General features: G+C 37.9%; 48 protein-coding genes (1 of these 48 running past the window's edge). 23 read left to right on the top strand and 25 right to left on the bottom strand.

Annotated elements, in window-relative coordinates:
• On the bottom strand, positions 1-586 hold the beginning of the coding sequence (purH, locus tag MM213_RS14785; RefSeq protein WP_241413493.1) for a bifunctional phosphoribosylaminoimidazolecarboxamide formyltransferase/IMP cyclohydrolase. The gene continues 941 nt to the left of window position 1, outside the view; the window shows 586 of its 1,527 coding nt (coding positions 1-586); it begins with the start codon at positions 584-586; its stop codon lies beyond the left edge, outside the window.
• 107 nt (positions 587-693) lie between these two features.
• Positions 694-1,251, bottom strand: a complete 558-nt coding sequence (purN, locus tag MM213_RS14780) for a phosphoribosylglycinamide formyltransferase (protein ID WP_241413489.1) — start codon at positions 1,249-1,251, stop codon at positions 694-696.
• Between the two features lie 151 nt (positions 1,252-1,402).
• Between purN and MM213_RS14775 the strand changes: the two genes are divergently transcribed.
• Entirely contained in the window at positions 1,403-2,179 is a 777-nt protein-coding gene (locus tag MM213_RS14775; RefSeq protein ID WP_241413487.1) for a prohibitin family protein, read from the top strand.
• Between the two features lie 332 nt (positions 2,180-2,511).
• On the opposite strand, the gene MM213_RS14770 is transcribed toward MM213_RS14775, so the two are convergent.
• The gene (locus MM213_RS14770; RefSeq protein ID WP_241413485.1) at positions 2,512-3,369 is read right to left on the bottom strand and encodes a geranylgeranylglycerol-phosphate geranylgeranyltransferase; all 858 of its coding nucleotides are present in this window, start codon (positions 3,367-3,369) and stop codon (positions 2,512-2,514) included.
• 149 nt (positions 3,370-3,518) lie between these two features.
• On the opposite strand from MM213_RS14770, the gene MM213_RS14765 reads away from it, so the two are divergent.
• The 8 genes from MM213_RS14765 to tnpA all read left to right on the top strand — a co-directional run bounded on the left by MM213_RS14765 (position 3,519) and on the right by tnpA (position 8,949).
• Positions 3,519-3,863 (top strand): PadR family transcriptional regulator, encoded by a 345-nt coding sequence (locus MM213_RS14765; protein ID WP_241274144.1) that lies wholly within the window; start codon positions 3,519-3,521, stop codon positions 3,861-3,863.
• Between the two features lie 119 nt (positions 3,864-3,982).
• On the top strand, positions 3,983-4,666 hold the full coding sequence (locus tag MM213_RS14760) for a hypothetical protein (RefSeq protein WP_241413483.1): 684 nt from the start codon (positions 3,983-3,985) through the stop codon (positions 4,664-4,666).
• 13 nt (positions 4,667-4,679) lie between these two features.
• Positions 4,680-5,375 carry a hypothetical protein gene (locus MM213_RS14755; protein WP_241413479.1) on the top strand — a complete coding sequence of 232 codons (696 nt, stop codon included), beginning with the start codon at positions 4,680-4,682 and terminating at the stop codon, positions 5,373-5,375.
• Positions 5,372-6,040 carry a hypothetical protein gene (locus tag MM213_RS14750; RefSeq protein ID WP_241413477.1) on the top strand — a complete coding sequence of 223 codons (669 nt, stop codon included), beginning with the start codon at positions 5,372-5,374 and terminating at the stop codon, positions 6,038-6,040. Before MM213_RS14755 ends, MM213_RS14750 begins: the two co-directional genes overlap by 4 nt.
• On the top strand, positions 6,037-6,726 hold the full coding sequence (locus tag MM213_RS14745; protein WP_241413475.1) for a hypothetical protein: 690 nt from the start codon (positions 6,037-6,039) through the stop codon (positions 6,724-6,726). Before MM213_RS14750 ends, MM213_RS14745 begins: the two co-directional genes overlap by 4 nt.
• Positions 6,713-7,402 carry a hypothetical protein gene (locus MM213_RS14740; protein ID WP_241413473.1) on the top strand — a complete coding sequence of 230 codons (690 nt, stop codon included), beginning with the start codon at positions 6,713-6,715 and terminating at the stop codon, positions 7,400-7,402. The genes MM213_RS14745 and MM213_RS14740 overlap by 14 nt, the downstream gene beginning before the upstream one ends.
• 20 nt (positions 7,403-7,422) lie before the next feature.
• A complete protein-coding gene (locus tag MM213_RS14735; protein WP_241413471.1) occupies positions 7,423-8,115 on the top strand; it encodes a hypothetical protein in 693 nt (230 codons plus the stop codon).
• A gap of 372 nt (positions 8,116-8,487) precedes the next feature.
• Positions 8,488-8,949, top strand: a complete 462-nt coding sequence (tnpA, locus tag MM213_RS14730) for an IS200/IS605 family transposase (RefSeq protein WP_241413470.1) — start codon at positions 8,488-8,490, stop codon at positions 8,947-8,949.
• Positions 8,950-9,549: 600 nt separating this feature from the next.
• On the opposite strand, the gene MM213_RS14725 is transcribed toward tnpA, so the two are convergent.
• Positions 9,550-10,116, bottom strand: coding sequence for a septal ring lytic transglycosylase RlpA family protein (locus MM213_RS14725; protein ID WP_241413467.1), 567 nt, complete (start codon positions 10,114-10,116; stop codon positions 9,550-9,552).
• A 339-nt stretch (positions 10,117-10,455) separates the two neighbouring features.
• On the opposite strand from MM213_RS14725, the gene MM213_RS14720 reads away from it, so the two are divergent.
• The 5 genes from MM213_RS14720 to MM213_RS14700 all read left to right on the top strand — a co-directional run bounded on the left by MM213_RS14720 (position 10,456) and on the right by MM213_RS14700 (position 17,461).
• The gene (locus MM213_RS14720) at positions 10,456-10,680 is read left to right on the top strand and encodes a hypothetical protein (RefSeq protein ID WP_241413466.1); all 225 of its coding nucleotides are present in this window, start codon (positions 10,456-10,458) and stop codon (positions 10,678-10,680) included.
• 3 nt (positions 10,681-10,683) lie between these two features.
• Entirely contained in the window at positions 10,684-11,469 is a 786-nt protein-coding gene (locus tag MM213_RS14715) for a hypothetical protein (RefSeq protein WP_241413464.1), read from the top strand.
• Positions 11,470-11,710: 241 nt separating this feature from the next.
• Positions 11,711-12,940 carry a metallophosphoesterase family protein gene (locus tag MM213_RS14710; protein ID WP_241413462.1) on the top strand — a complete coding sequence of 410 codons (1,230 nt, stop codon included), beginning with the start codon at positions 11,711-11,713 and terminating at the stop codon, positions 12,938-12,940.
• Positions 12,937-15,969 (top strand): SbcC/MukB-like Walker B domain-containing protein, encoded by a 3,033-nt coding sequence (locus MM213_RS14705; RefSeq protein WP_241413460.1) that lies wholly within the window; start codon positions 12,937-12,939, stop codon positions 15,967-15,969. Before MM213_RS14710 ends, MM213_RS14705 begins: the two co-directional genes overlap by 4 nt.
• Positions 15,970-16,453: 484 nt before the next feature.
• The gene (locus MM213_RS14700) at positions 16,454-17,461 is read left to right on the top strand and encodes a glycoside hydrolase family 43 protein (protein ID WP_241413459.1); all 1,008 of its coding nucleotides are present in this window, start codon (positions 16,454-16,456) and stop codon (positions 17,459-17,461) included.
• Positions 17,462-17,747: 286 nt separating this feature from the next.
• Here MM213_RS14700 and MM213_RS14695 read toward each other — a convergent pair whose 3' ends face one another.
• The 12 genes from MM213_RS14695 to MM213_RS14640 form a co-directional block, all read right to left on the bottom strand.
• The gene (locus tag MM213_RS14695; RefSeq protein ID WP_241413457.1) at positions 17,748-18,896 is read right to left on the bottom strand and encodes an aldose epimerase family protein; all 1,149 of its coding nucleotides are present in this window, start codon (positions 18,894-18,896) and stop codon (positions 17,748-17,750) included.
• Positions 18,897-18,908: 12 nt separating this feature from the next.
• A complete protein-coding gene (locus MM213_RS14690) occupies positions 18,909-19,607 on the bottom strand; it encodes an L-ribulose-5-phosphate 4-epimerase (RefSeq protein WP_241413455.1) in 699 nt (232 codons plus the stop codon).
• Positions 19,608-19,691: 84 nt separating this feature from the next.
• Positions 19,692-20,069: a four helix bundle protein gene (locus MM213_RS14685; protein WP_241413453.1), complete on the bottom strand. Its 378-nt coding sequence runs from the start codon at positions 20,067-20,069 to the stop codon at positions 19,692-19,694.
• Between the two features lie 93 nt (positions 20,070-20,162).
• Positions 20,163-21,827: a ribulokinase gene (locus MM213_RS14680; RefSeq protein WP_241413451.1), complete on the bottom strand. Its 1,665-nt coding sequence runs from the start codon at positions 21,825-21,827 to the stop codon at positions 20,163-20,165.
• 121 nt (positions 21,828-21,948) lie between these two features.
• Positions 21,949-23,913 (bottom strand): glycoside hydrolase family 97 protein, encoded by a 1,965-nt coding sequence (locus MM213_RS14675; RefSeq protein WP_241413449.1) that lies wholly within the window; start codon positions 23,911-23,913, stop codon positions 21,949-21,951.
• Between the two features lie 20 nt (positions 23,914-23,933).
• Entirely contained in the window at positions 23,934-25,481 is a 1,548-nt protein-coding gene (locus tag MM213_RS14670) for an alpha-N-arabinofuranosidase (RefSeq protein ID WP_305037289.1), read from the bottom strand.
• A gap of 43 nt (positions 25,482-25,524) precedes the next feature.
• Entirely contained in the window at positions 25,525-27,876 is a 2,352-nt protein-coding gene (locus MM213_RS14665) for a glycoside hydrolase family 127 protein (protein WP_241413447.1), read from the bottom strand.
• A gap of 6 nt (positions 27,877-27,882) precedes the next feature.
• A complete protein-coding gene (locus MM213_RS14660; RefSeq protein ID WP_241413446.1) occupies positions 27,883-29,388 on the bottom strand; it encodes an arabinan endo-1,5-alpha-L-arabinosidase in 1,506 nt (501 codons plus the stop codon).
• A gap of 21 nt (positions 29,389-29,409) precedes the next feature.
• Positions 29,410-31,005, bottom strand: coding sequence for an alpha-N-arabinofuranosidase (locus MM213_RS14655; protein WP_241413440.1), 1,596 nt, complete (start codon positions 31,003-31,005; stop codon positions 29,410-29,412).
• A gap of 24 nt (positions 31,006-31,029) precedes the next feature.
• Positions 31,030-32,028, bottom strand: coding sequence for an arabinan endo-1,5-alpha-L-arabinosidase (locus MM213_RS14650; protein WP_241413438.1), 999 nt, complete (start codon positions 32,026-32,028; stop codon positions 31,030-31,032).
• Between the two features lie 273 nt (positions 32,029-32,301).
• On the bottom strand, positions 32,302-33,858 hold the full coding sequence (locus MM213_RS14645) for a RagB/SusD family nutrient uptake outer membrane protein (RefSeq protein ID WP_241413436.1): 1,557 nt from the start codon (positions 33,856-33,858) through the stop codon (positions 32,302-32,304).
• A gap of 31 nt (positions 33,859-33,889) precedes the next feature.
• The gene (locus tag MM213_RS14640; RefSeq protein WP_241413433.1) at positions 33,890-36,991 is read right to left on the bottom strand and encodes a SusC/RagA family TonB-linked outer membrane protein; all 3,102 of its coding nucleotides are present in this window, start codon (positions 36,989-36,991) and stop codon (positions 33,890-33,892) included.
• Positions 36,992-37,387: 396 nt separating this feature from the next.
• On the opposite strand from MM213_RS14640, the gene MM213_RS14635 reads away from it, so the two are divergent.
• From MM213_RS14635 to araA, 3 genes are all read left to right on the top strand, one after another.
• On the top strand, positions 37,388-38,098 hold the full coding sequence (locus MM213_RS14635; protein ID WP_241413432.1) for an NUDIX hydrolase: 711 nt from the start codon (positions 37,388-37,390) through the stop codon (positions 38,096-38,098).
• 121 nt (positions 38,099-38,219) lie between these two features.
• Positions 38,220-40,094 (top strand): sodium/sugar symporter, encoded by a 1,875-nt coding sequence (locus tag MM213_RS14630; RefSeq protein WP_241413431.1) that lies wholly within the window; start codon positions 38,220-38,222, stop codon positions 40,092-40,094.
• A gap of 28 nt (positions 40,095-40,122) precedes the next feature.
• Positions 40,123-41,622: an L-arabinose isomerase gene (gene araA / locus MM213_RS14625; protein ID WP_241413430.1), complete on the top strand. Its 1,500-nt coding sequence runs from the start codon at positions 40,123-40,125 to the stop codon at positions 41,620-41,622.
• 207 nt (positions 41,623-41,829) lie between these two features.
• On the opposite strand, the gene MM213_RS14620 is transcribed toward araA, so the two are convergent.
• From MM213_RS14620 to MM213_RS14580, 9 genes are all read right to left on the bottom strand, one after another.
• On the bottom strand, positions 41,830-42,327 hold the full coding sequence (locus MM213_RS14620) for a VOC family protein (protein ID WP_369413938.1): 498 nt from the start codon (positions 42,325-42,327) through the stop codon (positions 41,830-41,832).
• A 168-nt stretch (positions 42,328-42,495) separates the two neighbouring features.
• Positions 42,496-43,113: an alpha/beta hydrolase gene (locus MM213_RS14615; protein WP_241413429.1), complete on the bottom strand. Its 618-nt coding sequence runs from the start codon at positions 43,111-43,113 to the stop codon at positions 42,496-42,498.
• Entirely contained in the window at positions 43,106-44,056 is a 951-nt protein-coding gene (locus MM213_RS14610; protein ID WP_241413428.1) for a ring-cleaving dioxygenase, read from the bottom strand. The genes MM213_RS14615 and MM213_RS14610 overlap by 8 nt, the downstream gene beginning before the upstream one ends.
• Before the next feature lie 117 nt (positions 44,057-44,173).
• Positions 44,174-44,692 (bottom strand): YceI family protein, encoded by a 519-nt coding sequence (locus MM213_RS14605; RefSeq protein WP_241413427.1) that lies wholly within the window; start codon positions 44,690-44,692, stop codon positions 44,174-44,176.
• 100 nt (positions 44,693-44,792) lie between these two features.
• Complete coding sequence (locus MM213_RS14600; RefSeq protein WP_241413426.1) at positions 44,793-45,242, bottom strand: MarR family winged helix-turn-helix transcriptional regulator; 450 nt, start codon at positions 45,240-45,242, stop codon at positions 44,793-44,795.
• Positions 45,243-45,329: 87 nt separating this feature from the next.
• Positions 45,330-46,142 carry an alpha/beta fold hydrolase gene (locus MM213_RS14595; RefSeq protein WP_241413425.1) on the bottom strand — a complete coding sequence of 271 codons (813 nt, stop codon included), beginning with the start codon at positions 46,140-46,142 and terminating at the stop codon, positions 45,330-45,332.
• Positions 46,143-46,210: 68 nt separating this feature from the next.
• Positions 46,211-46,663, bottom strand: coding sequence for a hypothetical protein (locus tag MM213_RS14590; protein ID WP_241413423.1), 453 nt, complete (start codon positions 46,661-46,663; stop codon positions 46,211-46,213).
• Positions 46,664-47,189: 526 nt separating this feature from the next.
• Positions 47,190-49,709 carry an ABC transporter permease gene (locus MM213_RS14585; RefSeq protein ID WP_241413421.1) on the bottom strand — a complete coding sequence of 840 codons (2,520 nt, stop codon included), beginning with the start codon at positions 49,707-49,709 and terminating at the stop codon, positions 47,190-47,192.
• Positions 49,702-50,379 carry an ABC transporter ATP-binding protein gene (locus tag MM213_RS14580; RefSeq protein ID WP_241413419.1) on the bottom strand — a complete coding sequence of 226 codons (678 nt, stop codon included), beginning with the start codon at positions 50,377-50,379 and terminating at the stop codon, positions 49,702-49,704. The genes MM213_RS14585 and MM213_RS14580 overlap by 8 nt, the downstream gene beginning before the upstream one ends.
• Positions 50,380-50,561: 182 nt before the next feature.
• On the opposite strand from MM213_RS14580, the gene MM213_RS14575 reads away from it, so the two are divergent.
• The 6 genes from MM213_RS14575 (at position 50,562) to MM213_RS14550 (ending at position 57,620) form a co-directional block, all read left to right on the top strand.
• Positions 50,562-51,236, top strand: a complete 675-nt coding sequence (locus MM213_RS14575) for an arylesterase (protein WP_241413417.1) — start codon at positions 50,562-50,564, stop codon at positions 51,234-51,236.
• A gap of 232 nt (positions 51,237-51,468) precedes the next feature.
• Positions 51,469-53,211, top strand: a complete 1,743-nt coding sequence (locus MM213_RS14570) for a GMC oxidoreductase (RefSeq protein ID WP_241413415.1) — start codon at positions 51,469-51,471, stop codon at positions 53,209-53,211.
• A gap of 10 nt (positions 53,212-53,221) precedes the next feature.
• Positions 53,222-53,938, top strand: coding sequence for a gluconate 2-dehydrogenase subunit 3 family protein (locus tag MM213_RS14565; protein ID WP_241413414.1), 717 nt, complete (start codon positions 53,222-53,224; stop codon positions 53,936-53,938).
• A gap of 54 nt (positions 53,939-53,992) precedes the next feature.
• Positions 53,993-55,078, top strand: coding sequence for a DUF6340 family protein (locus MM213_RS14560; protein ID WP_241413413.1), 1,086 nt, complete (start codon positions 53,993-53,995; stop codon positions 55,076-55,078).
• 194 nt (positions 55,079-55,272) lie between these two features.
• Positions 55,273-56,463 carry a hypothetical protein gene (locus tag MM213_RS14555; protein WP_241413412.1) on the top strand — a complete coding sequence of 397 codons (1,191 nt, stop codon included), beginning with the start codon at positions 55,273-55,275 and terminating at the stop codon, positions 56,461-56,463.
• Positions 56,460-57,620, top strand: a complete 1,161-nt coding sequence (locus tag MM213_RS14550; RefSeq protein WP_241413411.1) for a hypothetical protein — start codon at positions 56,460-56,462, stop codon at positions 57,618-57,620. Before MM213_RS14555 ends, MM213_RS14550 begins: the two co-directional genes overlap by 4 nt.
• Positions 57,621-57,671: the final 51 nt, after the last annotated feature.

Raw genomic sequence — 57,671 nt, 5'->3', positions numbered from 1 at the left:
TGTTGAAGTAATTGAAAATATGCGTATCATAGTTTGACGAAACTTGGAAAGCCTGTGCCGCAAAATATCTTCTATCTTCCAAAGTAGTCGCACCATCTTGCGCTTTCAATCTTTCTTCCAACTCACCATATTGTGCTTTTGAAGCAATGATCGTAACATCCTTAAAATTCTTGGCAGCAGCTCGGATCAAAGAAATCCCTCCAATATCTATTTTCTCTATAATATCACTTTCTTCCGCTCCCGAAGCTACAGTCTCTTCAAAAGGATAAAGATCCACGATTACCAAATCGATTGCAGGAATGTCGAATTCTGATGCTTGGGAAATATCCCCTTCGTGATCTCTTCTATGAAGAATACCACCAAAAATCTTTGGATGCAAAGTTTTTACCCTACCTCCAAATATCGATGGATACCCTGTCAGTTCTTCAACAGGTATTACTTCAGCACCTTGTTCTTCAATAAACTTCTGAGTGCCTCCTGTAGAGTAGATTTTCACTCCTTGAGCTTTGAGCTGGGCGATGATAGGTTCAAGATTGTCTTTGTAAAAGACTGAAATTAGAGCGGATTGGATTTTTTTGTTTGCCATAATGAATTAGCTAAAAACACACTTAGACTAAATAGTCCAATTGCATTCTATAGCATATATAGTGATTGGAATTTTTTTCAAGTTGCAAAGGTAGGAAAACCAAGGGATTAAAGCAGGCTTTCTATGACATTTGGAAAGTATTTATGTTCCAGTGCATGAACTTTATTCGCTATATCTTCTGGTGTATCAGTCTCCAAAACCTCAACACCAGCCTGAAATATCACTTTCCCCTCGTCATAATTTTCATTTACCAAATGAATCGTAATACCAGTTTCTGAATCCGAAGCATTCTTCACTGCTTGATGTACATACATACCATACATCCCTTTCCCACCATATTTTGGGAGTAAAGCGGGATGAATGTTTACAATCCTTTCCGGAAATGCCTTGATCAACCCTTGTGGAATTTTCAATAAGAACCCCGCCAACACCACAAAATCAACTTCTAAGCCTGACAGCATTCTGGTAAGTAAACCTTCCTCCAAATCTGACCTGTTAAAAATGAAAGTTGGAACGCTGAATTTTTTGGCTCGCTCAAGTACGTAAGCTTCTTTTTTGTTTGAAGCTACTAGTACAATCTGCGCTTTTTCCGAATCCTGAAAATACTCCATTATTTTCTCGGCGTTGGATCCACTTCCTGAGGCTAGAATTGCGATTTTTTTCACTGCTTGGGCTTTAATTATTTGAAAAAACAAAAATAAAGAAATAGAAATGAAATCAATGTTCTTTTCAAGAATTAAGAAACACAAGTGAAAAAGACATAACCTTTGGTAGTATTTGGTACGTTAAGAAATTTGTATCTTAAATTAAATTATTATGAAAAAATTCTTTTTGTTCTCCATCATTGCTGGGCTGATTGCGTCCTGCACAGTTGTAAGACAAGGCGAAGTCGGTGTAAAAAGAAAATTTGGTAAACTCAACCAAAATATATCCGATGCAGGACTTGTTGGTTTTAACCCTTTTACAACAACAGTCATCAAAGTCCCTATTCGAACAGTAAATCAAGAGGTGAAATTAAATCTACCAAGTAAAGAAGGCTTGACGATAGAATCTGAGATCTCTATATTATACAACATTGAGAAAGACAAAGTACCATTCATTCTTGAAGATGTTGGGGAGAATTATGAAAGGGTTCTGATCATGAACGTTTTCAGATCTGCAGCAGCTGATGTCACAGCGCAATACATGGCCAAAGACATGCACTCGGGTATGCGTGGACAGATAGAAAACCAAATACTGGATAGAATGCATGAATCATTGCGGGAAAGAGGGTTTATCATCGAAAGAGTACTGATGAAAAGCATCAAATTACCAGCTGAGCTAAGTAGAGCTATTGAGAGAAAACTGCAAGCTGAACAAGAGGCTCAGCAAATGGAGTACGTTCTTGACAGGGAAAGAAAAGAAGCTGAAAGAAGACGAATAGAAGCAGAAGGCACAAGAGATGCACAGAAGATCTTAGCAGAAGGCTTAGTCCGTGAGATCATAGAATTGAGAAGTATCGAAGCTTTCAGAGAACTGGCAAACTCTCCAAATACAAAAATCATTATTACTGATGGCAAGACTCCTTACCTGATCAATAGTCAGAAGGATTAGATAATTTAACTTAAAAAAAGACAGGTCTTTGTAGAGATTCCACTACAAAGGCCTGCTTTTTTTTGTGGGATTATCCGATATAATAGATTTTTTAAGAAAGAGTAAATAGTTGATTTAGAATCAACTTTCAACAAATCTTCAGAGGAAAATAAGTGAAACATAGAGGAAACATTTACATTGAAATGATTATAAAATTTCATCAAAAAAAAGATAGTTAGATAAAATCTTAAATTTCACCTCTTACGCTTAACGGTAAAAAACTGTAATAGCATTAAACTGGTAAAACTTCCTTTTCATCTGCAACCATCCCCTACATCCACACAATATAGGTTTTATAACAACCCCATGCTGATAATCCCAGTAAGCATCAGCAGCTTTGACAGAATACTCAATTGGGTAAAATGAGCTTTTCTGTCTGCCTCATATATTTTATACATAAACAAGAAAAAGAGAAAACTTAACCCACCAAAATAATAAAAAAGTGATGCATTGTTGATTTTGAACGTGACAATGAGAATTGCACAGACAAAAGCGATTGCAATAAAGAAAATCACTCTTTTGGTATTCCTAAAGCCAATTACAATCGGAAGTGTTTGACAACCATGTTTCCTATCTCCTTGTCTATCTTCTATATCTTTTATGATTTCCCTGATTAAGTTGATAAAAAAAGCAAAAATAGCATACGTCAATACCAATAATTCAGACTTTTGATAATAGTAACCTATCACCCAAATAGCTGTACCTGTGAGCAAAGCAACAACAAAATTCCCCACAAAAGGCAACCTTTTTAGTAAATTGCTATACAACCAAAGCAAAAATGCAGCAATAAAGAATATTACCCCAATCCTTGGACTTACTACCCATGCGATTGCTATGCCTGTAAAATTGAGTATTGAGTGAAAGAAAATTGCAACCCTTCTCCTTAAACCTTTTCCAATAATCACTTCATCAGGCTTATTGATATAATCAATTTTCACATCATAATAATCATTGATCATGTACCCTGCAGCTGTTAAAATCACAGTGGCCAAAATCAATAAATACAAATCTATATCCTGGAGCACAGGCACTCCAAACCGATCAGTTTCGACCAAAAAATATGCCGTCATCATTTGTGCAAAAACAACAATCACCAAATTTACAGGCCTACTGATCTTAAATAAACTCCAAAAAGAAAAAGACTTAGCCATGTATTAGAAATTGAAATACAAAAGTACAACAAGAAATTGGCATTGAAAGAGAGGTGAAGCCTTTTGATTTTAAAATTACTTTTTATACCCAACTTTCTTATGTATATAATTTTTTTATATATTTGAGTTACTGATGTATCAAAATCATTATGTCCAACAACAACTTAATCAAAGGAAGCCTTCAAACCATCATCCTTAAACTTCTTGAGGAAAATGATAAAATGTATGGCTATGAAATAACCCAAAGGGTCAAAGAACTTACCGAAGGTGAAATTAAAATTACCGAAGGAGCCCTCTACCCTGCCCTGCACAAGCTAGAAGCAGAAGGAATGCTGACCACAGAAATCCAACAAGTGGATAACAGGGTTAGGAAATACTATAGCCTTACCAAGGACGGTCAAAAGGAAGTCAGCGCCAAGATGTCAGAACTACAAAGCTTCGTGGGCAATCTCCAAAGAATACTAGACCCAGAATGGAAACCGGGCTTGGCTTGATTCCAAACCTTTGGGGCATTAAAAACACCGAAGGTTTAAAACAAGAAAATAGTATAAATACCATCACAAACCTTAAAACCTTCAAGGTCTAAAAAAGACCTCAAAGGTTAATCGGAAATATGCGTCAACTTACAGAAATAGAACTACAGGAAATCAGGAGAAGCATTATGAGGAAAGAAATTTCCTCAGCTGAGATTCTTATGGAGATTTATGATCACTATATCAGTCATTTACAAGAATTTTCTGAAGATAATTTCAATGAACAACTTGTTGAACTGGATGAAAAGTTCACTTATGGATATTGTCATGCATTGCAGTATAAATTCAATAAAAAAGCCAAAGAAGATATTCACCAAACACAATGGATGGTGATTAGAAAATACTTTTGTACATCAAGATGGTTCTATTTAGCAGGGATAATGGCTTTGGCATTTTATGTAGCTACTCAAGCAAGAAGTGAAAAAGAATTGGGAGTTCTTTTGTTATCCCCCATGATTCTATTGCTGATAGCTAACATTTCCTTCGGATATCAAAATTTCAGGAAGCTTAGACCTATCAAAAAAACATTTAAAAACATAGGAATCCCGATCAATTCTTCTTTGGCGCTACCAATCACTGAACGCATGTATTTTCCCATTTTGATGGCGCAACTTTTTGTCTATGTTCCAAAATTAATTTTCTCCCAAATTGATTTATTCCCCTATTTACCCGCTGGAGCGGCTATGATCACAATATTGCTTACACTTTATACAGTTTCATTATTGGAAGTCTGGAAAATAAAATCAAAAACTGCATTGGTATAAAAAATAGTAGCAATTGAATATAAATATGCGTCAACTAACCAATATAGAACTCCAAGAAATCCGAGAAAGCATCAAAAAAAAAGTGCTTTATTCGGCAGAAATAATAATGGAAATCTATGACCATTATGTGAGCCATTTGCAAAATTACTCTGAAGACCAGTTTAACGAACAGCTAATTAAATTGGATCAAAAATTCACTTATTCTTATTGTCATTCCATGCAGTCTCAATTCAATAAAAATATAAACATCGGTTTAGGAAAAACCCAATGGATGGTTATTAAAAAATATTTCTGTACTTCAAGATGGCTTTACTTTGCAGGCATTTTAGCAGTGGTGCTTTTTATATCGACCCAAGCAAGGAGTGAACAGGAAATAAAATTTCTTTTATTTCCTCCTTTGGCCCTACTTTTATCAATGAATCTTGCATTAGGGTATCAGTGGTTGAAGAGAATCTTACCTATCAAAAAATCTTTTAAAGGAAATGGAGTGACTATTAAGTCCTCTTTTATGACTCCTCTTTCTTTCCGCTTGCATATGCCATTAACATTGACAAATATGATGATCTATTTTCCTAAAATACTCTTTGACGATTATGGTTCCTTCTTATTCATACCTGCTGCAGCAGCTATTATAACAGTATTGTTTTTATTCTATGCAATTACACTCATGGAGGTCTGGAAAATCAAATCTAAAACTGCATTGGTATGAGAACCCTTACTGAAATAGAAATCCAAACCATCAAAGACAGGTTAGACAGCTTAAATTTGTCTTATTTAGAAATCTACAATGAACTTTTGGATCATTATGTCACGGCATTAGAACAAGTAGAACCAGAAGAATTTGATCCCAGAAAAGAATTATTGGATGAGGAATTCGCTTGGTCAGTGGTAAGAGAAATGGAAAAACAGCTGCTGAACTCAGTCAGCAGTGAGTTAAAAAATTCTCAATTAGAATCACTAAAATTCTGGAAAATGGATTTTTGGAGAGTTTTTGGGATTTTCACTTACACAGTTTTATTGATTGTTGTTTATAAAACGATAAGCCTTGATGTGATGATGGTTTTTTCTTTTTTGCCAGCATTAGGGATTATGATAGTCTTACTTTATCATTCAGGAAATTATTTTTGGTTTTCTTTCAATCCAAGTTATTTCAGACCTAGAAATGTAATCTTACAGGCAGCTTTAGGAAGATACTGGTTCGTTTTAAATTCGAGTAATTTCTTTTTTTTTATTACATCAATCATATTGAATAACAATGGTTTAGAAAATTGGGCCATGATTCTGATGCTGTTCTACAGCACACTTTTGAATCTCTATGCGCTATCTCTTTATCATTCCATCAATCTCAAAATCTTTAAACTGATCAAGTCATGAATAGATTAGATATAAAGTATTTAGAGGAAAAACTAGCAGAAAGACCTTTCAGGTGGGAAGAGTTATATTTTGAAATTCTTGACCATGTACTTTGCAAATATGAAGCATCAGGAATAAATGATGTCGAGGCATTTTGGGAACAGGAAAAATCAAATTGGAGTTGGCAGAAGATTTACAAATTAAGGTTCTTTCATCATATATCGTTGATTTGGCTTTTCCTTTACACCTTTCTTAAGTCTCTTTTTTCTATTGGACAAGAGGAATTGAAATTCAAAATTCCTATTTTGGTACTGGCTGTTTTTATAGGATTTACATTCTTTGAAAATTCATTTAACATAACAACAGCGCTTATCGTCTTTCTTTGGTTTGGCTTCCCAACAATATTTCAAACATGGATCTATCACAGCCGTGACACTTTGGGTGAAAAATCATTGCTTTTAAGGAAAAAAAGCTATGTAAGTGCAAAAAGAGACGCCATGTGGACTTGCCTTTTAGCATGTTCCGTTTTCTGGCAGATAATATTCGACACAAGCAGAAAAATACTTGATCTTGACGGATACTTCGCAATCACTTATTATCATCCAATAATTTCAAGCATCATTATTTACATGTTTATCCTATCGGCAAGAGCATTTTACACAGTGTACTCTATCCAACTTAAACCTTTTTTATATGGAGCTAACTAAAGACCAAATTGAGCAACTCAAAAAACTGATTTCTTATAAAGGATTCACACAAATCGATGTGCAATATGAAATCTTAGATCATGTAGCCTGCAGAGTTGAAGAATTGATGGAAGAAAATCCGACGCTCGATTTGCCTGATGCTTTTATGAAAGTACATACCTCTTTTGGTAATAAAGGTTTCAATGAACTTGATATATCATATCAAAAAATGATTCGGAAAAGGCACAGAAAATATTTTTGGGAAGAATTGAAAATATTTTTATCTAGCTACAAAGTACTACTTGTACTCGGCATTTTTACGTTGTTTTATAACATCCGTTTTGCATTTGATTCAGCCAATGGATGGGTAGGAGGACTTTTGATGCTGTTTATTGGTTGTGCAATTATTATAGCTGGAATACATTGGAAGAAATTTAAAAAGTACCGAAAATATGCTTCCTTCAATGCCACAGGGAATTTCTTTGCTTTTGTCTCATTTGTTTACCAATTATGTAGCTTTAGCTATATCATGCTAAATAACTCCTTGAAAAACGAAACCATTTGGTCTAACTACGGAGTACTTGCTATTACAGGAATCCTAATGTTGATGTTTTGCTGTTTATTTATCCTTCCAAAAGTATTCGAAAGAACCCAAGCCGATACCGAAAAGCTAATCAAACTTTACCAAATGAATTGAGCCCAGAATCATGAAAATCTATGAAGTTAAATAAAAACCAAATCGACCAACTCAAAAAACTGATTTCTTACAAAGGCTACACAGAAATCGATGTACAATATGAAATCTTAGATCATGTAGCCTGCAGAGTTGAAGAATTGATGGAAGAAAATCCGACACTCAGCTTGCCTGATGCATTTAGAAAAGTCCATGCTTCATTTGGGATTTTTGGGTTTGCGGGATTAGAAGAATCTTACAAAGGTATGATTGAAAAGAGACTGAGAGGATATTATAGGGAGGAACTCAAAAACTTATTGACCAGCTATAGAATTATCTATCCCATGCTTGTTTTGTTGATTTTATTTCAGTCCTCAACTTGGTTTGATGATTCCAAATCATGGATAGCGATGATGATAGGATTTATATTGATCACTTTCTTTACCATTGTCATTCGATACTGGCGCAAACACAAAAAATACAAGTGTTATGCCTCCTACATCGCATCCAAAAATATTTTCCAGTATATCCAATTTGGATTAATGACCTGTACGTATTCTTATATGTTTGTTTATCGCCAAGCAGGGAGTTATGACGGGGTATTTCCATCAGTTTTTCAAAGCATACTTTTGATATGTTTATGTTACTTATTTATTAGCATTTTTATTCTTCCAAGGATTGTAGAGAGAAGTGTGACTGACACAGAAGAATTAATCAATATTTATGGAGAAAACTGATTGACCAACAAAAGAAATCGCCCATGCCTACGGCATTTTTAGAAACTTGCCATCATTTCTATCCACGGTTTGAAAACCGTGGCAATTAATTCGGCCGCTCCTATGGAGCTGTTTCCATGCTACCAAAGCCAAAAGCATGGCTAGTGTATTAACAGAGAATTCTACCCTAGCCCCCTCACAGTGCCGTAGGCACGAACGACATAATAACCGTGGGCTTCAACCCACGGACACTGACCAACCCACGGACCCGCTCCTCAAAGTCCCGTAGGGACGGACGATCTCAAAACTTAAACGTTTAATATCCTACTCAAACTTTTATCATTCAGCTAGCCATGTTAAATTAGTTCATTCTTTAAACCAAAATTCCTATTTATGGCAAATACCTATTCTTCAATTATAATTCAGACAGTTTTTGCGGTAAAGTACAGAAATGCTATGATCCAGAAAGAATGGAAAAATGAATTATTATCAGTAATTGGTAATCTAATAAATGAAACCGAATGTAAAACTTTTATAGTAAATGGCGTTTCAGATCATATACATTGTTTAATTGGCTTAAAACCAAAACATTCAATCTCAACAGTAATGCAATCAGTAAAAGCCAAATCCTCTAAATGGCTCAATGAATCAGATTATCTAAATTGTAGGTTTGAATGGCAAGACGGGTTTGGAGCTTTCTCATACAGCTATGGGCAAATAGACAAAGTTTACAACTATATAAAAAACCAAGAATCTCATCATCAAAAAGTAAGCTTCTTAGATGAATATGAAAAACTCTTGAACAAATACAATGTAGATTTTGATGATAGATACATTTTCAAAAACCTCCAGTAAAATCGCCCATGCCTACGGCATTTTTGGGGACATACTGTCATTTCTATCCACGGTTTGAAAACCGTGGCAATTAATTCGGCCGCTCCTATGGAGCTTTTTAACAGCTACAAAAGCCAAAAACTCAACAATCTCAATACTGCAAAAGTAAGATTCAAAAGTTCCAAACTTTAAGTTCCAGAGGCAAACGAGATATATTAATCAAAGACTTCAATCCATAGATTTGATAGCCTTTTAAACCTTTCCAGTGCCAGAGGCACGTCCGATGTATTAACCGTGGGTTTTAAACCACAGTCACACCTTCACAAAGGTCAGCAGGAATGAACGACATTTCCAAACTCAACAATACATATTGAAAAACATCCATTAGTAGATCTTCAGCTCACAGTGCCAGAGGCACGAACGATATACTAACCGTGGGTTTCAACCTACGAACTCAAAAAGCTCCTGTACCCACAAAGTGCCAAAGGCACGTCCGATGTATTAACCGTGGGTTTCAACCCACGGCCAAGGATCAACCCAAGGACGCGCTCCTAAATGTCCCGTAGGGACGGCCGATAAGCTAAAAGATAGTTTAAAACCTAATCCGTTTGGCAAAAAAAATCACTTCCCTCTAGACAAAACCAAATCTCCTGGCAAGTCCATCATCAACTCCAACAATTCTATAGAAGGCCTAGTAACTTCCAATGGAACTGGGTAGAGCCTTAGTCGGATATCATCTGGTTTGTTTTCATCAAAATACTCCATCAGTGATGCGATAGTCTCTTGATCTGGAACTTCCAGCCTAACACGCACTACTCCATCTCTGATCATTTCTAATTCTCTTGCTGCACCTTTTGATAAATCAATCACTCTTTTGGAATTTGGCGGAAGTCTGTCATTGACCCGCACCCATACTTCCTTTTCATTTTTCAAATTAACGACTCTAAGCATCGTGCCGAATGGAAGATTCTTGTGGGCTGCGGTCAAATGTTCCATGTTGTACACTTCACCATTTGCAGTCTTTCTCAGATGAAATCGGGTTCCATAGTAGCTTGCTACTCCCTCTTGTATCAAAAAAGTGGAATCAATTACCGTATAATTGTTTTCTATCTCCAATTCTTCCACTTGTGCCTGCACAGAAAACACTCCTGTGAGCACAAAAAATAGGAATGTAAATACTTTTTTCATAAGCGCTTGCATGGCAAATCATGTGCCAATTTATGTCATTTATCAAGAACCTCGTTTCCAATGGTTACAAGAAGATTCTGACTTTAAACTCCATTAATATTTAAAAGCTGACGAATTTATAATATTTTCTTGAAAATCACACTACTTACTTTTGATTTATGATCAAAATCCTACACACGGCAGATTGGCACCTAGGAAAAAGATTACAGGATTTTTCCAGAACGGGAGAACAAAATATTCATTTAGCAAAAAAACTAATAACTCCTTTTTATCCCCTTGAAATTTGATTTTACGAGATTAAATTTTTATATACACATTAAACTATTTAACTTCTTTTTTATGAAACATATACACATTACTTCTATTTTGCTTTTCCTATTTTCCAATCAAGGATTCACCCAATCCAACTATTGCTATCCCAACCAAGGGGATGATTTTTGGATGATTGGGGTGCAATACGGCTCCAAGAGACTCTCAGATTGCCACACCCAAGCAACCTACAACTGTCATGGATTTACAAAAGCAATTATGGAAAACGAACAAAGAGTCATCTTAAAGAAATAATCCATGGCTAGATTAATCATTTTCGTACTCTTAGTTTCTTTCTCACATAAGCTATTCGCACAAAATAATAAAACCAATATAGGTAGATTTGAAATTTCTGTAGGTGGTGGAGCACTTATACCTCTTGGGAAGTTTGCCTCAACATCTACAGAAGGATTTGATCAAAAGGTTTTTGAAAAAGGAAGTGATGAACAATTAGATGTTCGATATTTTTCAAAAAAAAACCATGCACATGCCAAACGAGGAGGTGATATAAATTTAGAGGTCAACTTTCTCGCAGGAAGGTTCTGGGTGCATGGTTTATCTTTTGGACAATCTTCAAATGCTATCAATGTAGAATTGGCAAATAAATATTTAAGTAGAAATCAATTTCCTATGGAGGTTAATTTTCACGAAAAATATAAGGTACAAAACTTAGCTTATCTAATAGGTTACAGATTTATTTTAAATAACAAATCAGTTGAATTTCGCCCATTTCAAAAAATAGGATTTTCTCGATTAACATTTCCATTTTACAATTTAGAGAGCGTTGAATGGGAAGGAATAACTGTCATTCACGAAGGAGATCGACCAAGATCAAACAGTCTATATCTTGAGAGTGGTTTATTGACAAGTATATCGTTATCAAAGAAGTTTGATTTAGGATTCAACCTTTCATATCGTTCTGCAGATTTTGACTATATCATGTATCAAAGAATGGTACCTGGTGGATCAACAATATTAATAGTCCCTGATCAAGTAAATTTGCGAGCAATTATGACAGGATTTAGATTGGCGTATAAACTTTAGTTCAAAAAACGTGTTAGCATATCATTTTTTCCAATTGCTTTTGATTATTTATAACGAGACAAATCACCCCAAATTTAAGCCCTAGTCATACCTGTATGCCTGAGACAGAATAGAATTCTTGTCAGCTACAGTCAATTAATAAAATTGTACTTGGAACAGAAGCACCAAGCTGATAACTTTAAATTCAATTACGAATAGATTTAGAATATTTTCATTAAAATCTACAGAATACTTTTCAGCTATGATCAAAATCCTACACACAGCAGATTGGCACCTAGGCAAAAGATTACAGGACTTCTCCAGAATGGAAGAACAAAAACTCGCCCTAGAAGAAATCATCCAAATCGCAGATGAACAGCAAGTTGACCTTGTTCTGCTAGCTGGTGATATTTTTGACAGCTTCAATCCCAGCCATGAAGCGGTGGAATTACTCTACAAAACACTGAGAAAACTATCCAAAAATGGAGAAAGACCGATCATCGCCATCTCTGGAAATCATGACAGCACGCAATTCGTCGAAGCACCAGATCCACTTGCTCGGGAAATGGGCATCTTTTTCTATAGCAGGTATGACTCCATCATTCCTGTTGGTAAATTGGAAAATGGAATAGAAGTCTTGAATTCGGAATCAGGATTTGTCGAAATCAAACTTCCACAACACAGCGAACCTATCCGCATCATCCTAGCACCCTATGCCAATGAAGTTTTACTCAAGACCTATCTAGGTGAAGAAGATCGGGAAAATGAAATGCGAAATATCCTTGCTAACAAGTGGCAAACTTTAGCTGACAAATACTGTGATCAGAATGGAATAAACCTATTTGCCGGACACTTTTTCTTTGTCAAAGAAGGTGAAAAACCAGAACCTGAGCCTGAAAGTGAACGCCCAATTTTGCATGTGGGGGGAACACAGGCGCTTTACACTTCAAACATACCCTCTGAAATCCAATATGCTGCCCTTGGTCATTTGCACAGATACCACGCCGTAAGCAAATCCCCTGTTCCGGCAGTATATTCAAGCTCTCCACTTGCCTATTCATTTAGCGAAGCTGATCAAGAAAAAAAGGTCGTAATCATCCAAGCAGAACCTAACAAAGATGTGGACTATGAACCAATTACACTCAAAGAAGGGCGTCCTTTGTTCAGAAAGCGATTTGAAAATCTTGCAGATACTTTATCTTGGCTTGAAGAAAACCCATATTGCTTTGTGGAAATCACCTTTGCCACGGAGCATGCGATCGATGCTGCTACGCGAAAAGCCATCATGAAAGCTCACGATGGCATTGTGAACCTGATCCCCGAAATTCTCAACCCCAAAGGCCAAGAAAGTCTCAGCCTAAAAGTCGAAGACCTTGGCAAAGATATGGTGACACTTTTCAACATGTATTACAAAAGTGAAAAAGGTCAGGAACCCAACACTGAACTAATAGACATTTTTAAGGAAGTAATCAGCCAAAACGAAGATTTATGATCCCTATCAAACTGGAAATACAAGGACTTTACTCTTATAAAGAAAAGCAAACAATAGAATTTGACCAACTGACAGCTGCGGGTTTGTTTGGGATTTTTGGAGCTGTGGGAAGTGGAAAATCATCGATTTTGGAAGCTGTGCTACTTGCTCTCTATGGAAGCACTGAGCGACTTTCGGATCGAGGTGAAAAAAACAGTATGGTCAATCTTCAAAGCGAGAGTTTATTGATCAATTTTGAATTCAAAGCAGGGAAAAACAACAGGAGCACCTACATCGCAAGATACAGTGCCAAACGAAATCCCAAGAAGTTTGATGATGTCAAGCCAGCCGAACATACTTTTTATCTCAAAAATGATTCAGATCTCGAGCCCCTTACTATTCGTGGGGAAGAAATTTTGGGAATGAAAAAGGAGCATTTCAAGCAGACTGTGATCATTCCGCAGGGGAAATTCAAGGAATTTATTGACCTTACTCCTGGCCCAAGAGCTGAGATGATGAAGGAATTGTTTGGACTGGAAAGGTTTGACCTAAGTCATAAAACCGGCAGTCTTCTGAAAAATGTCATGCATAAAAAGACAATTCAAAAAACACATTTGGATATTTTGGAAGGCTACACAGATGAGCTTTTGGAAGAAAAAGAAAAAGAAATCAAACGCATAGCTGATCAGGCAGGTGTTTTGGAAAAAGAATTTCAAATAGCCGATACCACTTTCAAAAAACAAGAACAAATCCAAACGCTATTCCTTTCCTTACAAAACTTCCAAAAAGAATGGAGTGATTTGGAAGCCAAAAAACCCGAAATCGAAGAGAAAAAAACAGTCTACAAGGATTTTCTCAAAGCAAAAACTTATCTCAAACCTGTCTGGGATCAAATCGGAGAGAAAAATAAAGAAATTGAAAAACACAAAGTGAGCCTAATTGATTGTGAGCGATTCAGGGAAAACTATATTCAGGAAATCAAACAAAAAGAACTGGAAGAAGCTGACTTAAAAGAAAAAGCAAACAAAAAATCAGAAAGAGAATCCAAGATCAGAGACTTGGAAAAAGTCAAAGAAATCCAAGAAATCCAACAACAGATTAAGGAATCTGAAAAGGAAATTGAAGTAATAGTGCCCACACTTGAGACAAAAAAATCTGCTCAACTAGCGCTAGAAGCTAAAATAAATTCTCTGGAAGAAGAACTGGACAAAAATCAGATCCCAGATAGCAATCAGCTTGCTGAACTCAAAAGTGCAGTAAAAGACTGGGAAACGTGGACAAAATCCAAAAAAGACTCCAATGCGCAAATCGAAGATCTGGAAACTTCTGTACTAAGTCTCCAAAATGTCATTTCTTCAATCATAGATAAAATCCCTCCCCAAGAATCTACATTCGATTCGTGGATGGCGACTCTGAAAAATAAAATCAAAGACCTTGAAATCGAAAGAAATAAACTGACTCAAAAGAAAGGACTTAATGCACATATTCACCTTTTGGAAGATGGTAATCCATGTCCTCTTTGTGGATCTTTGAGCCACCCAAATCCACTCAGCGATGATGCTGAAGACCATTATTTTTCTCAAATAGAATCCGAAATAGAAAAGACCAAAAACCATATAGAGGAAGTAATCACCCTTTCTCAAAAACTTGCAGAATCCAATTTCAAAAAAGAAACTTTCGAGCAACAACTTCAATCAAAAAAATCTGATCTTCAAGGTTTTGAAAATCAAATCAAAGACTTGGAGCAAAGTCTTAAGCAACAAAAGCTTGATGATATCCAAGCTGTAAGAACTTTTCTCCAAAACACTGAAAACGAAATCGAAAAACTTAATAGTCGGAACAAACAGCTTAAAAGTTGGAGAAAAAACTGGCAAGAAGAGAAAGGCAAGCTCGAAGCAGATGATCAAAAATACCAAGAGCTAAAACAAGGACTACTGACACTTCACTCCCTTCAAAACTCAAAAAGAAATGACATTAAGGACTTGGGGTTTTGCCAAGCCTTTTTCGAAAAAGACGCGGCAAGTATCCTCCTTACTATCCAAAAGGTCCAAATGGATATTGACAAAACAGCTGACCTTCTAAATGGTATCCAAAAAGTGTTGGTTGAAATTCGGGCTAAGCAAGCTACTAATTTAGCTAATCTAGAAAACTCAAAAAAATCCCTCAAGGACGCTGAGCATAAGATTCAAGAACTCAAAGCACTATTTTCCCAACTCAAAAACGAACATGGCTTTGAAGATGAGGAGAAATTATTTGAGCTTTTCCACCACAGACTAGATGCAGACAAAGTTGAGATTGAGATTAGAAATTTTGAACAGAGGGTTCATTTGGTAGAAACTCGGATAGAAGAAATCCAAAAAACAGAAGGCATCAGTAATTTCAACCAAAAATCATTCGAAGAATTGAAAAACACTTTGGATTCAAAAACAAAAGCACTGGATGCCATCAAGAAGGAGTTCACACTCTTGGATAGAGAGATCAAAGAAAGTGTAGAAAAGCTTGAAGAAAAAAAACGGATTCAGCAAACTTATGGAAAGTTGGAAAACAGGGAAAGCAATCTGCGAGAACTGGAAAAGCTCTTCAAAGGCAGTGGATTTGTGAAATACGTGAGCTCGATCTATCTCAAGGAACTCTGCAATACTGCAAATATCAGATTCAACAAACTCACCAAAAACAGCCTGAGTTTGGAAATTGATGACAATAACACTTTCTGGGTTATTGATTACCTCAATGGTGGCAAAAAAAGGCTCCTCAAAACCCTTTCCGGTGGTCAGACATTCCAAGCATCATTGTGTCTCGCTTTGGCTTTGGCTGAGAAAGTCAAATCTCTTAACGAAGCAGATCAAAGTTTCTTCTTCTTGGATGAGGGCTTCGGCGCTTTGGATAGGAATTCCCTCAGAGTAGTCTTCGAAACTCTCAAAGCCCTACGTCACGAAAACAGAGTTGTTGGCATCATCTCCCACGTCGAAGAGCTTCAACAAGAGATCGAAGTCTATGCAAAAATCGAGTTGGATGCAGAGAAAGGCAGTCAGGTAGGATATTCTTTTTGAGATTCAAGATGTGAGACAGCGAGAGGCGAGAAACAAAGAAGCAGGATTAAAGAGACGAGACAGAGAACAAGCAAGACAAAGAGTGTTCGGCCACTACGTCACCTCGACGGGAGGAGAGGTCTCTTCACTTGGACTACGAGACATTTAAGAGGATGGAAAAACAAGAAAAAAAGTGTCTAGTAATTTCAAAACATAACTACATACTTTATTGAGAAATTTTACTCAACATATTGAGTAAATTAAATAAATACAATACATTTCATTTATTTACAGATAGTTACAAAAACATTTTTAACCAAAAAAGACAGACTAATATAACCTATAATACCTATTGACAATTGACTAATATTAATGAATTCAATTAGAAAGTATTGGCTTAGGTGAAATTTCAGAGAATCATAATTTTTAATTGTATTTTTTACACTTATTTATTTATATTGCTTGTGAATAAATAAACCTTAATAACAAAACACCCAATGGGACTATGAAAAATTTCAAAGGAAAAATTAATTTAGCCTTAGCAGGATTAGCATTGGCAACAGCAGCATGCTCAGAGCCTACAGTTGAAAACAACAACCAAACTGAAAAAACAATAGCATCAGATAGAGTTGGAAATCCAATCATCACACACAAATACACAGCAGATCCAGCGGCATTAGTACATAACGACACAGTGTATTTATATGTAGGCCACGACGAAGCGCCTCCTCGCAAAGAGTTTTACGAGATGCACGAGTGGCTGATCTTTTCCTCCACTGACATGGTCAATTGGGAAGAAAGAGCTGCTTTGAATGTGGTAGAAACATTTGAATGGGCATCTGGAGATGCTTGGGCAGCCCACACGATTGAGAAAGATGGTAAATTCTATTGGTTTGTAACAGTCACTCACAAAGAAATCCACGGCAAAGCCATTGGAATAGCTGTTTCAGATTCCCCTATTGGTCCATGGAAAGATGCACGAGGCTCTGCACTGATCACCAATGACATGACAACTGATACAGAAATCAGCTGGGATGATATAGATCCAGCGGTTTTTATTGATGATGATGGAGAAGCTTATGTTTTTTGGGGAAATACAATTGCCTATTGGGCAAAATTGAATCCCAACATGATTGAACTTGATGGTCCTATCAATCAAATCCCACTTCCCAACTTCACTGAAGCACCTTGGGTTCATAAAAAGGGAGATTGGTACTATCTGACTTATGCTTATCAGTTTCCGGAAAAAACTGCTTACGCCATGAGCAAAAGCATCACAGGCCCTTGGGAATATAAAGGAATTCTAAATGAAGTAGCAGGAAACTCAAATACAAACCACCAAGCTATCATTGAGTTTAAAGGAAAAGACTACTTTATCTACCACAATGGAAGTATCCCTACAGATGGCAGTAGCTACAGAAGATCTGTATGCATAGACTATCTTTACTACAATCCTGATGGTACTTTGAAAAGGGTGGTGATGACAACTGAGGGGATTGATCCGGTTATGTAATTTTAGATTTTAGATTTTAGATTTTAGATTTTAGATTTTAGATTTTAGATTTTAGATTTTAGATTTTAAAGGGGATAGCTTGAATTAGTGGTACAGTCTGCCATTAAAAAATGAATTAGAGAACCAATTTATGCTGGTACTCAGCCAAATTTCAAATCTACCCTCTTCCCAATTTATATGAGGACTAAAATCATTCTATCCATAAAAAGAGGTGATCAACAAAAAAAAAGGTAGATCTAAGGTTGGTATTATATCCAATCTAAAATCTACCTTTTTAAATCTAAATTTATTTAACACCAAAATGTAATTCAATCTTGTGGCTATATTTCTCTCCTGGATTTAGTCTTGCTGAAGGGAAAGAAGGCTCGTTTGGAGCATTTGGGAAAGTTTGTGGTTCTAAGCACAGGCCCATGTATTGGGAGTAAGTGACACCTTTGGTGGTCAATTTTCCATCAAGAAAATTCCCTGAATAAAACTGTACCGCTGGAGAATCTGCATACAACTCCATTAATCTTCCTGAACCTGCATGATATAGCTCAGCCATCTTGGACATTTGTCCATCATGCTGTTCTTTTACTACATAATTGTGGTCGTATCCTCCCTCAATTTCTGAAATCCTTTCGCCAATTGCAGTCGGAGTATTGAAATCGAAAGGTGTTCCTTTGACTTCTTTCAGCTCACCTGTCGGGATCAGTTCATCATCAACGGGAGTATATTTGGCAGCATTGATTTTCAGCTCATGTCCCAAGATATCTTCTTTCATTGCACTTAAGTTGAAGTACCCATGATGCGTAAGATTTACAATAGTTGGTTTATCTGTCTCTGCTTCAAAACTGATCAAAAGTTTATTATCCTCCGTCAGTTCATAAATTACAGTTGAAACCAATTTCCCTGGATAGCCTTCTTCTCCATCAGGACTGCTGTAGGTTAGTTTGACTTTCATAGACTCTTCCCCTTCAATAAATTCAGCATCCCAGTTTTTCCGATTAAATCCAAATTCCCCACCGTGCAGATGGTTATTTCCATCATTGGTCGTTAATTGATAGCTTGTACCATCGATTTCAAACTTGCCTTTTGCAATTCTGTTCGCATATCTTCCAGCTGTGGCTCCTAGATAATAATCATTGGTGTCATAACCATCAATCGATTCGTAACCAAGAACGATATTTTCGGATTTCCCATCTTTGTCAGGAACCATCAATTTGGAAACAACAGCACCGAAGCTGGAAATTTCCACCTCCATACCGTTTCCATTTTCCAAATGAAATACTTTGGCACTGTGCTCACCTACAGGCACTTGCTGCACATTGACTTTGAATTTGATTTCCTTAGTTTCTTCTACCTTTTCCTCAGATTTTGGAGCAGAACAACTATACATTCCAATCAGGAAAGCTGACAGCAATAGAGCAGCTGATTTAAAATTTGTTTTTTTCATAGGTTTGGGTTTTTAGCAGCCTTGACCATAATAGGCATCTTTACCATGTTTACGCTTATAGTGCTTTTTGATCAATGCGTCTTTAAGTCTTAATGCATTTGGGTTGATTTGTAGTGTAAGGTAAGCCATTTTTGCCACCTCTTCAAGCACTTTACTGTTGTAAACAGCTTTTGATGCATCTTTTCCCCAGGCAAATGGGCCATGACTACCTACAAGAATCATTTCCACTTCTTTTGGGCTTAGATTTTTTTCTGCAAAACAGTCTAAAATCTGCTGACCTGTATTGTATTCGTAGTCTCCTTCGATCAATTCATTAGACATGGGAGGTGCACAAGGTATATCTGCTGTCAAGTGATCAGCATGTGTAGTCCCAAAATTAGGAACATCCATGATAGCCTGCGCCCAAGACACTGCATAGGTAGAGTGTGTGTGGCAGATTCCACCAATATGTTCCCAATGTTTGTAAAGAAATGCATGGGTTTTCGTATCCGAAGAAGGTCGCATATTGCCTTCCACAACTTTTGCATCAAAATCGACAATTACAATATCCTCAACTTTCAATTCTTCATAAGGCACACCGCTCGGTTTGATGGCAAATACGCCATTTTCCCTATCCACTTGACTGACATTTCCAAACGTATAGACCACCAAATCCAATTGTGGCAGTTGCATGTTTGCCTCGTAACAGGCTTGTTTTAGTTCTTTATACATGATTTTATTTTAGATTTTAGATTGTAGAATGTAGAATGTAGATTGTAGATTTTAGATCTAAGATTTAAAATCTACATTCTAAAATTATTCAAAACGATTATTGTCTTTTTTGTTATTAGAATTCAATCTGTTTTTGACCGTTTTTAGGCTTGAAACAAAGATTGCTGTTAGTTCATTCGCTTCTTGAAGTTGTTTAGAAACATCGACCCAACCTTTAGCTTGAATTAATTCCAACCAATAACCACTTTCATCTGCTTCCTCCAATACGATTTGTAGCTTTGAAATAAACTCTTTGTCACTTCTAGCTCTACATACTGCTCTGTAGTTAGCCCCAACTGAAGTAGATGATTTAGCAAGTTGGTAAGATATGATCTTTGCTGATGCTGAATTTGGAAGAGAATCAACAATGTCAATTACCTCAAGAGCAAATCTCTTCGTCCTTTGTTTAATTTGATTTTGCATATTGTAAAAATTAGAAATGAAAAATGTAGAAAGTAACATAAAAATACACAATCTACATTTGCTAATCTAAAATCTACCCTGTAAAATCTAAATTTACTCCCCTTCTATAAGCTTGCCAAATTCCACATACTCAGCATACAATTTCGCGTAAACAGGGACATTTGCTGGGATTGGTTCATATACTTTGTCAAAGCCATTGCTCATCGCTTTGATAGCAGCTTCGGTGTTGGGATGGATACCAGCGGCTACGGCAGCATACATGGCTGCACCTAAGGCAGGGGCTTGTTCTGAAGTAGCTACCTTGATCGGCATGTTCAACACATCTGCCAAAGTCTGCATTACTAATGTTGACTTTTTGGCGACTCCACCTAGACCAATTACAGCATCTATCTGCACACCTTCCTGACGGAACCTGTCGACAATGCTCTTTGATCCAAAACTAATCGCTTCTACCAATGACTTGAATACTCTAGCGGCATCAGAACCCATATTTAGGTTTCTGATAGCACCTTTCAATGCCTGATTGGCATCGGGGGTTCTTCTACCATTGATCCAATCAAGGGCCACAATTGTTGATTCAGATACTGGGATTTTAAGCGCATCCTCTGAAAGCTTGACGATGATTCTATCTTCAATTTCTGCTATCAAGTTATCTTTTTGCTCCTGAGTGATATGGTCAGAATTCTCAATCAACGCTATGGATGGCTTTATCACCAAACTTTTGAACCATGCCAAAACATCTCCGAATCCAGACTGCCCAGCTTCTAGTCCAATAGTGCCAGGAATCACAGAGCCATCTACTTGACCGCAAATGCCTGGAATCAATTTATCACCAAGTGTTTCTTTGTTCGTCACCATTATGTCACAAGTCGATGTTCCCATCACTTTGATCAGTGTGTTTTCCGTAATCTCACCACCAACAGCACCTGCATGGGCATCAAAGGTCCCAACTGCGATAACAGTATCCTCAGACAAACCCAATTTCTCAGCCCATTCTTTACTTAAATTTCCAGCGGCTTCATCAGAAGTAAAAGTATCAGAATAAAGTCTATCTTTCACCTCTGCCAGATATGGATCAAACTTACCCAAGAATTCTTTTGGTGGTAGCCCACCCCAGCTTTCATGCCATAGCGCTTTGTGACCTGCGGCGCACCTGCTCCTTTTGAATGTCAAAGGATCTGTATTACCTATCAACTGTGCTGTGATAAAATCACAATGTTCCATCCAAGAATATGCAGCATTTTTCACCGCTTCATCTTCTCTTACCACATGTAGAATTTTTGCCCAAAACCATTCCGAGGAATAGATTCCTCCTTCATACTTTGTAAAATCCTCTCCTCCCCAGGTTCTTGCTACTTCATTTATTTCATCAGCTTCTTTGATAGCTGTATGGTCTTTCCAAATGACCATCATGGCGTTAGGGTTTTCTGCAAATTCCGGCTTTAATGCCAAAGATTGACCTTTTTCATCGACCGGCATAGGTGATGATCCTGTGGTATCTACACAGATTGCCTTTACTTGTGATTTATCAATATCAGCTTTTGCTAAGACTCCCTTGATTGTCTCTTCTAAACCTTCAAGGTGGTCCAAAGGATGCTGTCTAAATCTATTGGAAACGGGATCACAGTATTTTCCGGCTTTCCATCTTGGATACCAATAGACATGGCTAGCCAAACAATTACCGTCAGCTGTATTCACCAAAACAGCCCTGACAGAATCAGAGCCATAATCTAGACCAATTACATAATTATCATTCATGTGTTTATATTTTATTTTTTCATTAGTCACATAAAATCTCGCATGGCTTTCCCCAATATTTATTGGGAAATCACTATTTGTGATATTTTTTCATACTCGATTTCACTTCACATATTTTTTTCTAGTTCTTAAAGTAGAGTACAAAGCCTCCATTTGCTTTCATATCAAATTCAACTTGCTCATCATTCGCTAGGTCTTCTACTTTCCAAGATTGATCATCAGCGTCTGAAATTAAAGTTGCATTTTTGGGAGTAATACCTAATTCCTGGAAGTTAAGTGTTACTTTTTTGGCACTATCCTGTGCATTGATGCCTGCTAAGTACCAACTGTCACCACTCCTTCTCGCCATTATTGCAAAATCCCCAGGAAACCCATCTACAAATTTCACTTCATCCCAAGCAGATGGCAATGACTTGAGAAATTCTTTTACTTGAGGGTCTTGTAAAGCCATTCCTTCCGGAGACTCAGCAAAATGTTGCACTCCTGAATAGAACAAGACAGAAAGTGCCAATTCAAATCCTTTTGATGACCTTCTTTCAATCCCAGGGATTTCATGCAAAGACATTGGTGTGAAATCCATAGGATCAAAAACATTTCTAGTAAATGGCAAGATAGCCATGTGTCGAGGTGCTTCATCAGCAAACTCTTGTTCAAAGGTTATCATTTCAAAACCTTTGACAGCTTCAACTGTAACCAAATTTGGGTAGGTTCTATGCCAACCACGAGGAAGTGTCGCCCCATGAAAATTCACGATAAGTCCTACTTTTGCGGCATCTTCCAAAATATCGTGGTAATACTGCATTACACTTTGCCCGTCTCCACCAAAAAAATCAATCTTCACCCCTTTTACTCCCAAATCTTTGATTTTTTGAAATTCTGACATACGCATCTCTCGTGTCAGCAATTGGCTTTTTGGGGTGTAAGGAGTTGTGTTCCAATCACCAGCTGAATTGTACCACAATAACAAACCCACCGACTTACTCTCCGCATAAGCTGCCAATTCCCCAATTTTGTCATAGCCAATATTTGTGTCCCAATTCACATCAACCAAACAGTATTCCCAGTTCATGTCAGCAGCATAATCAATGTGTTTCTCTTGGATATCATAGTAGATTGATTCATCTTTTCCCAAAGCCCAACTCCAAGAAGCTGCACCTGGAATGACAAAACCAAAATCCAAATCACTTCTTTGTGGAATAGCAAGGTCAGTTCCCAAAGTGGATTCTACTATATCTTTTAGGCTACCAATAGCCAAAATCCTCCATGGACTTTCCCACTCACCGCTTGCCGTTGGAAGTACATTTCCTTCAAAAATCCTTTCTTTTTCCGACGGATAAATGATTCTGTATTCACCATTTGGAGAATCTGGAGCCAATCTGCTCGCAGCATGATTTGGTTGAATGCCAGTTTCTGAAAGCAGCAACCAAGTATCTTCTGTTTGAAATAAAGCTGGGTAAATCCACCCTGAAGCAATCGGAGAAGGCGTACCTACAGAAACTCCTTTTTGATAAGACTCTTCATAAGAAGGATTGGTTTTTTCCCAACCTGACTTTGGATCAGCCATAGGTTGAATCCATGCTTTGGCTGAGGCTTTGAAATTAAAAGTTGTCTTTTCTTCCAAAAGGGCCACTTGCTCTTGGCCCAAATCTGGGAAAACATATTTGAAAGCAAGACCATTGTCAGAAACGCTGAGAACTACTTGAAACTGATTCCCTGCTACATTCTTTAAGACAATTGTAGTTTCATTTGCGTTGTATTCGTGGCTTTTTTGTTTGCCATGAATCAAATCATAACTGTCTTTTACTTTTTTAGCATCCGATACAGATACCAATTCTAATCCTTGGGAAAAATCAAAATTTTCCCAAACCATTCCTAACTGTGACGATTCAAGGACTTTTTCCCCATCAAAAAACAATTCGTAATATAGTTTTCCATCTTCAAGGTTGATTTCAACCTTGGTTTTGCTATCAGGGCTAGAAAAAGATGTCTGCGGCTCCTTTTGGGAACAGCCAAAAGTGCACATGAATAGGACAGCCAATATCAAGGACTTTGTTGAAAAATGGATTTTTAGGACTATCATATTCATGTGCTTGGTTTTTGATTCTCTTATTTTGCTCTTAGCATTATGATTGAATTCGCTGGAACAGAAACTTTAAGGTTCTCTTTGTTCAACTTGAAATCTTTGAAAGCAGCTTTTTTCACTACTTCTTTGTTTTCAAAAGTATTGTGTGAGTTGATGGCTGGTGCTGTAATGTATTCAGCTGTGATATTTTTTGCATCAATTCCTCTCAGCACAACGTCAAGATCGATTTTCTTATCAGGATTGATGTTGGCAATACTGATATTTACCGTTCCATCTTCAGATCTGGAGGTGGACACATTTAATGCTTCCATTTTTTCTTTTCCAAAACTCACCTCTTCAGACTTCAAGTCGTGTGACAACAAAGTTGCATCCTTGTGAGGCTTATATAGATCAAAAACATGGTAAGTTGGCGTCAAAATCAAGTCTGTTTCATTTGTTAAAATAATTGCTTGGAGCACATTGACGGTCTGAGCGATGTTTGCCATGTGCACACGGTCAGCATTTTTATTAAAAATATTCAATGAGATGGCTGCGACGTGTGCATCTCTCATCGTATTTTGCTGATAAAGAAATCCTGGATTTGTTCCCGGCTCCACTTCAAACCAAGTTCCCCATTCGTCAATGATCATTCCGATTCTCTTTTCAGGATCATATTTGTCCATGATAGTCCCATGACGCTTGATCAACTCATCTATAAAGGCTGCTTTTCTCAAAGTTTCAAGATAAGTTTCTTTGTCAAAATCTGTAGCAGACTTTTTGTTTTCCCAAGAACCAGCTATTGTGTAATAATGCAGAGACAATCCATCCATCATGTTCAATGGGATATTTTTCATCAAGACCTCTGTCCAATTGTAATCCCAGTTGTTTGCACCACCAGCAATTTTATAGAGTCTGTTGCCACCATAATTTCTGGCATACGTAGCATACCTTCTATATTCATTGGCATAGTATTCTGGAGTCATGTTTCCTCCACATCCCCAGCTTTCATTTCCAACGCCCCAATATCTGATACCCCAAGGCTCATCTTGACCATTTCTTTTTCTCAAATCAGCCATTGGACTCACCCCATCAAAATTGATGTACTCGATCCACTTGGACATTTCCTCTACAGAACCACTCCCTACATTCCCTGTGATATAAGGTTCTGTACCGATTTTTTTGGCGAAATTCATAAATTCATGCGTTCCAAAAGAATTATCCTCTGTCACGCCACCCCAATGGGTATTGACCATTTTCGGTCTTTCGGCAGGATCTCCAATCCCGTCAGTCCAGTGATATTCATCAGCAAAACATCCACCTGGCCACCTTAAATTTGGAATCTCCAGATTTATCAAAGCCTCCATTACATCTTTTCTATAGCCATCTTCATTAGGGATATCAGAATCAGGACCGACCCAAATCCCACCATAAATACTTCTTCCCAAATGTTCTGCAAAGTGTCCGTATATATGCTTGTTGATTTTGATATCTCCTTGATCCGTATTGACGATCAGGCGGTTTTGAGCTAGGGAAAAGAAAGAAACAAGCATTGCTGCTAGCACCATTATCCCTTTTAAGCTTTTTGTCTTCATGTTTGTATAATTATAGGTTTATGTATTTTTCTTTTGTTCAGTTTTATTTCAATAGCCTGATATAGTGGACTTTCTCTGTCTCCTTACCATCAATACTTTCAAACTTCAATTCGATTTCCTTAGCTTGAATCTTGGAAAGATCGTAATCCCTTTCCACTAGTTTATTGGCTTCCTCTAGAGAAAATTTCTCAGTGACTAATGTTGTCCCGTTGATCACCACCTTAAAAGGGTTCCCATCACTCCCAGTCAAATAAGAAACTCTCAATGTTTTGGCGGCTTCTTCAGGATTTTTCAAAACATATTGGAAAGTGGATTTGGTACTTCTCCAAAAAAGTCCATTTTCCTGACCCGTAAGGCTACTTACAGCTTTGAAATTATGTTCAGATTCTGGCTGCTGTTCACCTGAAGCAACTTTATCTATTGTGAGTGATTCGAGCTTCAATATCAATTCGTCTTTTGATTGAAGATCATTTTTGAAGCTTTCGACTTCACCTTCACTTAAGATAGGCCAATAGACCTGATAGCGGCTTTCATGGATTGTATAGAAAGGAATAAGGCTAACTGACTCAGTGTTGGCATGGAAGTCGTTTTTCGCCAAATAAAATTTAAATTCATCATTTGCTTTTGTAGGCAAAACAATTTGATCTTTCTTCTTCAAAACATCAGTCTGAAAGATCGGATACATTTTCCCCATTGCAACATGTCCCATCCTGCTGTCATCAGCAAATAAGCCTTTCAACTCATCTGTGCCAGACTCCGCTGCCAAGACCATTGGTCCATGAACGAAAGATGCCCATGGAGACCCATCAGCCAAATATTCAACTTTTGTATGCATTGGTAAGGACACACTTACTTGGTCTTTGGATTTCCATTTTCTGGAGATGATAACATATCCATCATTTGATAATGTGACAGGGAAATCTTTTCCATTGACTTTCACTTTCATTTCACCTCCTTTGACCCAATTTGGATACCTGATTTTGAGGTTGAATTTCTTTTTGCCTTTGTGGTCAAATTTTATGGTAGTATTTTCTGAATAAGGAAAAGTTGTTTCTTGAGTCAGTTTTACATCCTTTTCTTCCCAGTTCAATTCAGAAGCTATAAATAAATTGACAAATAAGTCATCATTTTTATGTGCATATATAACCTGACCATATTTGGCGTGATTCTCCAAACCGGATCCTACACAGCACCAAAAATTCTCATGTGGCTGCGAATACACTCTGTAATGCTTGGGACGCATGGGTGTGAAATAGACAAAGCCACCTTTGTCAGGATGCTGAGATGAAAGAATATGGTTAAACAATGCCCTTTCATAGTAATCAATGTACTTTCTGTCAGGACTGCTTTCAAACAGCTTTTCAGAAAGGCGCATCATGTTGTATGTATTACAAGTTTCTGGTCCTTGATCGGAAGAAAGCATAGATGAAAAATCATCTTTCGGGTGAAAATGCTCCCTTACGCTATTCCCACCTATAGAAACAGACCTTTGATTAACCACATTTTCCCAAAAATAGGTAGCAGAATTATTCCACTTATTTTCTTCAGAAAGCTGGGCTATTCTTTGAAACCCAATAACTTTTGGGATCTGAGTATTGGCATGCATTCCCGTCAAATTATCTTCTTGCTTAGCCAAAGGATCCAAAATGATGTTGTGGGACATTTTCTCCGCCAAGATCAAGTATTTTTTGTCACCAGTCATGTCTGCTACATCAGCGAACACTTCATTCATACCCCCATGTTCACTGATAAGCATTTCCTGAAACTGTCCTACTGAAAGATCCTGGGTCAATTCATAAAACCAATCAGACAACTTGATAAGCATTTCTCTTGCATCTTGATTGCCTCCGATTAAGTAAGCATCTCTCAACCCAGCATAAATCTTGTGGATGTTATAAAGTGGGACCCATCTGTCGTTGAGAGAGAATCCACCGGCTTTGATCTTGCCTTCCTTTATTTCATTCCAGATCTTTTGACCATTAGGCACACCACCGAGGTAGCCATTTCCATTTTTTTGTTGAGCCAAATTCAGCTGCCCTACCATATAATCTAAACGACTCTTGATCTCGGAATCCCCCGTAGAAGCATACATCATGGCCAGTGCAGAAAGGTAATGTCCACCAATGTGCCCATCCAGCCCTGTATTTTCCCAGTTACCGTAATTCTCAGCTTTCCATTCTATCCCTGCATCTTTCATGTATGGAGCAAGAAGCCTATCTACATCCATTGCTAGAATATACTTTTTATCCACTTCCTGCGCTTGTTTGAAAGGGCTATCAAGCAATTTCACTTGGTCCAAAGGAAAAAACTGAACTCTGTCAGATTGCGCAGATGCTGATAATGAGCATATATAAATGATGAATAAAATGTAGATAGGTTTCAATGTGCTGAGCATAGTTTTCTATTTCTTTTTGGCCCAAATGGCCGTTCCTTCATTATTTAAACCAGTATAAATTATGGTTTCTTTTCTTTTCTCCCAATCATACTCGTTATCCACATAGACTTTATCTATGAAAGCACCATTTCCATAATTAAGAGTCAGCCATGGCTTTTCATAAGTCCAAACATTTCCAGAATCATTACCAATACTTCCATCTGCATTTAGAGTAAGATCAGCAGATACTTGAAGGTCTGGCAGGAATTGTTCTTCTGCATATCCTGGAACTATTCTATAGCCCAGAATAATCTGTTCCCAAGTCCCAACCAAATCATCTCTTTGGATATCTTTCATTGGTAAGTTTGCATATCGCTGAGGTGAGGCTACGGGCCATCCATCTTCTGTCCAGTATAATTTTCTGACATGCTTGATCATGTAAAACTTGTCAGCTGTAGGCCTCCCCTGATGTGCAATGTAGAATTGATCCCCATCTCTAAACACAGCATTATGAGCTACACCCTGCCAACCTGCATGATCTTGGAATTTATATGGAGCAACGATCATAGGTACATTATCCTGTTCTCCGTTCATGTCTAGACCATTGAAATCCAAAAATGGACCAGTTGGACTTGTGGATCTTCCTACACGAATATTGTACTTGGATTCCAACCAATCGTAAGATAGGAACATATAATAAAAGCCTGTTGCTTCATTATAGATCACTTCAGGAGCTTCTATATTTCCATTAATTCTACTACCAGTAAAACCTCTCTGAACAACCCTAAATCCTTTATCGTTATTAGTTTTTGCAAGTCCCGTTTCTGGATTTAGCTCCATCACATAGAGGCCGTCAAAAGCCGACCCGTAATACATCCAATGCTTTCCATCCTTATCAACTATAACAGCAGGGTCAATGGCATTTGTCATAGGAATATTGGTATTGGAAGTCACTACAAGACCTTTTTCTACCCAAGGACCTTCTACATTATCAGAAGTCAAAAGACCAATTGCACTTAGTTTGAATATAGAGGAAGATTGTGAATAATATAATCTAAATTCTTCTCCGATCTTGATAATATAAGGGGCCCAGACATTTTCAAAAGGCTCACCGCCATTTTGCCTAATATAATTTACTCCTTGTTGTGGTCTTCCACTGGTAGCCCAGCCTCTGAATTCCCAAGTCACTAAATCTCTAGACCTTCTTACCTGCATTCCTACTCTTGAAAGTGGCTGTCCATATGCCACATCTGTCCCAAAACTGTAAAACCATTCACCTTCTTTGATTACAGCAGGATCATGGGAATTGTATGGACCCCATTGATTAGCAAACTGAAATGAGGATATCTGTCCATAAAAATCCTGGATTTCGGATAGTGGCACAGGAATACCTTCAACAATGTTGTTGTTTACACCAGTAGGAGGTGGAGTGGTCACATCTGGCCTATCTTCTAAATTACCATCACAAGAAATTGATAAACCACTCAGAACAATTAAGCTGAGAACAAAATAAAATGGGGACTTGAACTTCATAGTCTTCATGTTTAATATTTGTTATTGCTTAATTTTTGCCTTGATCATTGTAAAGGAATGCGCAGGAAATGCATAAGTCACCTTCTCACCTTTTCCTTTTAGAGACTTTGCTTTAGTTTCCACATTCGTCACACCAAAGTCATTCATTGATTTTATATCAGGACCATTCACTTCATAGACTTCAAAATCACCTGTAAATTCACCTTCTATAGCAAGAATGTCAGTTGTAATTGCCTTGTCCTTATGTCTATTGACCACATTAATAATCAGTTCGTCACCCAATACTGTGGCTGAAACATCCAAGTATGGCACATCTTTCAAATCTGCCTTTTGCTCTCCAAGTCCAAGAGCAAAACTTCCAGTATTGTATTTTTCAGAATCCACAAATACATCCAAAGAAGTACCATGAGCATGCTGTGCAAACAAAGCCAAAGGATGATAAATTGTCTGCAAGAAAAGGCCTTCTTCATTCGTGAAAATCGGAGCTATTACATTGACAAGTTGAGCCATGTTTGCGATTTTTACCACATCAGCATTTCTGATAAATGCATTCAAAAAAGATGAAATTACCAAAGCATCTTCAAGATTGTATCTTTCTTCTAGTGCTATATCTCCTGACATTGTTTCAGAAGATCTCCATCGATACCAAATATTGTATTCATCCCAGGCAATATAAATCGGATCCCTATCACCTCGATCTGCTCTTGACATTGCTTCGTCGATAATGCCAGATACAAGTTTAGTCCTTTCTTCCAATACCAATGGAGATGCTACAAAAGCATAATAATTGTCATCGACATTCCCTACATACATGTGAAGGGCAAGGTAATCGACTACATTTTTCAGTTCATCAATCACAGTCTTGTTCCAAGCCATAGGATTTGCCCCAGGATAGAAATTAGAAGATCCAGCTGCTACCAACTTAATTGATGGATCTGTAAGCTTCATCAATTTACCCGCTTCTCTAGCTTTTTTTGCATAGTCTTCTGCATTCAAATGACCCATTTGCCATGGACCATCCATTTCATTTCCCAAACCCCAATAGGTGATTTTATGGGGCTTTTCATATCCGTGCTTTTTCCTAAGTTCAGCATAATAAGGACCTGACTCCACATTGGTATATTCCACCCAATGTTGGGCTTCTTGGATCGTTCCTGTACCAAGATTAACTGCAAAATAAGGCTCTGTATCCATCAATTTTGCATAATCCATAAATTCATTTGTCCCAAATTGGTTGGATTCTAGTCTATTCCAAGCGAGCTCTAATCGAGAAGGTCTGTCCTCTTTGGGTCCAACACCATCCAACCAGTTGTAATTGGAAACAAAATTTCCTCCAGGATACCTAGTCAGAGTGACGTTCAAACCTTGAACAGCCTCAAGTACATCCAATCTAAATCCATTTTCGTCTGACAGTGGATTACCTGGATCGTAGATTCCTCCATATACACACCTCCCGAGGTGTTCCACAAAATTTCCATAAATCTTCTTGTCAACTTCTCCAATCTTTCGATCTAGATCAATTTTGATCCTTGCATTTTGAGACAGGGCATCTTGAGAAATCCCGAAGACTGCCACTCCCAATGCTAGTGCTGAAGTAATTGTTTTTAATTTCATCATTAGGGTTTATTTTATTTCAATATCTTAGTTTTCTAAACTTACTATAGGCCAACCTTCGCTATCCCAATTCATTTCACGAATCAATAACTTGGAGCGACCATTGTCTTTGGCATCATAACCATGGAAAATCAAATAGTCTGTCCCTCCAAATTCATATGCTGAATTGTGGCCTACACCATGCCAGTCTTTATCGCCTTCAAGCACTAAAGTTCCCCCACCCTCAAACATGCTCACACCATCTCGGTCAAAGTATGGGCCTTGAACTTCTTTCGATCTTCCTACTACCATTTTGTAGGTACTATTTACACCCCTACAACAATAATCAAATGACACAAACAAATAGTAGTATCCATCTTTCTTGAAAATAAACGGAGCTTCAACAGCACCGTCTCCAGGATTTCTATCATCCAATTCGAATGACCGTTCTCTTCTTGAAATAGTGTACCAATCGTCAGGTCCGTTTTGAACGGTCTTCAAATCATCTCCTAGCCTGACTAGCTTCATACCATTCCAAAAAGACCCATAATTCAACCAAGGTGTACCTTCCTCATCAAAGACCAAGTTTGGATCTATCGCATTCCAAAGATCTCTTCCAGGAACTGATTGGATTACGATTCCTTGATCCTCCCATTTGAAATCGGGAGAATCAGGATTCAATGTCTTATTTTTTACCAAACCAATGGCAGAGGTATTTTTCGCAAAAGAAGAAACAGAATAATACAAGAAATACTCTCCTTCGTGAAAAGTAATATCTGGTGCCCATATATGATTTTTGAAGTCCGCTGCTACATCAGTAGCCCAAGTTGGAGGCTCAGGAAAAACAGCTTCTTCTCTTTTCCATTTTTTCATATCTGGAGAAGACCAGACAGCGATCCCACGCCCTGTACTAAAAAGGTAAAAAGTATCTCCTTCTTTGATCATAACAGGATCATGAACAGGGATTACTGTACTATATTCTTGGTCTTGCGACCAAGTAGTGAGGGAGATCAAAAAAGCCAATAATGTCAATAGTGAATTTTTCATTTTGGGTCTTGTTTATTAGGATGAATGATCACAAAATGACCTTTATTTCATACATGTTAGGTTAAAACTTTCTTCATCAATCTGAAGCCATATTTCCGAAACTGTAAATGTTATAAAATGGAAAAGAAAGAAAAGCTCTTATCCTATTGATCTCGCTTTCTTCCATTTTCCAAAATAGACTAATAGGTTTATGAATTTTATATAAGGCAAATATGATAAAGGCAAGGTCCGAGGTTTGAGCCTCGAACCCGCTTTTACAAACTATTTACCCTATTAATTATTTGCACTGTTTTGAGAAAGGTTCGGGTTGTTATCCAATTCGCCTTGTGGAATTGGCAACCATTGATTCCCTGGAGTGAAGGTGTTGAACTCTGAATCTCTACTTCTCAAGAAAGCAAGTTTGGCTGGATCTTCAAACCAACCCCATCTAACCAAATCATTGATTCTCTGTCCTTCAATCGCAAATTCCAAGAACCTTTCGTGAGCTATTTGATCTCTCATCTCAGCTTGTGACATACCTGGCTTGACAGTAGCCAAATCAGGAAGCTTCGCTCTATTTCGTACTTGTTGGATAAATCCGTAAGCTTCCGCAGTTCTTCCCAATTCATTCAATGCTTCTGCATGAAGCATCAAAATATCTGCGTATCTTAAAATACGGAAGTTGATCCCAGAACGAAATTGATCTTCTACCGAAGGTCCAAATCCGTCATTGGTATACTTTCTTGGATAGATTTCATTTGGAGAATAAGGCCACTCGTCATTGTACAATCTTGTACTATTTTCTGTAGGTTCAAAGGATGCTATTGTTGCCAAAAGTCTAGGATCCTTTCTCCCCTCAACTGTAAGTTCTTTGTGAAAGTCGTCATACAAAGTCCGAGTTGGCAGGAAATCGTTGAAACCATAACCTCTAGCTGCATAAGTCACTGCTTGAGCTGATACTTGAGTCCAGTTTGCGTTTGGGTTACCACCCCAATTCAATTCAGAACCACCTACTTCTGCTGGCGTTGCAAATTGTACTTCAAATAAAGATTCTGCGTTGTTCTCTGTTCTTGGGTCGAAATTGTCTCTATAATTTTCCATCAATCTATATGGTCCATGTTGCCCTCCAACTAATTCTGCGAATTGCTGCGTAGCTTCTGCCCATCTTTTTCTATACACCAACGCTTTTCCTAACATTCCCGTAGCTGCACCACTAGTAGCTCTCCCCACATTCCCTCTATCGGGACCATTTACATTTTGATAGTTTACAGGAAGATTAGTTTTAGCTTCAGTAAAATCTGAAATAATCTGATTCCAAATATCCTCTTCTGATGCTGAAGCAGGATAAAATTCAGATCTATCAGCAGGCAAGGTTGTAATCAAAGGCACTTCCTTATAGAAATTAGCCAAGTTAAAATATGCTAGTCCTCTTAAGAAATAAGCTTGGCCCAACACTCTGTTTTTGAGATCTTGATCCATTTCGATTGAAGGAACATTTGCCAATACTTGATTGGCTCTCCAGACCATTTGGTAATGTGCTTCCCACACCCATGCTACGGGTCCAGAAGTGGTAGGGATCGTGAAATTCGCTACTAACATCAAATCTGGCCATGGACTATCACCTTGTATATCATCAGCTCTTCCATCCATCAATGATGGAAACATTCTCATGTAGGTCCCATCAATCATCAAACTGTTGTAAATTGAATTCACAGCAGCAACTGCGTCAGCTTCTGACTGCCAGAAAGTCCCTGTAGTAGGGATATTAGGATTATTGAGATCCAATCTTGACTCGCAGCCAGCACTTGCCAACATTACTCCAGCCAAAAGGGAATATATATTTTTTTTCATGATTAGATTATTTTGGTTGTACTACTCGCAATTAAAATGAAACTTGAAGACCCAACATCATCGTTCGCGGTCTTGGGAATGATCCAAAATCAAATCCTGGATTGAATACACCTGAAGTAAAATCAGGATTGTAACCCTTATAAGCTTGGAAAGTAAATGGATTCTGAACAGAAGCATATACTCTCGCAGATTGGAATTTGGTCATGAATCCAGTTACTCTTGGAATTTTGTATCCAACAGAAACTGTCTGAATCCTAAGGTGTGTTCCATCTTGTAACCAACCTTTTCTATCTGAATCTCTTTGGTTTTGATTTGGATCACCAGCTACCAATCTTGGCCAAACGTTGCTTGGATTTTCCGGAGTCCATCTCTGAAGAATATCTTCATGACGGTTTGTGAAATCCATTGTCAACATGATATCTCTGTATTGTCTACTGTTGATCAAATATCCACCGGCTCCTGAAGCAAAAATTGTGAAGTCAAAGTTTTTGTAAGCTCCAGTAAAATTCAAACCATAATATACAGTTGGTAAACCACTACCAAGGTTAACCCTATCACCGGCAAAGTCTATTACCCCATCACCATTGATGTCTTCGAATTTGATATCACCTGGTGCTGTCCCAGCACTTTGAAAGGCGTGGTTGTCGATTTCTTCTTGGGATTGGAAAATACCAATCGCTTTATGTCCAAAGTGATGACCAATAGGAAGACCTACGATAGTTCTAGCTCCTGCACCAAATATTGGCTGATTATCACCTCCTAAGGCTAGCACTTCATTTTTAAGTGTAGTAGCATTTGCAGAGAGGTCAAATGTGAAATCTCCTGCCATTTTTCTATAAGTCAACTGAAATTCAAAACCTTGATTTCTCAAACTTCCTGCGTTTACTACTGGACTACCTGCAGCGCCTGTCGATGCCGGAATTGGCACTGAAACAAGGATATCTGTAGTGGTACTTCTGTAATATTCTGCTGTGAATTCGATTTTTCCATCAAATAGCGCTCCATCAAAACCGATGTTTGAAGTCGTTCTTGTCTCCCATTTGATATTTGGATCTACTTGCTGTGTCTGAATAGACCCTCTGACTACATCTCCTCCAAAGTTGTACAAAACGTTAGGATTGATTGTGGCAAAGTATAAGTAATCACCAATATTGGCATTACCCAACTGACCGTAACTTGCTCGTAATTTCAGGTCAGAAATAAAGGATGGAAGGGTAATGAATGATTCATTATGTATATTCCAGCCCAATGCTAATGAAGGGAAATTACCAAATCTGTTTGTTGGAGAAAACTTAGAAGAGCCATCTCTTCTTATAGTCGCTGTTAGCAAATATCTATCATCATAGTTATAATTCACCCTTGCCAACAAAGAAGCAATTGCATTTCTGAACTCAGAACCTGAAGCTTGCTTATTCACTCCATTATCCAAAACTGGGAAATTAATATCTATTCCTTCAGAATAGCCATTTCTATTGATAACTCCTGATTCTTGATACATCTGACCTGCCAAGACGTCAAGGTTATGTTTACCAAAAGTACCTTTATAATTGACTGTATTTTCTATCAATCCTGTAGACAAGATTCTATGTCCATCATCCATTCTTGATGTTCCGTCATTGAAGAAAAACCCAAGTCTAAATGCAGGAAGATATGCCAAATCCCTTACATGTGTCCTGTCATAGTTCAAATTCAACTTATAGGATAATTTATGGTTATCAAGATCTAATAACTGATATTCACCAAAAGCTGTAGCAAAAGTCCGATCAACTGTTGAATTGGCCGTGAACATATTATTGACACCAATTACATTTAATGAAATAGCTCTTTGCAAATCAGCTTCTGTACCACCATAACCTCCGAGGTTATTTGAATCAAAAATTGGCATAGTAGGGATGGCCTGCACCAAATCCGCGATTAGTGGCGGTCTATTTCCTGCCAATACATCTGGTCTAAATGTAAGCGCATCTTCATAAGAATGCGTATAGTAAAGAGAAGTCCCAACTTTCAATCTTCCTTTTTCAGAAAGTGTATTCATTCTCATCGAATACCTTTCATAGTTAGGGCCATTTCCGACAAGTGTTCCTCTATTTTCAAAATAATCCAAGGAGGCATTATATTGAGTGTACTCACCACCACCAGAGAAGTTTAAATTATGATTTTGTCTAAAACCATTTTTCAAACCTTCCTGCTGCCAATCAGTATCTATATCAGAGATAAACCTTGGATTATTTGGGTCATTTGCCGGAACTAGCGGTTGATTCCCATTTCTTTGAACTTCGTTGATGATCATTTGATAATCTTGTCTGCCCAAGACAGGGATTCTTTGCCAAACCTGGTCAACACCTACATACGTATTGTATTCCACTTTCAGCGGAGAATTTTTCTTTCCTTGTTTGGTCGTGATGATTACAACACCATTCGCCGCACGGGAACCATAGATCGCACCTGCAGAAGCATCCTTAAGTACTTGCATCGTCTCAACATCATTGGGATTAAAATCCCTTGGCGTAGTGCCAACCGGAACTCCATCAATAACATAAAGAGGCTGACCATTTCCAAAAGTAGAGATCCCTCTAATTCTTACACTTGGAAATGCACCAGGCTGACCATCTGAAGTAACCTGAACACCAGAAACCCTACCCTGTAGCATTTGGGCTACATCATTGGTAGAGAATTTCTTGATTTCGTCTGTGTTGACAACAGAAATAGCACCTGTAATGTCTGATTTCTTTTGAGTACCATATCCCACCACAATAACTTCGTCAAGATTGTTGATGTCTTCCTGAAGTGTCACATTAATGATGGACTGATTTCCAACAGTAACTTCTTGACTGGTGTATCCTACAAATGAAAAAACCAATGTAGAACTTTGGTCAGGTACAGAAATAGAAAAGGAACCATCAAGCTCGGTAGCAACACCTCTTGAGGTTCCTTTTATCAAAACTGTCACGCCAGGGATAGGTTGCTGATCTGTTCCTGATACAACAACACCTCTAACGGAAATTTCTGCAGCATTCTCGCTTGATACTGCATCATACTTTTCGATAGAATTTGCGAAACTCTGATTAAATGTAAAATTTACACCTAATAAAAGAAGCAAAGCTATCTTCAATTGTAAACTTTTTAGGTTCATAAAATTTAGGGTTTATTATTTTTCAAATAAGTAAAATAAGATTGTAATAGAGGAATTTCTTTGAAAAACAATGCTAACCAACTGTATTTCTGAAGATTATTGAACAAGCTTCAAGCTGTCTATCCGCTATTACAGTCGAATATTAGAGAATAAATTTTAAACTCACAAATATTAATTGTCTTTTTTACACTATTAAAATAAAAAGGGCTAAATAACTAGCTAAATTCATATTAGTAATATAAAATGATCAGATAATTAGAATCACTCAATGCCTATCACTCAAAAAAATCAAAACGTGAATACCTCAACATTAAGTGTATATATTGGATTTATAAAAATAATTTGAGTAAATTTCCAAGTGATTCAAAACTTAAACCAAGCAAACGTTTTTTTAATATGAAGTATTCAAACCAAACAAGGTTGTTAGTAGCTGTAGACTGTATCATATTTGGATTTGACGGGACAGATTACAAACTCCTTCTTATCCAGCGTGGATTTGCTCCAGAAAAAGAAAAATGGAGCTTAATGGGTGGGTTTGTGCAACCTGATGAGTCTCTAGACGAAGCTGCAGAAAGAATATTAAAGCAATTGACAGGGCTTCATGATGTGTACATGGAGGAGATGCAAGCATTCAGCCAACCTGATCGAGACCCGATAGAGAGAGTCATCGCTGTGGCTTATGTTGCTTTAATTGATATAGAAAAATATCAGACCCAAATCAATGACGATTTTCATGCACGATGGTATTCTATAAAAGAATTGCCAAACCTTATTTTTGATCACAAAGAAATGGTTGAAATAGCTCTTACAAAACTTAGGTATAAAGCTGCTTTCCACCCTATTTTGTTCGAATTGCTTCCAGAGAAATTCACCTTACCACAGCTTCAAGCTATGTATGAAGGTCTTTACGACACCAAGATTGACAAAAGAAACTTTACCCGTAAAGTCCTTTCTACGAAGCTATTGAAAAAAGAAAACGACAAAGATAAATCTAGCTCAAAAAAAGGTGCTTTTTATTATTCTTTGGACGAAGATCATTATAAGGAGAACTTCACCAACATCCATAATTTTATCCCAAGAAATGAAATCCCTGCTGGAGTGGAATAAATTTTTCACTCCATATTTTTTTTATTCAAATTTTAGGTGTAAATATGACACTTAATTGCTGATTTAAGCAATTCATAGTGTAAAATTAACATTTAAACCCTCTAAACTTCAGACTCTAATTATGGAAGCTGGTTTCTCTACTTTAGATTACATTGTTTTTTCGGTCTATGCGGTTGTCATAGTAGCTGTTGGACTTTGGGTATCAAGATCCAAAACAGGTGTTCAAAAAACAGCACAAGAATATTTCCTTGCAGACAAATCATTGACCTGGTGGGCAGTGGGTGCTTCCCTAATAGCTGCAAACATCTCCGCTGAACACTTCATAGGTACTTCGGGCTCTGGATTTGCAATTGGACTTGGCATAGCCGCTTATGAATGGATTGCTGCAATTACCTTAATCATTGTCGCAAAATACTTTTTACCTGTATTTATCAAAAACGGCATTTATACCATGCCGCAATTTCTACAATCAAGATTTGACAAGCGAGTAAGTACTGCTTTTGCGGTTTTCTGGCTTCTTGTTTATGTATTTGTAAATCTTACCTCAGTGAGTTATTTGGGAGCTTTAGCACTAGAGAAAATCATGGGGGTCCCTCTACAGTACGGCATTATTGGACTTTTGGTGTTTTCAGGAATCTATTCTATCTACGGTGGACTTGAAGCTGTAGCTTGGACAGATGTGGTACAAGTCATTGTGCTTATTGCTGGTGGATTGGTAACTACTTTCCTAGCTCTAGATGCTGTAGGTGATGGCGCTGGAGTATTTGCTGGTATGGCAAATCTTTACGAAGGGGCAAGAGAACATTTTATAATGGTCGTTCCGAAAGGAGAAATCATGATTCCTGACGGTGTGGGAGGGTTGAAAGATGCATTCCAAGATCTACCTGGAGTAGCAGTAGTACTGGGAGGAATGTGGCTGACCAATATTGGCTATTGGGGTTTCAACCAGTATATCATCCAAAAAGGACTTGCTGCTAAAAGCATTGAAGACGCTAAGCGAGGGTTGATTTTCGCAGGTTATCTAAAAATTCTTATCCCACTTTTAGTAGTTATCCCAGGAATTGCTGCTTGGGTATTGATCAACAAATCAACACCTGAAGAGCTATCTATGATGCTGAATGTACCGATAGAACAAATAGGAACTATCAACAAATCCGACGAGGCATACCCTTGGCTATTGAAAAACTTTGTTCCGGCTGGGATTCGAGGTTTGGCTTTTGCTGCATTGGCAGCAGCTATAGTTTCCTCACTCGCTTCGATGATCAATAGCACTTCGACTATTTTCACAATGGATATTTATAAAGTCTATTTCAAACCTGAAGCCAGCAACAGTCAACTAGTAAGATCAGGAAGACTAGTAGCTATAGTAGCTTTATTGATTGCAATGTTGGTAGCACCACAATTGGCTTCATTGGATCAGGTATTTCAATATATCCAAGAATATACAGGCTATATTTATCCAGGTGTCGTAGCTGTATTCTGCATGGGTTTATTCTGGAGACAAATCACAGGAAATGCGGCGCTTTGGACAGCAATCGCCACTATCCCTGCAGGAATTGTCTTCAAAGTAATGTATCCTGACATGCCTTTCTTATTGAGAATGGGCTATGTATTTATCATTTTGGTAGCAATTGCTTCTGTGATAAGTTTTACTGAAAAGAAAACCCACCAAAATCCTGCATACAAAGAGAATGGGACAGGCAGTAAATCCCTGAAAGCATCCTATTTCTTCTTTGTACTTGGGATTTTGTCAACAGTTTTGGGAATAATTTTCTTCAATAAATTTGAGCATATCGGTTTTGAGTCCATTTTCATGATGGCGACCATGTTTATCATGCTTGCTGTAATTCTATATACTAATGTGAAAATGAAAACTGCAGATCCGAAGTCATTGACTGTAGATCCTGTGCTTTTCAATACAGCAACACCATTCAATTTAGGAGCTGCCGGGATCGTATTGATCGTAGGCTTACTCTACTATTTCTTCTGGATGTAAAATATCAAACCTTAAATCATATAAACTTATGAGTAATCTTAAACAAAACGAAGTATGGTTCCTTACAGGGAGTCAGCATTTATATGGAGAAGAGACCCTTCGTCAAGTAGCGGAGCATTCTCAAATTATTGCAAAAGAACTCAATGATTCTGAAAATATAAGTGTCAGTATAGTATTCAAACCTACTGTAAAAACAACAGAAGAAATCTATGCAGTATGCCAAGAAGCAAACCAAAACACCAATTGTATTGGTGTGATCGCTTGGATGCACACTTTCTCGCCTGCCAAAATGTGGATTGGTGGATTGAAAATCCTTCAAAAACCAATGCTTCACCTCCACACCCAATTCAATAGAGATATCCCTTGGGACACAATTGATATGGATTTCATGAACCTCAACCAAAGTGCCCATGGAGACAGGGAATTTGGGTTTATCGTATCCAGAATGAAAATCGAGCGAAAAGTAGTGGTTGGTCATTGGCAAGATCCGAATGTGAAAGCACAGATAGACACCTGGGCAAGGGCTGCTTCTGGATGGAATGATTGGCAGGGAGCCAAATTCGCAAGATTTGGAGACAACATGCGAAATGTGGCTGTAACTGAAGGCGATAAGGTAGAAGCTGAATTGAAGTTTGGATTTGCTGTGAACACTTTTGCCGTAGGTGATTTGGTACAACTCATCAATGCTGCATCTGAGTCTGAAATCAAAGCACTTATCGAGGAATATGAAGCTACTTATACCCTTGCTGACAACTTAAAAGCAAATGGAGCAAAAAGAGCTTCTCTCATCGATGCTGCCCAGATTGAAATAGGCATGCGCAAATTTTTGAAAGATGGAGGTTTCAAAGGCTTCACAAATACATTTGAAGATCTTCATGGAATGAAGCAATTACCTGGTATCGCTACACAGAGATTGATGGCAGAAGGCTATGGCTACGCAGGTGAAGGTGATTGGAAAACTGCCGCTTTGGTAAGAGCCATGAAAGTAATGGGAACAGGGCTTGAGGGTGGAAATGCTTTCATGGAAGACTATACTTATCATTTTGATCCAAGCAACAGCATGGTTCTTGGTGCCCACATGCTGGAAGTAGATCCTGTTTTGGCGAATGGAAAGCCTACCTGTGAAGTACATCCGCTCGGAATAGGTGGAAAAGAAGATCCTGTTAGATTGGTATTCAACGGCAAGCCTGGTGCTTCACTAAACGCCTCTTTGGTGGATATGGGAAATAGATTCAGGCTTGTAGTCAATGAAGTGGAAGCAGTAGAAGTGCCTCAAGCCCTTCCGAAACTCCCTGTGGCGAGAGTAATGTGGAAACCGCTTCCTGACATGAACACTGGCTGTGCAGGTTGGATATATGCCGGAGGCGCGCACCACACATGCTTTAGCCAAAGTTTGACAACTGAGCATCTGACTGACTTTGCAAAAATCGCAGGTTTGGAAAATATTATAATCGATAAAGAAACAAACTTAAGACAACTCCAAAACGAAGTAAAATGGAGTGACGCTTTCTATCGATTAGGATTTTAAATTGATTTGCCTTAATTATTGTAAAAGGAGTTCTGTTTTGCAGAGCTCCTTTTTTTGTGTTTAACTGAAGGCCTTCTTGTCGTCTTAATATCTTGTGCCCAACCACGGCTTGTGCCTCCAGAAACCATTATATTAAGGCAAATAACATTATCAGAATATACTTTAGAAAAAGGTCCGTGAGGACACATACCTTGGGGGGCAACTTGCCTATCTATGCTGATCAATTAAAATCATATTGCCATCAGGATCCGTCAACATAATACTGCCAGGCCCTTTAGTGTTTTGATCTACCTCTGATGATAATGAAACATCATTTTTCTTTAAATGGCTTTGTATTTCTCTTATATCATCAAACTCGTTGATTTCTTGGGCATTTTCATCCCAACCTGGATTGAATGTCAAAATATTATTTTCAAACATCCCCTGAAATAGCCCGATCAGGGAGTTTTCATTTTTCATGATTAAATAATTTTTGTCAAAATCTCCTGCAAATGCTGTAAATCCTAGTTTCTCATAAAACTCTTTTGAAGTTTTGAGATCTTTCACACTCAAACTGATGGAAAATGCACCTAGTTTCATTTTTTCTGGTTTTAGATTTGTTTCTACTATTCTTGGTCTATTTTCTTCAAATACGAAATAATTGGAAACATATCCAAGCGCAAAAGCTCCCGCTAGGCCTAATATTAATAACAAATGCTTCTTCATAGGAATGATGATTTAAAAGGAAAACATCGTAAATGCTCTTGGTTTACAGAGAAATTTAACTTTTCCCAATAGAAATTTACATGATTCTTTTCAAAAAGCATCATTGTTATATAACAAAAAAAGCCAACGATTCCGCTGGCTATTTTTCATAATAATAAGAAACAAATATTATTTTTTTGATAGGATATTGACATTTACCCAATCAATCTCTTCCTGTCGAATTGTATGGTTTGTATCTTGAAAGATCAATGTTTTGGTGGCAGCTCCCATTTTTTCCATGATCTCTATCGATTCTTCGATCCTAGATAAAGGTACGTGCATATCTTTATGGCTAGAACCTATGAAAATTGGTGTTCCTGAGAATGTACCTAAATACTTTGATCTGTTGATTTTTTCTCCAATCAAACCTCCCGTGAAAGCTATTACCCCTCCATATTTTTTGGCATTTCTAGATGCATACTCCAATGAAAGACATGCGCCTTGCGAAAATCCTATAAAATAGATTTGATCAGATGAAATTCCAGCTGAAGTAACTTCTTCTACCAATTCTTCTACTTCGTGCAAAGCATGCGTCAATGAAGGCTCGTTGTTTTGATCGGGAGCCATAAAGCTATACGGATACCAAGTATTCCCAACTGCTTGCGGTGCCAATATCGCAAAATCTTCCAAATCAAGGTAATTCTGAAGTCCTATAATACTATCAGCCGATGCTCCTCTGCCGTGAAGCATTATTGCAACTTTTTTAGCTTTATCAAGTGTAGTTCCAGTCCTCTTTATTTCAGACATATTTCTCTACGTTTAATTGTACTTTGGCCAATTTCGGTTCGATTTTATCTCTGTGAACTTCTGCCCAATCAGGCAATTTGAGTAATTCTCCCAAATGTGCTTCATCTTCATCAATGGCAAAACCAGGTTCATCGGTTGCTATTTCAAACAAAACTCCTCCCGGCTCCCTGAAGTAAATGGATGTAAAATAGTTTCTATCTTTTACTTCCGTCACATGATAGCCATTATTGATTAGGATTTGTTGAACCTCCAATTGCGTCGCTGAATTCGCTGTCCTGAAAGCGATATGGTGAATGGTTCCTGCACTCTGTACTCCTTGACGACCATTTTTGTCTATAACAATATCTACAATGTCGCCAGGCTTGCCTTCCGTGCCATAACGGTAGCGACCCTCTTCCTCTGCTAAGAACTTATAATCCATAAATTGGGTGAGCAACTTTTCTGTAAGTTCTTTTGCTTTGAGGTTGAGAGTCGCACCATAAAATCCTTTAATGACGTGTTCTTTTGGAATAAATCCATAAGTCCATCCACTTCTAGAATCATTATTATTGGCCACTAGTTCTATTCCCATACCATCATGATCCTCAAACCTTATCAGCTTATCCCCAAATCTTGTCAAAACATCCGATGTTGGAATATTGTATTTTGCCAATCTTTCCTTCCAATATCCAAGTGAGTCGATTGATACAGAAAATGCCGTATAAGTCATCTCTCCTGTTCCTTTTGTCCCCTTCCTTGCCCCATCAAAGGGGAAAGTTGTGAAGACTGTCCCAGGAGTTCCAAGTTCATCTCCGAAGTAGAAATGATATACATCTGGAGAATCAAAGTTTATTGTCTTTTTGACAAGCCTCAAACCAAGGATTCCTGTGTAGAAATCTACATTTTTTTGAGGATTTCCGGCTATAGCCGTGATATGGTGAATACCTGTGATAAGTGCTGCCATGATGGTTTTGGTTATTTTTTTTATAAAAGAAGCTGAAGGCTTTTAAGCTTTCAGCCTCTTATTGAATTTAGATTTTATTGTGTATTTACACAGTGAATTCTTGCCTTGAGGGTAATACTATTGTTTTACCAATTGCACACTCAAGATGATTCTAACTGCATCAGATACAACTACAGAACCTGCTTCTGTCACTGCATTCCACTTCAAGTTGAAATCTTTTCTGCTGATTTTTCCTTCGATTTCAAATCCAGCTTTGGTATTTCCATAAGGATCTCCTGCAACACCACCGAAGTCAACATCAAGTTCTACTGCTTTGGTCACTTCTCTGATAGTCAAATCACCTTTCAATTTATCACCTTCTACAATTCCTGAGAAAGAAAGTTTTGGATATTCTCCAACATTGAAAAAATCATCTGATTTCAAATGCCCATCTCTATCTGCCTGATTGGTATCAATGCTATCCACATCTGCTGTGAAAGAAACTTTAGCTCCACTGAAATCATCTGAAGTAGATTCCGCTGAACCCTCAAACTTCCTAAAGTAACCTGTTACTGTGGAGATTACCAAGTGCTTTACTTTAAAAGAAACTTCTGAATGTGTAGGGTCTATTGCCCATTTTGTTGTTGTAGTACTCATGATTGTTAATTTAGTTTAGTTTTTAGTTATGAATGATTAATATTGTTATTTATTACTGTTTTCACATTTAATGTATATACATATATAGGGGTAAAAAAATTTACCCTCTGAGCTTATCTAACAAAGCATTGAGCTGAATGGTTTCTTCTTCGGTAAGATTTACAAGCTGCCTGTTGAATCCATAAACAGCAGATTCCAATACTTTTAGAATTTCCAAACCTTTTTCAGTAATCAAAATATCTACTTGCCTCCTGTCAGAAGGGCACTCTTCCCGAATGACCAATTCCTTTTGCTTAAGCTTCTCTACAAGTCTTGAAGCATTAGACATTTTATTCAGCATCCTTTCCTGGATTGAAGAAACAGTAATTGGTTTACCATTTTGGCCTCTCAAGATTCTCAATACATTGTACTGTTCTGGAGACAAACCCAAAGGCTTGAACAACGAACTTTGGTTGGAGACTATATAGCTGTTGGTATATAGAAGGTTGACAACCGCTTTGTTGTAAGGATCTTTGAATTCCTTTTGTTTGATTGCTTCTTCTATTCTCATTTGTATTTATTGCTTTTGTATTAAATGTATATACATGCAAATGTAAGCAAAAGTTTCAATATTGCTAAAATATTTAATTTTATTTCGTCATTTTCTGAATTTGTGTGAGTGAAGCCAATCTGAAAGTAGGGAATTGACGTGTTCAGGCCTTTCTACCGTACTGCTATGTCCTGCACCTTGGACTATGTGTAAGGATGCATTAGGTATTGCCATTTGTATAAATTTTGCTTTTTCAGGTTTCGTCGCCACATCCTCATCACCTACCAGAATCATGGTTGGGCATTTGATAGATCTTATCTCCTCTTCCACACCTTTTCTATAGATGACTGCTTCTACAGATTTGGTGATGGATTTTTTATTGGATCTCAATTCGTTGTACCACTTTTTATACAGCTTTTCATTCTTCGGGTTCTCTATCCAACTTTGTGCAAACATTATTTTCATTACAGATTTTGCAACTGAAGGCACCACACCAAACCAGCGAACCACGCCATTTAAAAATTTATATTTTGGTATGTTTTCTACCGGTTCTGCATTTGCGGATGTTTCTATCAGAATCAAAGATTTGATCAGTTCAGGATGTCTTGCTGCCAACCTCATCCCAACGAATCCCCCCATTGACAAACCCACAAAATGAACGGCTTTTCCTGCAAGCTGATTAATTAACTCAACAGCATCTTCTGTAAGCAAATCCATATCATATGGACCTTCATTTACTTCTGACTGTCCTTGACCTCTATGGTCGTAAGCGATGATCGTGTATTCTTTTTTAAAAAATTGGATTTGATCCAAAAACATCTTGAAACTCCAAAGTAAGCCATGGGAGAAGACTATGACTTCTTCACCATTTCCTTCTTTGACATAGTAGAGTTTCACATCTTTTGTTTGCAAATATGGCATAACCTAGTAATTAAGGGTCTAAGCTATATATTACGAAAAAAAAGCTGATAAGTATTACAAAAACGACTTTACTTTCTGAAAGTGTACCGAACTCCTATGCTTGCCCTCAAATTAGTGTAGCGGCTCCCCCCAAATGTATTGGGAGTTGCTTCCATCAAAACTGCAAAATTACGGTGGTTTTCTATTGGCTTGATAGTAAAGCCTAAAGGAATACCAATCCTGAATTCATCGTAGAAATAGTACCCTAACATCAATCCAGCATGAAAATTGAACCATTCATCTTTGTAAATATTTCTATTAAAAAGACCTTCTATCCCAAAACTAGTTTCAAGGACATCATTTGCACCAAATCGGATTTCCCCGAAGTATTTTTGGTCAATATCTGTTCCTATTCCCACTTGTCCCTTAAGACCACTGTGGTACACTCCTGCAAATGTTGGCCGCAATGCACTTTGGGAAAATGACCGGCTAGAAACAATCGCCAACAACACCAAACTTATAAAAAACACTTTTTTGAACATAACTAAGTTTATTATTCACGAAAGATAAGAATGATTTTTTAGGTATCAATTATTTCAAAGAATGTAACACAAAAAATCAAACCTAAGTCGTCTCCATCATCAACTTTAATTCATGGATTGCAACCTTGGGATCCTCCAAGGACAAATTAATCGGAGTTTAGCTGCAACATGCACGTTTGGAGTGTTTCCATCACAGCTCTCATCTAATCTGCGTTCTCTTTGTCAGGTTTTGAAAATAGTTGACACTTTTTTTATTTAAAATAGAGCAGTTTAACCCTTTCAGGGTTGTTGTTTCCTTGATTATCATTTATCCCCGGGATGCTACCCGGGGCTAATCAAAGTTTAACCCTGCCTGCAGCAGGCAGGCACTTTGTGGTTGGACATGACACACGTTTCTTGCTTCTCGTCTCTAGCTTCTCGTCTCTAGCTTCTCGCCTCTTGCTTCTCGTCTCTAGCTTCTCGCCTCTTGCTTCTCGCCTCTTGCTTCTCGTCTCTAGCATCTCGCTTCTAGCTTCTCGCCTCTCCACTATCCCCTCAAAATCTCCATTGGTGCTTTCTTGATTATTTTCCGGCCATTGAGCCATCCTAAAACTATAGTCAAAATGGTGATACTCAAATAAACAATGAAAGCCTCAAGATAAGCTCCTTTAAATGGCAATTGAAATACAAATTCGCTCAAAAGGTAAGTCGCAAAGAATGACAAAATAATACCACTTAAAGATGCAAGTGATCCCAAAAAGAAGTACTCCATTGTATTGATTTTGCCTACCATTCCACTATCCGCTCCCAGTGTTCTCAGTAAGATACTTTCCCGCATTCTTTGGTATTTGCTGATAATCAAAGAACTGATCAATACCAAAATCCCAGTAGCTATACTGAAAAACGCCATAAATTGAATCACAAAGCTGATTTTACCAAGAATTTCTTCCAGTGTTTCTACAATTGCCCCTAAATTGATGACAGAAATATTTGGGTATTTCCTTACAATTTCCGCTTGCATATCAGCTGATTGACGATCATTTTTGGTTTTGGTGATGACAACATGAAATTTCGGTGCATTATTGAGAACTCCTTCTGGAAACAATACCAAGAAATTGGTGGAAACTTGATTAAACTTAACATCTCTGAAACTTCCAATATAGGTCTTGATTGGCCTACCCTGTACATTAAATACGATCTCATCTCCCAGACTCAGACCTGTCCGCATGGCATACCCTTGATCAAAAGAAACAAAAATAGAATCCCCAGGATTTTCCACTTTTCTTAATTTTCCTTTCAATAGTCGCTCAGATGAAATCAAAGTATCTCTATAGGTAACCCTAAACTCTCTGTTGTACAGACCTCTCGATCTTTTATCCTCATCGGGAAGGGTATCATTCCCTTTTTTGGTCAGTCCATTGATAGATTCTAGGGCCATGGTGACGATAGGTACTTGCTGCAATATTGGTAAGTCTCTATTTTTCACACTAGTTATTACTGAATCAACTTGATAATCCTGAATATCAAAAAGAAGCATATTGGGTTGGTCTTCTTTGTCAGCAAATTTCGCTTCATCCAATAGCTGCCCTTGAATAAAAAAGAGTGTACTGATCATCGCTGTTCCCAAACCTATAGTGGCAATCAAGGAGACTGTTTGGTTATTCGGTCTGTATAAATTGGCCAAAGCCTGTCTGATCGGATAAGTCAAACTAATAGGCAAAAACCTTTTTATAATCCACATGATCCCAATTGCCACTGCCCAAAGCGCTGCAAATGCAAAAACCACAAAACCTGTGAAACCCAAAGCCGCTTTCCAACCATCCAAAAGGATGTAGCTAAACCCAAATATGAAAAGTAATATCCCCAAAATCACAGCCCATCTCAATGGATCTTTTTTGAGGGTGGTCTCCCCTTCTTCAGGTCTCAATGTAGCCATTGGAGAGACTTTTCTCATCTTTAACAAAGGCAAAAGGGCAAAAAGAAATGCCACTATTAGCCCTGTGAGGATTCCAAAACCTACACTTGGCCAAGAAACGGCCATACTTACCTCTACAGGTAGAAAATCTTTGAAAACCGTCGGTAATACAAATTGCAAAGCTGTACCCAAAAATGATCCAATAACCGAACCTACTAAGCCCATCAATAGAATCTGGAACAAATAAATCTTCATTGCATCCCATGCTGACACACCCAAACACCTGAGCACGGCGACAGATGCCAATTTTTCCTTTACAAAAACATTGACCGCACTTGCTACACCTACACATCCAAGCAAAAGAGCGATGAATGCAACCAAACTCAGGAAGTTGGTAAGATTATCAAAGGATCTGCCTGTCTGTCTTCTTCTATCTTCCACAGTATCAGCATCTATCCGATCCTCCTGCCATTGTTCACCATAGCGCTCAACAAGCTCATCCGGATTGACATCATCGGACAACTGATAATAACGAAGATATTTCAAGCGGCTTCCAAACTGAATCAAACCTGTTTCTTGGGCATATTCCATTGGAATATAAACAGCAGGTGCCACGGTCGCAGCTATTCCCGTTTGTCCGGGGACTTTTTGCAACTCCCCTTCAATCACAAAAGTGACATCTCCTACTTTTATACTATCCCCTACTACGGCGTTGAATTGTGCCATCAGAATTTTTTCTACCAATGCCTTTCTTCCACCTGCTCTGAATGTGCTCTCAGCCCCCACAGGGAGAGTTTCAAGTTTGCCATAAAAAGGGAAATCACCTTCCAAAACCCGTACTTGGGTCAATCTACTTTCTCCACTTGATGGAAACGCTACCATGCTGGCGAAATTGATTTCGTCGGCTTGAGCCATTGCAATGGAATCCGTTGGCTGACTGCCAAGAGGTTTGCTATTATCCAAAACCAAATCGGCACCTACCAGTTCTTTGGATTGGTTTTCAATGTCATTTTTAAGATTATCACCAAAAGAACTTATCCCCACCAATGCAGCAATCCCGATTACCATAGAAGAGACAAATAGCAATAGACGGGAAAAATTCTTTCGAAAATCCCTGATCGCCATTTTCAAAACCCAAGCTAAATTACCCATGTATTTCTTCTTGAATTTTTCCGCCTTTGATATTGATTATTCTGTCCGTTCTTTTGGCCAACTCTGGATCATGGGTTACCAAAATTAAAGTTGTTCCTTTTTCCTTATTAAGATCAAAAATCAGATCTTCTATCATTTCACCTGTTTCTGTATCCAAATTTCCTGTTGGCTCATCGGCAAAAAGTATTTTTGGTTCATTGGCAAATGCCCTTGCGATAGACACTCGCTGCTGCTCTCCTCCTGACAATTGGGTCGGATAATGCGTTACACGGTCCTTCAAACCCACCTTTTCCAAAAGCTCCAAAGCTCTTTCTTTAGCATCCTTTCGCTTTTTGAGTTCGAGGGGAACCATTACATTTTCCAATGCAGTAAGGGTAGGAAGCAGTTGAAAATTCTGAAAAATAAATCCCACATCCCTACTTCTTGCTGCCGCCCGCTGATCTTCACTCAACTTCTCAAAGGCATTGCCGTTGAGTATCACTGAGCCAGTGGATGAGGAGTCCAAGCCTGCACAAAGCCCGAGTAACGTTGTCTTACCAGAACCAGACGGCCCAACAATGGCGATACTTTCACCTGCTTGAATATCGAAATTCACCTGATCGAGGACAGTTAACCTTCTGTTTCCACTTTGATAAGTTTTGGAAACATCTTTGACACTAAGAATGCTCATAGATAATAGGGTGTTTTAATTCGGGAAGTTAACAATTTGTAGGATAAGAATGGTTTACATACGGATGAATAAAAAAAAAGTCTAAAAGAACACCTCTAATTAATCGGAAAAAATTTTAGTAAATGAACATTTGAATGAGAAATTGTACTTTTGCTAACCATCGTTTAAAATCAACAATTATAATGAAAACATATATTCAAAGCTTCTTTTTGATATTAGCGCTTGCAACCTTCTCTTGTAATTCATCAAAGGAGGAGAAAATGGAGGCTACCCAAGAAATAGAAACAGCATCTACACCTGCTTCTAAAAAACTGATACTTTTTTTCGGAAATAGCCTTTCTGCAGGTTATGGAATAGATGAAGATGATGCCTTTCCAGGGTTGGTCGCTGCCAGAATTGATAGTTTAGAATTGGGATATCGTGTCATTAATGGTGGATTGAGCGGAGAAACCACAGCAAGTGGACTGAGCCGCCTCGATTGGTTTCTGGAAGAGGAACCAGCTGTATTTGTTTTGGAATTGGGAGGAAATGATGGATTGAGAGGAATTGACCTATCGGAAACAAAAAAGAATCTAAAGTCTATCATTCAACTTGTAAGGAGTAAATACCCGGAAACAAAAATCTTACTAGCAGGAATGCAAATCCCCCCAAACATGGGTCAAGAATACACCGAAAATTTCAAAAAACTTTATCCTGAGGTAGCTCAAGAGGAAGAAGTTACTTTGATTCCATTCTTACTTGAGGGTGTTGCAGGAGATCCTGACCTCAATCTTCCAGATGGTATACATCCTACGGAAGAGGGACATTTGATTGTATTCGAAACAATCTGGCCATACATTGATAAAATGATTAATTAATGAAGTCCCATAAAAAAACAAGTGTCAAAAAGTCTTCATAGAACCTAATTAACTATTTCTCAGTTAACAAATCAACCAACTCCACAGCTTTCGCAAATTATTTCAATTCATTTGACAATAAAAACCGAATTATATCCCCTATTTCATCTTTTTAAAATTTTTATCATAACTTTTTTTTCTTTTTAGTTTTTTTTAGCAAACTTACTGTTCAAAGAATCTAATATAACCATATATGAGCATAGAAATCAAATCTTCATCCGAGCCTTATGATGTGATCATAGTAGGCTCTGGTGCGGGAGGTGGAATGGCCTCCAAAATTTTATCAGAAGCTGGATTAGCTGTCGCGGTCATAGAGGCAGGAGGTGATTTTGATCCTGCAAAAGATGAAGATAGAACCCAGTTACGTTACCCGTGGGAATCACCAAGAAGGGGTAACGGGACAAGGATAAGGCCATTCGGTGATTTTGATGCTGCTATAGGTGGCTGGGATATAGAAGGTGAGCCATATACTAGAGGAAAAGACACAAGCTTCGATTGGTTCAGGTCTAGGATGGTTGGAGGACGTACGAATCACTGGGGAAGAATATCCTTAAGGTTTGGCCCGAATGATTTCAAAAGAGCAAGCATAGACGGCTTGGGGCATGACTGGCCAATTGGTTACGACGATTTAAAGCCATATTACGACAAAGTCGATAAATTGATAGGTGTTTTTGGCTCAAAAGAGGGTATTTTCAATGAGCCGGATGGTTTTTTCCTACCTCCACCAAAACCAAGATTGCACGAGTTATTTATGATGAAGGGAGCAAAAAAAGCCAGCATTCCTGTAATCCCATCTAGATTGTCTGTCCTTACAAAACCTATCAATAATGATCGAGGAGTTTGTTTTTTCTGTAGACAATGTAACAGGGCTTGTCAGGCTTATGCTGATTTCTCATCTGGTACTTGCCTCGTCCATCCTGCGATGAAAAAGGGAAAGGTCGATCTCTACACCAATTCAATGGTAAGAAAAGTAACCACTGATGATTCAGGGAAAGCCAATGGTGTTTCTTTTATCAGCAAAATGGACATGAAAGAATACAAGCTCAAAGCCAGGGTGGTCGTACTCGGTGCATCAGCTTGTGAATCGGCAAGAATAATGCTCAATTCAAAATCCAAATCCCATCCAGATGGAATTGGAAACAGCAGTGGAATGGTAGGTAGATATCTCCATGATTCCACTGGAGCAGATAGAATGGGGATTTTGCCAGACCTAATAGACAGGGAAAGATACAATGAAGATGGAGTGGGCGGAATGCATGTTTATACACCATGGTGGTTGGACAACAAAAAGCTCGACTTTGCTAGAGGATATCATATCGAATACTGGGGAGGCATGGGAATGCCATCTTATGGAGTAGGCTTCTCCATGGATACTATGCGCAAATTTATCAAAGATGAATTTGGAAACCCAAGTCCAAATGGCGGATATGGAGAAGGATTGAAAAAAGACATCAGACGAATTCAAGGCTCAACACTTGGCATGTCTGGAAGAGGAGAAAGTATTCCGATGTACAGCAATTACTGCGAAATAGACCCAAATGTTGTGGACAAATATGGTATTCCTGTTTTGAAATTCCATTACCAATGGACTGATCACGAAATCAAGCAAGCTAAGCACATGCATGATACTTTTGAAGAGATCCTGACCAATGCTGGTGCTGTGCTGATGGGCGAAAAGCCAGGGCCAGAAACCAAATACGGATTAGCCACTCCAGGTAGAATCATCCATGAAGTAGGTACCACAAGAATGGGGAACAATCCAGCCACTTCAGTATTAAACAGCAACTGTCAGGCACATGATTGCGACAATCTTTTTGTAGTAGATGCAGGACCATTTGTATCACAAGCAGACAAAAACCCAACATGGACAATCTTGGCTTTGAGCTGGAGAACATCAGATTTTATCGTGTCAGAATTGAAAAAGAAAAACATCTAATCTCAGTAATATGAACAGAAGAGAAAACCTTAAGCTTTTATTTACTGGTACATTGGCATCTGGATTCTTATTGACCAACTGTGCCCCTGAGGATAAAAAACTAGAATATACTCCAAGAATCGAAGGTGGAACCGTAGGAGGAAGGACTGAAGAGGAGAAATTGATTGATCAAAAACTTTTGTCGGAAACTTTTCTAAATGAAGATGAAAGAAAAAAACTCGATGTACTTGTCGATATAATCATACCTGCCGATGCAGACTCACCAAGCGCCACTGAGGTAGGAGTAGTTGATTTTATAGAATTTATGATGAAAGACTATCCAGCTTACCAAACACCAATGCGAGGTGGATTGATGTGGCTAGACCATCATAGTGAAGACAATTATGGTAAAGTATTCATGGCACTGAGTAAGTCTGAAAAAATGGAAATCATAGATCAAATCGCATGGCCGGACAAAGCCAAGCAAGATATGGAGGGTGGTGTAAAATTTTTCAACATGCTTAGAAACCTCGCTTCAACGGGGTATTTTACCACAGAGGCTGGTTTCAAATATTTGGGTTATATAGGAAACACCCCAAATATTTGGGATGGAGTACCAGCTGAAGTCATGAAAAAACATGGTTTTGAGCTCCCTGAAAAATATCTTGACACATATCTCAAACCTGAGGAAAGAGGAGAACTTGCCCAGTGGGACGAAGAAGCAAATATCATCCGTTCCAATTCATAAAATATATTTCTTGAAAAAGCCTTTGCATTGCAGAGGCTTTTTTAATTTTGTAAGATGAACACTTCCATCAATGCAGACTTCAGAGCCAAATGCACATCTTTGATTTTATTTCTTTTAGTACTGTTTTCTACAACTTCATGCACTAAGAATGTTACCATGAGCAGGTTGATGCCTGCCGAAATCAATGTACCTACTTACGTTCAAAGGCTTTTGATTGTAGACAGAACTGCTCCCCAAAATGAGGGTTTTTCTGTCATTGAGGGTATCCTCACAGGTGAAGCACCTTTTGAAGTGAAAAATGCAGTAGAATCTACCATCGTTAAATTGCAACAAGAGCTGAATACATCTCCGAGATTTGAAGTAATCAGAGCACGTGAAAGGCTTAGAGGCGGCCTTTTTTCCCAAACATTCCCTACCCCACTAACTTGGAGACAAATCGAAGAGCTTTGTAATGCATATGATGTCGATGCAGTGCTTTCATTGGAAAAATTCAGTTCAGATTTTGTAGTTACTGACAAAAAGCAACTGATCAAGAAAACTGAAGGTGAAGGAAGAAATTCGCGACAGGTGGAAGTTCAGGGAGTGTATGCAGAAGGAATTGCTTCGGTAAAGGTTGGGTTCAGGCTTTATGACCCACAGAGCAAAAACATCACAGATCAACAAGACTTCGAAAAAACAAATCTTTGGTCAGCAGAAGCAGAGACTAAAACACAAGCGCTTGCGCTAATGATAGACAAAGTCAAAGCAACCCAATATGTAGGTCAGATAGCTGGAGCTAGCTATGCCCGTAGAATTGCCCCGATGTATTTGAGCATCAATAGGACACTTTTTCAAAAACCAAAGGACAACCAATCGCTAGCTATAGGTGCAAGAATGGCTGAAGTAAATGAATGGGAAGATGCTATCCAAACTTGGGAAGAAGGACTAGTTGATGTTCTTGAAGATAAAACAGCCGCTAGACTTTGCTACAACATCGCTGTTGGCTACGAAGTCCTTGGTGATCTGGAAACCGCTAAAAATTGGGCTGGAAAATCCTACACATTGTATGGTTTCAAGCAAGGTAGAACTTATGCACAAGAGTTGGATACCCGTATGATGCAGGAAGATAGGCTCAGAAAACAACTGGAAAAAGAATTCTGATTGTTGTAATTCACTTGGTTTAATTACTTTTTTAACTAAATTTATTTTTTACTAATTAAGGTACTTAATTTGGCTTTCTACAAACTTTGCACAATTGACAGTTCTGATAGCCAATATCCTACCTGCTCTAACCAAAGGTCATGGTAAGAAAGTAGAAAGAGAATACTTCACCATTTATAAAATCAAAATCGATTATGATTAAACCAAAAATCAAACTCATTTCCCTTTCTTCTATTTCATTAGGAGTCATTGCGATTCTAACTTTTCAATCTTGTGGGGAGAAGAAAACAGAAGAGGCCTCAATCCAAGACGCTTCATCTTTTGAATTCGAAATCCAAGACTCAGTGATGGTAGATTATTTGGGATCAATGAGTTGGTCTGATATCAGCAAAGATGGAAAGCATATTCTTGCTTATGACAACCAAACATCTGACATACTGTTACTTTCTTCTGAAGGGGAAGTTTTGGGAAAATTCAATAAATCAGGAGACCAGCCAGATGCAATCGGAAGCAACCCTATTTCAAGACCTCAGTTTGTCAGAGCAGATGAATGGGCGATCCTAGGTAAAAAAGGAGTTTATTCATTTAGCTTTGATGGCGAATTGACAAGAACAGCAAAACCTGATTTCACCGTTTCTATTTCGCTTTCTATATCCAACGCCAAAACTCTCCAATTTTTGAATGAGGATAAGGCTTTGATCTACTATTTGGGAAGAGAAAACAATAGTTCTTTTTATGTAAGTCCAACTGCAAACCAATTGGAAATTGCTGATTTGAAAGAAGGTGGTTTCGAAGCAGCACTTCCTTTTCCCGATGGTTCAAAATACAAGAATCCAGAGAAAATCCATACTGTCTTGACTACAATGCCCGCGATGACCATCAGTAATGGAAAACTTTATCTAGCTTTCAAAAACGAGCCAAAGCTTTGGATTTATGACATTGATAACTTAAGTACTCCATTGGAAGAAATTAACATAAATTTTAGCAAATTCATCGAAAAAGAAGGAATGAGCCCTAGTGAGGTAGATGATAAAAGTTTCGGAATCAATCCGAAAGACTTCACTTATGGTACTATCGACAATGTTTTTGTACATAATGAATTGATTTTCATCAACTATAGCGAAGGAGTATCTGATACAGAATATGAGAAGATAAAGGACGAAAACTCCGATTTTAACGAGATGATTTCGGGCATTTTCAAAGCAAACAAAAGTGCATACGCTGTACTGGATAAAAACGGGCAACTTAAGCCATTGGAGTTTCCAAAAAGAACCAGAAGCATTGAATTCATTGATAGTGAAGGTAATTTTTGGCTTAGCTATAACAAAGAAGAAGAATTGGATTACGAGTTGATATTTAAAACTAAACTGAGGTCTAAAAAATGAAAAAATCAATTTACTTGTTAAGTGGCATTTTGCTGGTCTATTATTCTTGTAGCAGCAAAACAGAAGAAATAAGCAATAGGGATTTCAGTTACGAGCTGGAGATTATAGACTCTTTGACAATAGATTTTTTGGGAAACCCTCAACTGCTGAGTGTAGATTCTGAAAATGATCATTTTCTTTTTTCTGGAGCGGAATTCAACGAGCTTCTATTGGTCAATAGAGAAGGGGAAATAGTTTCTGAATTCAAAAAACCCATGGACTCACCAGATTCTTATGGTCAATTTCCTCTTGGTGGATCTGTCTATAAAGATCAAATCGCAATTACAGGAATGAACAAAATGAACTTATATGATCTGGAGTTTAACCTCAAAAAAAGTATCAAACAGCCATATTCGAATAATTTCATCTACATGCTTTTTATCGGGTACGACCATCTTCAACCAGTAGAGATTGACGGGAAGATCAAATATGTAGCCTACATTATGGGTGCCCAAACAGAGTTGAGAAGCAATGATGCCAAATACTTCCTTGAATACAATACTTTTGATTTTATAGATACGGAAGAAGAAACTTTCGAGCCAATCATACCATTTCATAAGAGAAGCAGATACTTTGAGTCAGAGACAGCTTACAACACGATCAAACCAACTTTTCAAGTTGGTGATGGTTTGATCCATTTTGCGCATACACATGATAGCATGTACTATGAATATGATCTCAAAAACCCTGAAAACTTCAAAGCAGAGAAAATACCTTTCGATAATTTTATTTTAGACAAAGGATTTGCCCTAGGTGGCGAAGAAGATCGAGAAAACGAAAAAGATAGACCAGGTCAAATATCCAACCTTTTTATGCATAAAGATCAAGTCATGATAGTTTATAGATCGGGTTTAAAACTTGATCAAATGCCAGAACCGAATGAAGATCAACAGGAAAGGTATAATCAAATCATGAAAAAAGATAAAGCAAAGTTAATTGTCAGAGAAGAAAATGGCGCTTATAGTAAGCCATTCCTTCTCCCTGACGCTTGGAGGATATCTTTTGTTGACAAAAAAGGGAGAATTTGGGCACATCAAAATGTCAATGCGCTCGAATACGAGCCTGATATGGTTACTTTGTACGAATTGAAACTTGTAAAAAAAGAGCTAAAAGATTAATCAGATAATCCAAATTTAAAATCCTTATAAACCTCTGGAAAGAGCTATTCA

Source organism: Belliella alkalica (assembly GCF_022549785.1).
GTDB lineage: Bacteria > Bacteroidota > Bacteroidia > Cytophagales > Cyclobacteriaceae > Belliella > Belliella alkalica.
The sequence above is the reverse complement of the archived record's forward strand: the minus strand, read 5'-3'. Positions and strand labels throughout refer to the sequence as shown.

Excerpts from the sequence above, each read along its gene's own strand:
- MM213_RS14670 (WP_305037289.1), bottom strand. The coding sequence starts at position 25,481 with ATGAAGACAAAAAGCTTAAAAGGGATAATGGTGCTAGCAGCAATGCTT.
- MM213_RS14680 (WP_241413451.1), bottom strand. The coding sequence starts at position 21,827 with ATGAATGATAATTATGTAATTGGTCTAGATTATGGCTCTGATTCTGTC.
- MM213_RS14615 (WP_241413429.1), bottom strand. The coding sequence starts at position 43,113 with ATGTCTGAAATAAAGAGGACTGGAACTACACTTGATAAAGCTAAAAAA.
- MM213_RS14585 (WP_241413421.1), bottom strand. The coding sequence starts at position 49,709 with ATGGGTAATTTAGCTTGGGTTTTGAAAATGGCGATCAGGGATTTTCGA.
- MM213_RS14595 (WP_241413425.1), bottom strand. The coding sequence starts at position 46,142 with ATGCCATATTTGCAAACAAAAGATGTGAAACTCTACTATGTCAAAGAA.
- MM213_RS14745 (WP_241413475.1), top strand. The coding sequence starts at position 6,037 with ATGAATAGATTAGATATAAAGTATTTAGAGGAAAAACTAGCAGAAAGA.
- MM213_RS14675 (WP_241413449.1), bottom strand. The coding sequence starts at position 23,913 with ATGAATATGATAGTCCTAAAAATCCATTTTTCAACAAAGTCCTTGATA.
- MM213_RS14715 (WP_241413464.1), top strand. The coding sequence starts at position 10,684 with ATGGCTAGATTAATCATTTTCGTACTCTTAGTTTCTTTCTCACATAAG.
- MM213_RS14600 (WP_241413426.1), bottom strand. The coding sequence starts at position 45,242 with ATGAGAATAGAAGAAGCAATCAAACAAAAGGAATTCAAAGATCCTTAC.
- MM213_RS14630 (WP_241413431.1), top strand. The coding sequence starts at position 38,220 with ATGGAAGCTGGTTTCTCTACTTTAGATTACATTGTTTTTTCGGTCTAT.
- MM213_RS14760 (WP_241413483.1), top strand. The coding sequence starts at position 3,983 with ATGCGTCAACTTACAGAAATAGAACTACAGGAAATCAGGAGAAGCATT.
- MM213_RS14580 (WP_241413419.1), bottom strand. The coding sequence starts at position 50,379 with ATGAGCATTCTTAGTGTCAAAGATGTTTCCAAAACTTATCAAAGTGGA.
- MM213_RS14565 (WP_241413414.1), top strand. The coding sequence starts at position 53,222 with ATGAACAGAAGAGAAAACCTTAAGCTTTTATTTACTGGTACATTGGCA.
- MM213_RS14605 (WP_241413427.1), bottom strand. The coding sequence starts at position 44,692 with ATGAGTACTACAACAACAAAATGGGCAATAGACCCTACACATTCAGAA.
- MM213_RS14660 (WP_241413446.1), bottom strand. The coding sequence starts at position 29,388 with ATGAAGTTCAAGTCCCCATTTTATTTTGTTCTCAGCTTAATTGTTCTG.
- MM213_RS14655 (WP_241413440.1), bottom strand. The coding sequence starts at position 31,005 with ATGATGAAATTAAAAACAATTACTTCAGCACTAGCATTGGGAGTGGCA.
- tnpA (WP_241413470.1), top strand. The coding sequence starts at position 8,488 with ATGGCAAATACCTATTCTTCAATTATAATTCAGACAGTTTTTGCGGTA.
- MM213_RS14550 (WP_241413411.1), top strand. The coding sequence starts at position 56,460 with ATGAAAAAATCAATTTACTTGTTAAGTGGCATTTTGCTGGTCTATTAT.
- MM213_RS14775 (WP_241413487.1), top strand. The coding sequence starts at position 1,403 with ATGAAAAAATTCTTTTTGTTCTCCATCATTGCTGGGCTGATTGCGTCC.
- MM213_RS14770 (WP_241413485.1), bottom strand. The coding sequence starts at position 3,369 with ATGGCTAAGTCTTTTTCTTTTTGGAGTTTATTTAAGATCAGTAGGCCT.
- MM213_RS14665 (WP_241413447.1), bottom strand. The coding sequence starts at position 27,876 with ATGCTCAGCACATTGAAACCTATCTACATTTTATTCATCATTTATATA.
- MM213_RS14560 (WP_241413413.1), top strand. The coding sequence starts at position 53,993 with ATGAACACTTCCATCAATGCAGACTTCAGAGCCAAATGCACATCTTTG.
- MM213_RS14705 (WP_241413460.1), top strand. The coding sequence starts at position 12,937 with ATGATCCCTATCAAACTGGAAATACAAGGACTTTACTCTTATAAAGAA.
- MM213_RS14635 (WP_241413432.1), top strand. The coding sequence starts at position 37,388 with ATGAAGTATTCAAACCAAACAAGGTTGTTAGTAGCTGTAGACTGTATC.
- MM213_RS14710 (WP_241413462.1), top strand. The coding sequence starts at position 11,711 with ATGATCAAAATCCTACACACAGCAGATTGGCACCTAGGCAAAAGATTA.
- MM213_RS14725 (WP_241413467.1), bottom strand. The coding sequence starts at position 10,116 with ATGAAAAAAGTATTTACATTCCTATTTTTTGTGCTCACAGGAGTGTTT.
- MM213_RS14720 (WP_241413466.1), top strand. The coding sequence starts at position 10,456 with ATGAAACATATACACATTACTTCTATTTTGCTTTTCCTATTTTCCAAT.
- MM213_RS14575 (WP_241413417.1), top strand. The coding sequence starts at position 50,562 with ATGAAAACATATATTCAAAGCTTCTTTTTGATATTAGCGCTTGCAACC.
- MM213_RS14645 (WP_241413436.1), bottom strand. The coding sequence starts at position 33,858 with ATGAAAAAAAATATATATTCCCTTTTGGCTGGAGTAATGTTGGCAAGT.
- MM213_RS14620 (WP_369413938.1), bottom strand. The coding sequence starts at position 42,327 with ATGAAGAAGCATTTGTTATTAATATTAGGCCTAGCGGGAGCTTTTGCG.
- MM213_RS14555 (WP_241413412.1), top strand. The coding sequence starts at position 55,273 with ATGATTAAACCAAAAATCAAACTCATTTCCCTTTCTTCTATTTCATTA.
- MM213_RS14765 (WP_241274144.1), top strand. The coding sequence starts at position 3,519 with ATGTCCAACAACAACTTAATCAAAGGAAGCCTTCAAACCATCATCCTT.
- MM213_RS14700 (WP_241413459.1), top strand. The coding sequence starts at position 16,454 with ATGAAAAATTTCAAAGGAAAAATTAATTTAGCCTTAGCAGGATTAGCA.
- MM213_RS14590 (WP_241413423.1), bottom strand. The coding sequence starts at position 46,663 with ATGTTCAAAAAAGTGTTTTTTATAAGTTTGGTGTTGTTGGCGATTGTT.
- araA (WP_241413430.1), top strand. The coding sequence starts at position 40,123 with ATGAGTAATCTTAAACAAAACGAAGTATGGTTCCTTACAGGGAGTCAG.
- MM213_RS14690 (WP_241413455.1), bottom strand. The coding sequence starts at position 19,607 with ATGTATAAAGAACTAAAACAAGCCTGTTACGAGGCAAACATGCAACTG.
- MM213_RS14610 (WP_241413428.1), bottom strand. The coding sequence starts at position 44,056 with ATGGCAGCACTTATCACAGGTATTCACCATATCACGGCTATAGCCGGA.
- MM213_RS14650 (WP_241413438.1), bottom strand. The coding sequence starts at position 32,028 with ATGAAAAATTCACTATTGACATTATTGGCTTTTTTGATCTCCCTCACT.
- MM213_RS14640 (WP_241413433.1), bottom strand. The coding sequence starts at position 36,991 with ATGAACCTAAAAAGTTTACAATTGAAGATAGCTTTGCTTCTTTTATTA.
- MM213_RS14740 (WP_241413473.1), top strand. The coding sequence starts at position 6,713 with ATGGAGCTAACTAAAGACCAAATTGAGCAACTCAAAAAACTGATTTCT.
- MM213_RS14570 (WP_241413415.1), top strand. The coding sequence starts at position 51,469 with ATGAGCATAGAAATCAAATCTTCATCCGAGCCTTATGATGTGATCATA.
- MM213_RS14695 (WP_241413457.1), bottom strand. The coding sequence starts at position 18,896 with ATGAAAAAAACAAATTTTAAATCAGCTGCTCTATTGCTGTCAGCTTTC.
- MM213_RS14685 (WP_241413453.1), bottom strand. The coding sequence starts at position 20,069 with ATGCAAAATCAAATTAAACAAAGGACGAAGAGATTTGCTCTTGAGGTA.
- MM213_RS14735 (WP_241413471.1), top strand. The coding sequence starts at position 7,423 with ATGAAGTTAAATAAAAACCAAATCGACCAACTCAAAAAACTGATTTCT.
- MM213_RS14750 (WP_241413477.1), top strand. The coding sequence starts at position 5,372 with ATGAGAACCCTTACTGAAATAGAAATCCAAACCATCAAAGACAGGTTA.